Source organism: Shewanella frigidimarina, from assembly GCF_003797125.1.
GTDB lineage: Bacteria > Pseudomonadota > Gammaproteobacteria > Enterobacterales > Shewanellaceae > Shewanella > Shewanella frigidimarina.
This window is the reverse complement of sequence record NZ_RKKE01000001.1, coordinates 461,371-519,041: the sequence shown is the minus strand read 5'-3', so window position 1 is coordinate 519,041 and position 57,671 is coordinate 461,371. Positions and strand designations below refer to the sequence as shown.

Annotated in this window: 50 protein-coding genes and 1 other RNA gene (2 of these 51 only partly in view); 28 read left to right on the top strand and 23 right to left on the bottom strand. The window is 42.1% G+C overall.

The genetic code is table 11. The features are described 5' to 3' along the window. Positions 1–395: the 5' portion of an inosine/xanthosine triphosphatase gene (yjjX, locus tag EGC86_RS02290; protein WP_123776504.1), read on the bottom strand. It extends 178 nt beyond the left edge of the window; the window shows 395 of its 573 coding nt (coding positions 1–395); its start codon is at positions 393–395; its stop codon lies beyond the left edge, outside the window. 277 nt (positions 396–672) lie between these two features. Here yjjX and EGC86_RS02285 point away from each other — a divergent pair, with 277 nt between their 5' ends. Together EGC86_RS02285 and EGC86_RS02280 are read left to right on the top strand one after the other, a co-directional pair. Further along, positions 673–1,476: a DUF4097 family beta strand repeat-containing protein gene (locus tag EGC86_RS02285; RefSeq protein ID WP_123776503.1), complete on the top strand. Its 804-nt coding sequence runs from the start codon at positions 673–675 to the stop codon at positions 1,474–1,476. Between the two features lie 174 nt (positions 1,477–1,650). Continuing rightward, complete coding sequence (locus EGC86_RS02280) at positions 1,651–2,439, top strand: ribonuclease H family protein (RefSeq protein ID WP_123776502.1); 789 nt, start codon at positions 1,651–1,653, stop codon at positions 2,437–2,439. Between the two features lie 94 nt (positions 2,440–2,533). Here EGC86_RS02280 and EGC86_RS02275 read toward each other — a convergent pair whose 3' ends face one another. Next, positions 2,534–2,983, bottom strand: coding sequence for a GNAT family N-acetyltransferase (locus EGC86_RS02275; protein ID WP_123776501.1), 450 nt, complete (start codon positions 2,981–2,983; stop codon positions 2,534–2,536). Positions 2,984–3,514: 531 nt separating this feature from the next. Between EGC86_RS02275 and mdh the strand changes: the two genes are divergently transcribed. Further along, positions 3,515–4,450: a malate dehydrogenase gene (mdh, locus tag EGC86_RS02270; protein WP_011638612.1), complete on the top strand. Its 936-nt coding sequence runs from the start codon at positions 3,515–3,517 to the stop codon at positions 4,448–4,450. 72 nt (positions 4,451–4,522) lie between these two features. On the opposite strand, the gene EGC86_RS02265 is transcribed toward mdh, so the two are convergent. Together EGC86_RS02265 and EGC86_RS02260 are read right to left on the bottom strand one after the other, a co-directional pair. After that, entirely contained in the window at positions 4,523–5,407 is an 885-nt protein-coding gene (locus EGC86_RS02265) for an SDR family NAD(P)-dependent oxidoreductase (RefSeq protein ID WP_059745579.1), read from the bottom strand. A gap of 11 nt (positions 5,408–5,418) precedes the next feature. Further along, positions 5,419–5,808 (bottom strand): thiol-disulfide oxidoreductase DCC family protein, encoded by a 390-nt coding sequence (locus EGC86_RS02260; protein WP_059745580.1) that lies wholly within the window; start codon positions 5,806–5,808, stop codon positions 5,419–5,421. Between the two features lie 191 nt (positions 5,809–5,999). Between EGC86_RS02260 and folX the strand changes: the two genes are divergently transcribed. From folX to EGC86_RS02240, 4 genes are all read left to right on the top strand, one after another. Beyond that, on the top strand, positions 6,000–6,362 hold the full coding sequence (gene folX, locus EGC86_RS02255) for a dihydroneopterin triphosphate 2'-epimerase (protein WP_011638602.1): 363 nt from the start codon (positions 6,000–6,002) through the stop codon (positions 6,360–6,362). A gap of 26 nt (positions 6,363–6,388) precedes the next feature. Then, complete coding sequence (gene folE / locus EGC86_RS02250) at positions 6,389–7,057, top strand: GTP cyclohydrolase I FolE (RefSeq protein WP_102036080.1); 669 nt, start codon at positions 6,389–6,391, stop codon at positions 7,055–7,057. 269 nt (positions 7,058–7,326) lie between these two features. Then, entirely contained in the window at positions 7,327–8,055 is a 729-nt protein-coding gene (folM, locus tag EGC86_RS02245; RefSeq protein WP_123776500.1) for a dihydromonapterin reductase, read from the top strand. 144 nt (positions 8,056–8,199) lie between these two features. Beyond that, positions 8,200–9,492 carry an O-acetylhomoserine aminocarboxypropyltransferase/cysteine synthase family protein gene (locus EGC86_RS02240; protein WP_123776831.1) on the top strand — a complete coding sequence of 431 codons (1,293 nt, stop codon included), beginning with the start codon at positions 8,200–8,202 and terminating at the stop codon, positions 9,490–9,492. Positions 9,493–9,859: 367 nt separating this feature from the next. On the opposite strand, the gene EGC86_RS02235 is transcribed toward EGC86_RS02240, so the two are convergent. The 3 genes from EGC86_RS02235 to EGC86_RS02225 all read right to left on the bottom strand — a co-directional run bounded on the left by EGC86_RS02235 (position 9,860) and on the right by EGC86_RS02225 (position 11,098). Then, entirely contained in the window at positions 9,860–10,555 is a 696-nt protein-coding gene (locus EGC86_RS02235; RefSeq protein WP_123776499.1) for a 5-formyltetrahydrofolate cyclo-ligase, read from the bottom strand. Between the two features lie 9 nt (positions 10,556–10,564). Continuing rightward, positions 10,565–10,746, bottom strand: a non-coding RNA gene (gene ssrS / locus EGC86_RS02230) — 6S RNA. A 52-nt stretch (positions 10,747–10,798) separates the two neighbouring features. Further along, positions 10,799–11,098, bottom strand: a complete 300-nt coding sequence (locus EGC86_RS02225; protein ID WP_011638594.1) for a cell division protein ZapA — start codon at positions 11,096–11,098, stop codon at positions 10,799–10,801. A gap of 212 nt (positions 11,099–11,310) precedes the next feature. On the opposite strand from EGC86_RS02225, the gene EGC86_RS02220 reads away from it, so the two are divergent. The 7 genes from EGC86_RS02220 to EGC86_RS02190 all read left to right on the top strand — a co-directional run bounded on the left by EGC86_RS02220 (position 11,311) and on the right by EGC86_RS02190 (position 21,305). Further along, on the top strand, positions 11,311–11,886 hold the full coding sequence (locus EGC86_RS02220; protein ID WP_123776498.1) for a UPF0149 family protein: 576 nt from the start codon (positions 11,311–11,313) through the stop codon (positions 11,884–11,886). Positions 11,887–11,914: 28 nt separating this feature from the next. After that, complete coding sequence (ubiH, locus tag EGC86_RS02215) at positions 11,915–13,189, top strand: 2-octaprenyl-6-methoxyphenyl hydroxylase (protein WP_123776497.1); 1,275 nt, start codon at positions 11,915–11,917, stop codon at positions 13,187–13,189. A gap of 24 nt (positions 13,190–13,213) precedes the next feature. Further along, entirely contained in the window at positions 13,214–14,437 is a 1,224-nt protein-coding gene (locus EGC86_RS02210) for an FAD-dependent oxidoreductase (RefSeq protein ID WP_123776496.1), read from the top strand. Between the two features lie 219 nt (positions 14,438–14,656). Next, a complete protein-coding gene (gene gcvT / locus EGC86_RS02205; protein WP_123776495.1) occupies positions 14,657–15,751 on the top strand; it encodes a glycine cleavage system aminomethyltransferase GcvT in 1,095 nt (364 codons plus the stop codon). Positions 15,752–15,833: 82 nt separating this feature from the next. Beyond that, on the top strand, positions 15,834–16,223 hold the full coding sequence (gene gcvH, locus EGC86_RS02200) for a glycine cleavage system protein GcvH (protein ID WP_011638589.1): 390 nt from the start codon (positions 15,834–15,836) through the stop codon (positions 16,221–16,223). 239 nt (positions 16,224–16,462) lie between these two features. Beyond that, entirely contained in the window at positions 16,463–19,351 is a 2,889-nt protein-coding gene (gcvP, locus tag EGC86_RS02195) for an aminomethyl-transferring glycine dehydrogenase (protein ID WP_123776494.1), read from the top strand. A gap of 865 nt (positions 19,352–20,216) precedes the next feature. Then, entirely contained in the window at positions 20,217–21,305 is a 1,089-nt protein-coding gene (locus tag EGC86_RS02190; protein WP_123776493.1) for a hypothetical protein, read from the top strand. A gap of 241 nt (positions 21,306–21,546) precedes the next feature. Here EGC86_RS02190 and EGC86_RS02185 read toward each other — a convergent pair whose 3' ends face one another. From EGC86_RS02185 to EGC86_RS02160, 6 genes are all read right to left on the bottom strand, one after another. Continuing rightward, complete coding sequence (locus EGC86_RS02185; RefSeq protein ID WP_123776492.1) at positions 21,547–22,458, bottom strand: hypothetical protein; 912 nt, start codon at positions 22,456–22,458, stop codon at positions 21,547–21,549. Further along, a complete protein-coding gene (locus EGC86_RS02180; protein WP_123776491.1) occupies positions 22,455–24,431 on the bottom strand; it encodes an ORC-CDC6 family AAA ATPase in 1,977 nt (658 codons plus the stop codon). The genes EGC86_RS02185 and EGC86_RS02180 overlap by 4 nt, the downstream gene beginning before the upstream one ends. Further along, entirely contained in the window at positions 24,431–25,330 is a 900-nt protein-coding gene (locus EGC86_RS02175) for a phosphoribosyltransferase-like protein (RefSeq protein WP_123776490.1), read from the bottom strand. The genes EGC86_RS02180 and EGC86_RS02175 overlap by 1 nt, the downstream gene beginning before the upstream one ends. Continuing rightward, complete coding sequence (locus EGC86_RS02170; protein ID WP_123776489.1) at positions 25,314–26,480, bottom strand: N-6 DNA methylase; 1,167 nt, start codon at positions 26,478–26,480, stop codon at positions 25,314–25,316. The genes EGC86_RS02175 and EGC86_RS02170 overlap by 17 nt, the downstream gene beginning before the upstream one ends. Before the next feature lie 123 nt (positions 26,481–26,603). Beyond that, positions 26,604–27,506, bottom strand: a complete 903-nt coding sequence (locus tag EGC86_RS02165) for a nuclease-related domain-containing protein (protein WP_165872322.1) — start codon at positions 27,504–27,506, stop codon at positions 26,604–26,606. A gap of 445 nt (positions 27,507–27,951) precedes the next feature. Next, positions 27,952–29,532: an isocitrate lyase gene (locus EGC86_RS02160; RefSeq protein ID WP_123776488.1), complete on the bottom strand. Its 1,581-nt coding sequence runs from the start codon at positions 29,530–29,532 to the stop codon at positions 27,952–27,954. 109 nt (positions 29,533–29,641) lie between these two features. On the opposite strand from EGC86_RS02160, the gene EGC86_RS02155 reads away from it, so the two are divergent. The 10 genes from EGC86_RS02155 to EGC86_RS02110 all read left to right on the top strand — a co-directional run bounded on the left by EGC86_RS02155 (position 29,642) and on the right by EGC86_RS02110 (position 42,599). Further along, complete coding sequence (locus EGC86_RS02155; protein WP_101086026.1) at positions 29,642–30,592, top strand: LysR family transcriptional regulator; 951 nt, start codon at positions 29,642–29,644, stop codon at positions 30,590–30,592. 313 nt (positions 30,593–30,905) lie between these two features. Beyond that, positions 30,906–33,113 (top strand): malate synthase G, encoded by a 2,208-nt coding sequence (locus EGC86_RS02150; protein WP_123776487.1) that lies wholly within the window; start codon positions 30,906–30,908, stop codon positions 33,111–33,113. A gap of 276 nt (positions 33,114–33,389) precedes the next feature. Further along, positions 33,390–34,115, top strand: coding sequence for a CBM9 family sugar-binding protein (locus tag EGC86_RS02145; protein ID WP_123776486.1), 726 nt, complete (start codon positions 33,390–33,392; stop codon positions 34,113–34,115). A gap of 89 nt (positions 34,116–34,204) precedes the next feature. After that, on the top strand, positions 34,205–34,630 hold the full coding sequence (locus EGC86_RS02140) for a CBS domain-containing protein (protein ID WP_059745604.1): 426 nt from the start codon (positions 34,205–34,207) through the stop codon (positions 34,628–34,630). Between the two features lie 648 nt (positions 34,631–35,278). Next, positions 35,279–36,232 (top strand): DmsE family decaheme c-type cytochrome, encoded by a 954-nt coding sequence (locus EGC86_RS02135; protein ID WP_123776485.1) that lies wholly within the window; start codon positions 35,279–35,281, stop codon positions 36,230–36,232. 15 nt (positions 36,233–36,247) lie between these two features. After that, complete coding sequence (locus tag EGC86_RS02130) at positions 36,248–38,254, top strand: MtrB/PioB family decaheme-associated outer membrane protein (RefSeq protein ID WP_123776484.1); 2,007 nt, start codon at positions 36,248–36,250, stop codon at positions 38,252–38,254. 40 nt (positions 38,255–38,294) lie between these two features. Further along, positions 38,295–40,724, top strand: a complete 2,430-nt coding sequence (locus EGC86_RS02125) for a DMSO/selenate family reductase complex A subunit (protein ID WP_123776483.1) — start codon at positions 38,295–38,297, stop codon at positions 40,722–40,724. A 12-nt stretch (positions 40,725–40,736) separates the two neighbouring features. Further along, positions 40,737–41,372, top strand: coding sequence for a DMSO/selenate family reductase complex B subunit (locus EGC86_RS02120; RefSeq protein ID WP_011638570.1), 636 nt, complete (start codon positions 40,737–40,739; stop codon positions 41,370–41,372). 84 nt (positions 41,373–41,456) lie between these two features. After that, complete coding sequence (locus EGC86_RS02115; RefSeq protein WP_123776482.1) at positions 41,457–42,116, top strand: TorD/DmsD family molecular chaperone; 660 nt, start codon at positions 41,457–41,459, stop codon at positions 42,114–42,116. Positions 42,117–42,146: 30 nt separating this feature from the next. Next, complete coding sequence (locus tag EGC86_RS02110) at positions 42,147–42,599, top strand: hypothetical protein (RefSeq protein ID WP_123776481.1); 453 nt, start codon at positions 42,147–42,149, stop codon at positions 42,597–42,599. A 188-nt stretch (positions 42,600–42,787) separates the two neighbouring features. On the opposite strand, the gene EGC86_RS02105 is transcribed toward EGC86_RS02110, so the two are convergent. After that, the gene (locus EGC86_RS02105; RefSeq protein WP_245423086.1) at positions 42,788–43,981 is read right to left on the bottom strand and encodes a serine hydrolase domain-containing protein; all 1,194 of its coding nucleotides are present in this window, start codon (positions 43,979–43,981) and stop codon (positions 42,788–42,790) included. Positions 43,982–44,561: 580 nt separating this feature from the next. On the opposite strand from EGC86_RS02105, the gene EGC86_RS02100 reads away from it, so the two are divergent. Further along, positions 44,562–45,311 carry a putative porin gene (locus EGC86_RS02100; protein WP_011638566.1) on the top strand — a complete coding sequence of 250 codons (750 nt, stop codon included), beginning with the start codon at positions 44,562–44,564 and terminating at the stop codon, positions 45,309–45,311. A 406-nt stretch (positions 45,312–45,717) separates the two neighbouring features. Here EGC86_RS02100 and katG read toward each other — a convergent pair whose 3' ends face one another. Continuing rightward, complete coding sequence (katG, locus tag EGC86_RS02095) at positions 45,718–47,991, bottom strand: catalase/peroxidase HPI (protein WP_123776479.1); 2,274 nt, start codon at positions 47,989–47,991, stop codon at positions 45,718–45,720. Positions 47,992–48,708: 717 nt separating this feature from the next. Between katG and EGC86_RS02090 the strand changes: the two genes are divergently transcribed. Then, complete coding sequence (locus EGC86_RS02090; protein WP_011638562.1) at positions 48,709–48,957, top strand: DUF3297 family protein; 249 nt, start codon at positions 48,709–48,711, stop codon at positions 48,955–48,957. Between the two features lie 254 nt (positions 48,958–49,211). On the opposite strand, the gene EGC86_RS02085 is transcribed toward EGC86_RS02090, so the two are convergent. The 3 genes from EGC86_RS02085 to EGC86_RS02075 all read right to left on the bottom strand — a co-directional run bounded on the left by EGC86_RS02085 (position 49,212) and on the right by EGC86_RS02075 (position 50,856). Continuing rightward, on the bottom strand, positions 49,212–49,544 hold the full coding sequence (locus EGC86_RS02085; protein WP_123776478.1) for a hypothetical protein: 333 nt from the start codon (positions 49,542–49,544) through the stop codon (positions 49,212–49,214). A 146-nt stretch (positions 49,545–49,690) separates the two neighbouring features. After that, positions 49,691–50,284 (bottom strand): hypothetical protein, encoded by a 594-nt coding sequence (locus tag EGC86_RS02080; RefSeq protein WP_123776477.1) that lies wholly within the window; start codon positions 50,282–50,284, stop codon positions 49,691–49,693. Next, a complete protein-coding gene (locus EGC86_RS02075; RefSeq protein ID WP_245423085.1) occupies positions 50,281–50,856 on the bottom strand; it encodes a hypothetical protein in 576 nt (191 codons plus the stop codon). The genes EGC86_RS02080 and EGC86_RS02075 overlap by 4 nt, the downstream gene beginning before the upstream one ends. A 338-nt stretch (positions 50,857–51,194) precedes the next feature. Between EGC86_RS02075 and EGC86_RS02070 the strand changes: the two genes are divergently transcribed. After that, the gene (locus tag EGC86_RS02070; protein WP_123776476.1) at positions 51,195–51,839 is read left to right on the top strand and encodes a LysE family translocator; all 645 of its coding nucleotides are present in this window, start codon (positions 51,195–51,197) and stop codon (positions 51,837–51,839) included. 116 nt (positions 51,840–51,955) lie between these two features. Here the strand turns inward: EGC86_RS02070 and EGC86_RS02065 are convergent, their stop codons facing one another. Further along, positions 51,956–52,582, bottom strand: a complete 627-nt coding sequence (locus EGC86_RS02065; RefSeq protein ID WP_123776475.1) for a protein-disulfide isomerase — start codon at positions 52,580–52,582, stop codon at positions 51,956–51,958. Positions 52,583–52,907: 325 nt separating this feature from the next. Here EGC86_RS02065 and EGC86_RS02060 point away from each other — a divergent pair, with 325 nt between their 5' ends. Beyond that, the gene (locus EGC86_RS02060) at positions 52,908–53,711 is read left to right on the top strand and encodes a polysaccharide deacetylase family protein (RefSeq protein WP_123776474.1); all 804 of its coding nucleotides are present in this window, start codon (positions 52,908–52,910) and stop codon (positions 53,709–53,711) included. Between the two features lie 197 nt (positions 53,712–53,908). On the opposite strand, the gene trmH is transcribed toward EGC86_RS02060, so the two are convergent. From trmH to EGC86_RS02040, 4 genes are all read right to left on the bottom strand, one after another. Then, positions 53,909–54,610: a tRNA (guanosine(18)-2'-O)-methyltransferase TrmH gene (gene trmH / locus EGC86_RS02055; protein WP_123776473.1), complete on the bottom strand. Its 702-nt coding sequence runs from the start codon at positions 54,608–54,610 to the stop codon at positions 53,909–53,911. A gap of 423 nt (positions 54,611–55,033) precedes the next feature. Further along, the gene (locus EGC86_RS02050) at positions 55,034–56,461 is read right to left on the bottom strand and encodes an AmpG family muropeptide MFS transporter (RefSeq protein ID WP_123776472.1); all 1,428 of its coding nucleotides are present in this window, start codon (positions 56,459–56,461) and stop codon (positions 55,034–55,036) included. A gap of 128 nt (positions 56,462–56,589) precedes the next feature. Beyond that, entirely contained in the window at positions 56,590–56,922 is a 333-nt protein-coding gene (locus tag EGC86_RS02045; protein WP_165872343.1) for a hypothetical protein, read from the bottom strand. A gap of 360 nt (positions 56,923–57,282) precedes the next feature. Then, positions 57,283–57,671 carry the 3' portion of a peptidylprolyl isomerase gene (locus tag EGC86_RS02040; RefSeq protein WP_123776470.1) on the bottom strand. Its footprint extends 196 nt past the window's final position, so only the last 389 of its 585 coding nucleotides appear in the window; the start codon falls outside the window, past its right edge — the gene reads right to left on this strand; it ends in the stop codon at positions 57,283–57,285.

The window sequence follows — 57,671 nt, the reverse complement described above, 5'->3', positions numbered from 1 at the left end:
TGTAAAGCGTTAAAAATTGACTGTGGCAACGGCAAGTTAGCGCTACGACCAACAGATAATGTGCTGTTATGGATAATGGCCATGTAAGCAAAGGTGGCTGGGCTGTGATCAAACTGATCGACTCCGCCTTCCATTGCCACATAAAAGTCAGCATGTTGATCGACTACTTTTGCATTGGCTTGGCAAAATTGAGCTCGGTTGATGGCACCCAATTTAGTTTCTGCTTCGGTCATGGGTTGGTCTGCCACCAGTGATGGTGCATGCATGCCAGTACAATCAATATGAACATCAGGGAAATATTGTCCAATAGCCTGTTTTGCAGCATTGATTTTAACTGGGTTGGTTGAACCAACAATGATAGTTAACGTTTGTGGTATCGCAGTAAAAGTTGGCATAGGGTTATGTTCTTATTTGTTTGAGTTAACCATGTTGGGCACAGTAGTGAAGTTAACCACATTGTAAGGGATTTTAACCATTTGGGGTTTGATGACGTAGTTAATTTTAGTACTGATAATTGTAACTTGTTGTAAATAAAGATTTTGTTTAGTTGGTATGAAACCTGCTAAATGATTGTTAATTGCCGCTAACTCATACAAACATCAGTTAACTTTGTTAATAACATCTGTTTAGTGGGCTAAGCTTATTTTTATTCTCATAAAAGGAATTAATCTTATGTCTATTCGTATCGCAACCATTAGTGTCACGGTCGGGCTTATTCTAGGTGCCACCCTATTTGGCGCTTCGCAAAGCGAAGCCGAGTCTGTATTTACGTCATCGTCAGAGCAAAACAATACAAATCTTAACTTAGTAAAACAGCAATTAAATCTTGATGCTGGATCATTAACTGAGTTAGTCGCCAATACTGGCGCCGGCAAGTTAACAATTGTCGGGGTTGAAGGCTTAAAAGAAGTTAGCGTACATGCCGATATTTACACCCAATCATTGGATCAAGATGACATCGAAATTAAGCTCAGCTTGACCCGAAAAGGTGATAAGGGCTATTTATTATCAGAAATACACAGTGATCACTATTTCGGTGAATCACCTTATATTGATTTATTGGTAGAAGTACCAGCGGCGCTCGCATTGAATATTAAAGACGGTTCAGGGCCCATCCAAATAGATGATGTTAGTGCGGATATTGAGTTGATCGATGGCTCTGGCAGTATTGTGATGAACCACATTGGCAAATTGGTATTAGTTGATGGCTCAGGCTCTATTAATATTAGCGAGGCTAAAGGCGCGATTGAGTTGCAAGATGGTTCGGGCTCCATTCGCATTAACCATGTTATTGGTGATGTGAGTATTGAAGATGGTTCGGGTTCAATCAAGGTTAATCAAGTCTCCGGATTGGTTAAGATAAATGATGGTTCCGGTGGCATTGATGTGGCTAACACCAAAGGTTTGACCATTGTTAATTCTGGGTCTGGTAGTGTCGATTATCAAAATATCGATGGCCCACTAACCCTAGACTGATGCTCAGCCACATTAAGCTCAGGTAAATCAAACTTAAGCTTATTTGGTCAAGATGTTCAAGTTAACTGCAACTGCGGCACGCAACATGCTTTTTTGTTTCAAAGCCAAGTTTAATCATGGCATGATGCAGGCACGTTATTAGTGAAGTTAGCATTGTTGAAGTAAGAGTTAATCATGGCAAAGAAGTTTTACGTAGTATGGGCCGGTCGAGAAACGGGTATTTTTACCAGCTGGGATGTTACCAAGCGTTCAGTTGATAAATATCCGCAAGCCAAGTTCAAATCCTTTGCTACAGAAGCAGAAGCCAAAGTTGCATTTGCTAAATCTCCTGCAAGCAGCATAGGCAAAAGTGTGCCAGCTAAAGCGGCTGGTCGTTCATCGACAAAGGCTGCAGGGGCTGGAACATCAACCAAGACTCTTAGCGCTAATCAAGCTGTGTTAAGCCAATTTGATGTGGTTATTTACACCGACGGAGGTTGCGAACCCAACCCAGGTAAAGCGGGTTCAGGGATGGCGATATACCGCAAAGGCGAGTTAGCCGAATTATGGTTTGGTTTGTTTAATCCTAATGGCACCAATAATACCGCCGAGCTCAATGCACTGCATCAAGCATTGATTGTGGCTAAAAAGGTCCTAGACGCGGGTGAAACAGTGCAAATCATGAGTGACTCACAGTATTCGATTAAATGTGTTTGTGAGTGGGCATATGGTTGGAAAGCCAAAAGCTGGACCCGAAAAACCGGTGAAATCGCCAATCTGGAGATCATCAAGCAAGCACATGAGTTATACGATGCAATGAAAGACGATATCGTGCTTCAGCATGTCGCGGCCCATATAGGTATTGAAGGTAACGAGCTGGCAGACAGAATGTCGATTCATGCGATTGATAAACAACACAAAGGGTTTAGTCAATTTAGTGCGCCACTGGATATCAGTAAAATTCTCGCGTTGCGAACAGGCTAGTTATTGTCGTAATCTCTGCTGAGCGCGTTAAATTCTTTAAAACAGAAACACAAAAAAGCCGGATTATTCCGGCTTTTGTATGTGTGACTTACGATTACTTAGTATTTTCTTCGTACATTAAATAATGGCTTTGCTCCATCCCTAATGATTCATAGGTTTTTTGGGCAATTTTATTGTCATGTTCAACATACAAACGGAAACTGGCGGTGCCACCGTTTTCTGCTGCTAAGTCTTTTACCGCTTGATAAAGCTTGCCATAAATACCCTGACGACGATTCTGTGGACGGATATACACACTCTGGATCCAGTAATAATTACTCGCGCGCCAGTCACTCCACTCATAGGTGACCATTAACGAACCGGTAATCTCACCGTCAACTTCGGCGACTAAATATACCCCACGTTCAGGATGGGTAAGCAGTCCTTCAACACCGCGAGTTAATTGCTCAGTGTCTAATGAAAGGTTTTCGGTTTCCATTGCCATGGCTTGGTTAAACTGAACTAGGGCTTGTAGGTCGGCATGTTGGCCAATTCTTATTGTCATGTTTTTCTCGTTTTTATAGGATGAACTGTGAATATCATAACGCGACACTCAATAAAAGTATTGGTTTGTTGCGTCAGAAAATGTGTACGAAATAAGTGAGTGTTACAATATTTATGGCAGTTTAGTCGGGTGAAAGACCAAATTCAATAACGGTAAAACTCAACAATACTCAATCAACATTTCAGTGCCTAAAACAAACATACCCATATTGCTTAACCCGCTTGATAGCGTGATTACAACTTCACAATAAAACAGCTGTGTCATATTTGTTCAATATAAAAACTCTCAAATGTTGGTTTTTTCAGTATAAAAAAGGCGAAAAATAATCCTATTACCGATGTTGTTTGCCGTACTTTTACACGGATTAATGCTGCTAATACTCGGCGTTACGCCAGTCTGTGCGTGGATCAGGGCTTACTTATTTACGGTCCTCCACTAACGTATAATTGAAATTATTGTGACGATGCAGTAATGTGACGCCACGACGATTTAGATCTATGTCACAAACTGCATAAATTGATGGAGATAATTATGAAAGTTGCTGTATTGGGTGCTGCTGGTGGTATTGGCCAGGCTCTAGCTTTACTGTTAAAAACTCAACTGCCTGCGGGCTCAAAGTTGTCTCTATATGACATCGCTCCTGTTACTCCTGGTGTTGCGGTTGACTTAAGTCACATCCCAACAGACGTAGAAGTAAAAGGTTTTGCTGGTCAAGATCCTACTGATGCATTAGTTGGCGCAGACGTAGTGTTAATGTCTGCTGGTGTTGCGCGTAAGCCTGGTATGGATCGTTCAGATCTATTCAACATCAACGCTGGTATCGTGCGTAACCTAATGGAAAAAGTGGCTGTAACTTGCCCTAAAGCATTAGTGGGTATTATTACTAACCCAGTTAACACGACTGTAGCGATTGCTGCTGAAGTATTAAAAAATGCCGGTGTTTATGACAAAAACCGTTTATTCGGTATCACAACACTTGACGTTATCCGTAGCGAAACCTTCATCGCTGAGCTTAAAGGCTTAAACGTTGCTGATGTTAAAGTTAACGTGATTGGCGGACACAGCGGTGTGACTATTCTTCCACTACTTTCTCAAGTTGAAGGTGTTACTTTCACTGACGAAGAAGTAGCAGCAATGACAACTCGCATTCAAAACGCGGGTACTGAAGTTGTTGAAGCTAAAGCCGGTGGCGGTAGCGCAACATTATCAATGGGCCAAGCTGCATGTCGCTTTGGTTTATCATTGGTACGTGGTCTACAAGGCGAAGCTAACGTTGTTGAGTGTGCTTATGTTGACGGCGGCAGTGAGCACGCTACATTCTTCGCACAGCCAATCCTACTTGGCAAAAACGGCGTAGAAAAAGTATTACCTTACGGTGAAATCAGCGCATTCGAAGCTAACGCTCGCGATGCAATGTTAGACACTCTTAAAGGTGACATCAAATTAGGCGTTGAATTTGTTAAGTAATTAACAGGTCGATGCTCTAAAAAACGCGAAGCCAAGGCTTCGCGTTTTTTTGGTTTTAAAATAGGTTCTTTTTTACCAACTAATCTCTTTGCCTTGCCAATCTAAGTAACTGGCTTCGCCGTTGGGCTCAATATTGGCCATGATGTTATACAGCTGGCTGGCGACAAATTCTGGGGTAAAAAGCTTGCCTGCGGGTACATTAGCCTGAAAGGGTTTTGATAATGGAGTGTCAGTAGTACCGGGGTGAAACGCAATGAGTTTAACTCGTTTAAGGCGTCTGGCATATTCAACCGCAGTGGTTTTGATTAGCATGTTTAATGCGGCTTTTGACGCACGGTAGCCATACCAGCCGCCGAGGCGATTATCTGAAATGCTGCCTACTCGGGCACTTAATATGCTGATCACACATTTTTGTTCACCAGTGACTTTATGACGCGGTAGTGACAATAATGAGGTGAGGGCGCTTAGCCATAACATAGGCACAATACTGTTGGCATAAAACAACTGTTCTAACGATAGTGCATCAATATCCTCAATGCGTTTCTCTGGCATTAATGTTGAATCTTTAGCCGAATGAGGCCCTAAAGTTGAATCAGCGCTTTGCGGGTTTTTACTGTGCAAAATACCATTACACATCACTATTCGTGTCACTTTGCCTGCAATGGCCGCTATATTGGTAACACATTGTTCTATTGAGGCTTGCTGATAATCACAGCTGAAATGATGATGGCTAATATTGTCCGTAAGATCATGTAGTATCAATTTATTTTGGCGGCTAACCGTAATGATTTGTAGCGGCGAAGTATCATGCCTGTTTGACTGCTGGCTTGATGCTTGCTGAATAACTGCTTGATCAGTATAGGCTTGGTGAGTAAAGGTTTTGGTAATAAAAGCTTGGGCAATTAGCGATGACGCGCCAATCACAATAATGGTTTCTGTTGTCGTTGAATCGCTCATGCACTTTGCCCTTACTTTATTTTACAGTTACCGTTATCACAGCGTTTTTGACCTGTAAGCAAATAAGATATACGGTAACGATTACGGGCAAAGGCCAAATACGCGAGGTCAGCAACAGGTTTAATCAGCGGTAAACGTAATAACTTTATCCAACCATGTTTACCGGTTAAGCCCCAAGCTTTAGCTGTAACATCTAAACCATACAGCCAGCTACCATCAGCTTGTAATCCATGTAGCACCGTATTGGCGTGCACTACATCTAAATCAGGAAAACGCAGATTAATATCAGCAGCGTTAATGTCTTCAAGGCCGATGCGGTTTAAATTGTCATGATGCTTTAATTGCTTCATTTCATTGAGGCACAGTGGGCAGGTGCCATCGTAAAAAATAGTCAGTTCCATTATTTACCTCTTTTATGCCAATGCTTACTAAACACACATTTTTAATGCTTATATTGACTATTGTACGCCCCAAACTCCAAGTCAGTTTACATTTGTTTCCATGATCGCGATTACACACAAATTACCGAGGTTTATGATCTTTTTATTGCATCTTGGCGTATATCATCAAAACAATTCACAAGGGCTCAATAATGCCATTAAGCCAAGCCATTATTAAGGTCACCAATTTACGCTTACGTACGTTTATTGGGTTTAACCAAGACGAACGCGAAAAGCAGCAAGACGTGGTGATCAATATCGAGATCCATTATCCAGCCGATCGATCGTTTCAAACCGACGATGTTGCCGATGCGCTAAACTACAAAGTAATCACCAAAAAAGTGATTCAGCATGTCGAAGAAGGCCGTTTTTTATTACTGGAAAAATTGGTTGCCGACGTATTAGATATTTGTCGTGAGCACCCAACCGTTACCCTGGCCAGAGTCACCATTGATAAGCCTCATGCATTGCGTTTCGCTGATTCAGTGTCGTTATCTTTAGAATACCAAAGCTAGCCAACCTATTATTTAAGGATGTTATTATGACGACCATTAATGACATAACTCGCGCAGAGTTGTCTGCAGAAGCATTAAAAGTACAACAAGCGTTAGTCGCCCATGGCCTTGAAACACCGTTAGTGCCAAGTGACATGACCAGCGAGCAAAAATACCAGCGCATTAAAGGCTTAATGACCGAAGTTGTGTCGACGTTAGGGCTAGATTTAACCGATGACAGCTTAGCCGAAACTCCGCACCGCATTGCCAAAATGTACGTTAACGAAATTTTCTCGGGTCTCGATTATGCTAATTTTCCAAAAATCACTCAAATCGATAATAAGATGGGTGTTGAAGAGATGGTAAAAATTAGCAATATCAGTGTTGTGAGCACTTGCGAGCATCACTTTATTACTATCGATGGTTTCGCCAAAGTGGCATATATTCCCAAAGATAACATTATCGGCTTATCGAAAATTAACCGCATCGTGCGATTTTTTGCTCAGCGTCCACAAGTGCAAGAGCGCTTAACTCAGCAGATTTTAGTCGCGCTGCAAACGTTGTTGGCGACCGATGATGTTGCAGTGAGCATTAACGCCACCCATTACTGCGTAAAATCTCGTGGCATTATGGACACCTCGTCAAGCACACAAACCACTGCACTTGGCGGCTGCTTTAAGGCCAATCCTGCTAGCCGAGCCGAATTTTTAGCATAACTTTTAGCATAACTTTTAGCATAACTTTTAGCATAACGTTTAGCATAACGTTTAGGCATAGCTAGCCTGAACTCGGGATCGATAGCGCCACAGCATGATTTTTAATAATGACTTCACATCGTGAGGTCATTTTTTATAAACACTATCGATTGTCATTATTACGCGCTAGGATGGCTTTTAGTCAGATTTGAATGGTTTGCTTTGAGATAACCATCTAATTTAATTATGATAAAAGCTCAATGTATCTGAGCTTAAATAAAGAGAGCATTATGGAACGTACAATACTGATCACTGGCGTAGGTAAACGCATAGGTTATGCACTGGCCAAATATTATTTGGCTCAAGGTCATCATGTCATTGGCACTTATCGCACTCATTATGACAGCATTGAACAGCTCGGTAAGTTGGGCGCGAGTTTACATTCATGCGACTTAACCGATCCAGCATCTATTGATGGATTAATTATTCACATCAATGAGCATCATGCTCGCGTCGATACCATTATTCATAATGCGTCAGACTGGTTACCCGATAACAGCGGCTTAAGCCCTGCCGATACGATGATGCGGATGATGCAAATTCACGTATCAGCACCGTATCAAATCAATCTCGCCTTAGCGCCATTACTGATTAGCGCCGCTAAAAGCAATGACGACAGTATTGGTGCCAGTAACATTATTCACATTACCGATTACGTTGCCGAAAAGGGCAGTAAAAAGCACATCGCCTACGCCGCCAGTAAAGCAGCATTGCATAATATGACACTGTCATTTGCCAGTTTATTAGCCCCACATGTCAAAGTGAACTCCATTGCTCCTGCGATGATTTTATTTAATGAAGATGACGGCGAGACATACAAAGCCAAAGCGTTGGCTAAAGCCATATTGCCCAAAGAAGCTGGTAATGCGGAGATTATTGCTTTAGTCGACTACTTGCACACCAGCCATTATGTTACCGGCCGCAGCTACGCCGTTGATGGCGGCAGGCATTTAAAATAATCCATACAACGCCAAGCGCTAATGTGCGGGGCAATGTTGACGTTAATTTGCTATAGACTTCTAGATGGCTAATTGTTAGTGTGGATATTAATCAGTATCCACACTCGCTATTATCGAAAGGAAGTCACTATGTCTGCAGAAAACATGAAGCTGGAATCATTGGCGCTACATTATGGCTACGAGTCTGAAGCTACCACCAAAGCCGCTGCGGTGCCGATATACCAAACCACCTCATATACCTTCGATGATACCCAGCACGGTGCCGACCTGTTTGATTTAAAAGTGGCAGGCAACATCTATACCCGCATCATGAATCCCACTACCAGTGTGTTAGAGCAACGCTTAGCCGCCATTGAAGGCGGTATCGGTGCACTGGCTGTGGCATCTGGCATGGCTGCGATTACTTACGCGATTCAAGCATTAACCCAAGTGGGCGACAATATTGTCAGTACCAGCCAGTTGTACGGCGGCACGTATAACTTATTTGCCCATACGCTGCCACGCCAGGGCGTTGAAGTCCGTATGGCGGCGTTTGATGACTTTGATGGTCTCGACGCATTAATTGACGACAACACTAAAGCGCTATTTTGCGAATCGATTGGTAACCCAGCAGGTAATATTGTCGACTTACAACGTTTGGCCGATATTGCCCATAAACACGGAGTGCCATTAATTGTCGATAACACCGTAGCGACGCCAGTGTTGTGCCGCGCATTTGATCATGGTGCCGACATTGTTATCCATTCGCTCACTAAATACATTGGCGGCCACGGCACAACCATTGGCGGGGTGATTATTGACTCGGGTAAATTTGACTGGGTTGCCAACAAAAAACGTTTTGCGATACTTAACGAACCTGATCCGTCTTATCACGGTGTGGTGTATACCGACGCATTTGGACCCGCCGCTTATATTGGCCGATGCCGCGTAGTGCCACTGCGTAATACTGGCGCAGCCTTGTCACCACACAGTTCATTTTTGTTACTTCAAGGCTTAGAAACCTTAAGTTTACGCATGGAACGTCATTGCAGTAATGCGCTTACGCTAGCCGAATATCTCCAGCAGCACCCAAGCATTAGTTGGGTAAATTACGCAGCACTTCCAGACAGCCCGCACCATGCAACCTGCCAAAAAATCACTGGTGGTAAAGCTTCAGGGATTATTAGTTTTGGCATTAAAGCTGCTAACGCAGAAGCGGGTAAAGTAGCTGGTGGTAAGTTTATTGATGCACTGCAAATGGTGTTACGTTTGGTCAATATCGGTGATGCTAAATCGTTAGCTTGTCATCCAGCCAGTACCACCCATCGCCAGTTAGACAGTGTCGAATTAGCTAAAGCCGGAGTATCAGAAGATCTAGTGCGCATATCGGTGGGTATTGAGCACATCGACGACATCATTGCCGATGTTAGCCAAGCATTAGAGAAAGCAATTGTGTAGTCACAATTGCTTTTGTTGCATATAACAAAAATCGTGGCACTTCGTCCACACCCGACCAAGAAGGGAAAAACTGCTTTCCCCTCTTGGATCTCCCCGGCAGCTCCGGCAAAGTGTTGATCCTCATAGCATAATAAAAATCGCCTAACGGCTCAGATGGTACATCCCTGTACCCCAGAGCCTGTGCCATCATCCTTGATGTCACTTCGGCATTTTTATCATGCTATTTCGGACACTTTGGACGGAGAATAGTTAAGTCTGCAGGTTTTTTCACATATCGGTCATTAATAGCGGCAATAAATCAGTTAACTAAAAAGCCCCATCAATAACGTGTATTGATGGGGCTTTTTATTACGAATCGGTAGCTATTTTAAATAGCTAATCTTCTCGTTGGGGTAATAATCACTGGCAAAGGAATATCCCAAAAATCGGTAGGCACTTGGCTCACTTGTTGGCAGTCGTGGGCAAACCCGACGGCTAATGGCTTGTTATCAACCACTTGTGCCAAGGTGCGGTCGTAATATCCGCCGCCCATGCCCATACGATTACCGTGTTCATCAAATGCCACCAAAGGAGTGATAATCATATCGAGATTATCGACAGTAATAACATGTTGCACATTAAGCTGTGGCTCGCTAATTCCATATTGGTTGTTAACCATCACAGAATCGCGATCGTAACGCACAAACAACAAGTTACCCTTACTAAACGGATGAATACGCGGTAAATAGAGATTAACGTCGACATCCCATAACGCTTCAATCAGTTTTTGAGTAGCAAGTTCACCATCGTGAGTGAAATACAAGGCAACATGCTGAGCCGACTGTGCTTGAATTTCAGCAAGCATATGGCGGCTGGCAATCAAGGCTAATTGGGATTGTTCTTCAGTGCTAAGGCTATTACGCTCTTGGCGTACATGGCGACGAATGTTCTCGCGGCTCATGTCTGTGCTATCAAACAGTGGTTCTTGAAACTCAGAAGGCGTGGCAAAGTAGCTGATGCGTGCCGAAGAGGTTGACGTAACTGGACGATTGTCTTTGTTAGTCATAAAGCGTGTGATTGACATAAAATTAGGATGCTCCCCAAAATACCGCTGCCGGCGCAGCCCTTGAACCGTAGGTTCAAGGCGGGTAAATGTTCATCTCCTAAGGCTTCTCGGTATAATCCGAGCATGCACAATGTTAACGAAAGCATTCACCCTGGGTTTGTAATTATCGGCACAGGGACTTAACCAACGAGCAAATATCCCAGGGAGCAAAACAGGGTAGAATTAAGCAATGCTTAGTTCTGAAATCTTAGTTTAGCCTTCCTAGCGGCTTCGTTCAACCAACGATGTTTCCAACGTTGACTGTAATAACGAAATACGCTCATCCATTTGCGCCATATATTGTTTATTTTTTTGTTTTTCTTCAAACAATTCATTGCCAATGTTCAGTGCTGCCATAATGGCTAACTCTTCACGGCTTAAATTATTAGTACGCGACTTCAAGGTTGTCAGTTGGTTTTCAACTTCTCTGGCAACAGTGCGCAAAGCATCTTCGCGTCCTTTTGGACATGCGATAGAGTAGGTGCGCCCTAATAGGGTAATATCAACTGCACTGTTACTCATAATGTTGCCTCAGATCCTTAGTCAGTTCGCGAACTATATAGGGCTGAATTTAAAAGAGCAAGGCAACAGCATCCCTTTTTAACTATTTGCTGTTTGTGTGAACAAATCCGCTTCAGTCTAGGCATAATTTGGGCACAATACACACTAGCATTTGGAGCATCATACTAACTCTGCTAGCATTGAAGCAGATATTGCGTTATTAGGAATTTACCATGGCAATCCCACCTTCATTATGTATTGAAAAACTAAAACAGGCCTTAGATTACGCTGAAGTCGGCCAGTATCCAGTAGAAGTGCATGGGGCGCTTGTTGGGATTATTTGTGGTGGTGTAAAGCAAGAAAATTTAGCTTGGCTCAAGCCGTTAGTTGAATTAATGAACGACGGTCAACCGTTAGAGCCAAACTTACAACAGCTGATCAGCGATTTGTATCAAGACACTGTGGCACGCTTAGTCGATTTCGAATTTGGCTTTACTCTTTTATTACCAGAAGAAGAAGCGTCACTGAGCGATCGCGTTGAAGCGTTAGCCTTGTGGACCCAAAGTTTTTTAACGGGTATTGCCATCATTCAACCTGAGCTAAATAAAGCGTCAGCCGATGTGCGAGAAGTGATTAAAGACCTTGCTGATATTGCCCAGGTAGAATTTGATGTTGGTGATGACGAAGAATCAGAAGTTGCCTACGAAGAGCTGCAAGAGTTTGTCAGAATGTCTGCTATTTTATGTTATTCAGAATTTGGCTTAGACATGCCTTTGAATGACACCGATGAGCATTCTACTTTTCACTAACATTTTGGTATAGGCAGCAACGCAGCGTATGACCACAGCACACACATCTACCGAGCCACTCGTCGTTGATATTGCCATAGTGGGTGGCGCCATGGCAGGTGCCACGTTAGCCCTAGGGTTAGCTAAGTTATCTGCCACATTATCTGCTACTTTATCATCAGCCACTTTAGCGCGTCCGCTGCGTATTGCACTCATCGAAGCTCATGTTGCCAACAACAATCATCCCGGTTTTGATGCCCGTTCTATCGCCATTGCGCACGGTTCTATTTTCGAACTGACTCGTTTAGGCATTTGGCCTAAGTTGCAGCATCTTGGCACCGCGATCGAAAATATTCATGTGTCTGATCGCGGCCACTTTGGCATGACCGAACTCAACGCTAAACCATTAGGCTTAGACGCGTTAGGGCAGGTGGTTGAATTGGCTCGTGTGGGTAACGTGTTATTCGACGAATTACAAAAGTCATCTGTCAGCGTGTTTTGTCCTGCCAAAGTCACTGATTTACAAGCCCAAACAGACGGTCACTTATTAACATTAGATAATGGCACTCAGCTGCATTGTCAGTTGCTGGTGGCCGCCGATGGCGCTAACTCGGTTGTGCGTCAACATTTGCAGCAGCCTACTGAGCAAATCGATTTTGATCAAACGGCGGTCGTTGCCAATGTCATTACCGACCAACCGCATCAACACTGGGCTTATGAGCGCTTCACCCAAACAGGTCCATTAGCACTGTTACCGATGACGTCAGTGCCATCAACACCTTCCACTCAGTCGCGTTTTTCACTGGTATGGGCATTACCGCCAGCCAAAGCTGATGCATTAAAAAATGCTGATAAAGCTGAGTTTTTAGCAGCATTGCAACAAGCATTTGGCCATCGTGTCGGCCGCTTTATCGATGTGGGTCAACGGGTCAGTTATCCACTCACGTTATCGTATATGCCTCGACCGATTTACCATCGTTGTATATTTGTCGGTAACGCCGCGCAAACGCTACACCCTATTGCCGGACAAGGTTTTAATCTGGGTTTACGTGATGTAGTCGGGCTACTCAAGGTGCTTGAACATGCCTTTAGCAGTAACACTGCAACCGAAATCGACCTCGGCAGCAGCGCTATCGTGCATCAATATTTAGCCGCTCGCCAAGCCGATCGCGACAGCACACTCAACAACATCGAATTTTTAGTGCGTGGCTTTTCCAATCAATATTGGCCGTTAGTTGCCGGACGCAATATCGGTTTGCGTTTATTGTCTTGGCTACCGCCGTTAAAGCGCCCCGTAGCGCAAACCGCCATGGGCTGGCGTTAACTCATTTTAAGGTAAGGATTGACCATGTTTTCAACTAAAACTTATGATGTTGCCATCGTCGGCGGTGGTATGGTCGGGCTTGCAACCGCAATCGGTTTAGCCAATGCCGACCTTAATGTGGTGGTTATCGATGCTGGCACAACCCAAGCGGTCAGCGGTGAGCCTAAATTGCGCGTCAGTGCTATTAACAAAGCAAGCCAACAACTGCTGGAAAACCTCGGTGCTTGGCAATACCTCGACGACAACCGTGTTAGCCCTTACCAAAAAATGTCGGTATGGGACAAAGACGGCCTAGGTAAAATTGAGTTTGACGCCCACAGTATCAGCGAAGCCTATTTAGGCTCGATCATTGAAAACGACGCCATCAGTTACGCCCTTGCCAAACGCGCCAGCGAAATAAGCAACATTACCCATATTGAAAACCAACGCCTTGAGCGTGTAGCCTTTGGCGAGCGCGAAGCATGGTTAACTCTAGCCAATGGCGATAACGTAAGTGCCGCCGTGGTGGTTGCCGCCGACGGAGCTAATTCTTGGGTGCGCCAGCAATGCAGTATTCCGCTAACCTTTTGGGACTACGGCCACCATGCCATTGTCGCGACCGTGCGCACCGAACTTGCCCACGACGCCACCGCCAGACAAGCCTTTTTACCTGGCGGCCCATTAGCTATGTTGCCACTGTACGACGACAATTTATGTTCCATCGTCTGGTCAGTATCGCCCGACCAAGCCGAGCAATTGTTGGCATTAGACGATATCGAATTTGGCAAAGCATTAACTGCCGCGCTCGATGGCCGTTTAGGCATGTGCCAGGTGGTTAGCGAGCGTCAATCATTCCCGCTACGTATGCGTTATGCGCGCCACTTTGCTCGCCACCGATTAGTGCTGGCTGGCGACGCTGCTCACACCATTCACCCGTTAGCTGGCCAGGGGGTTAACCTAGGCTTTTTAGACGCAGCTAGCATCATCGACACCTTTACCGAACTGCACCAGCAAGGCAAAGATTTAGGCGAATACAGCCATTTACGCGCCCTTGAACGTTGGCGTAAAGCAGAGGCGATGGAGATGATTGCCACCATGGAAGGCTTTAAAAGACTGTTTGCCGGCAGCAATCCGCTTAAAAAAGCCATGCGCGACATAGGCCTAACCCTAGTTGATAATGTCGCTGGGCTGAAAACAGTGTTCATCAAACAGGCTATGGGTAACAAAATGACATTACCTAAACTTTGTCGCGAGCCAATTTCATCATAGCTAATATAGAAACTTGTTTAATATCAGTCTATACAGTTAAATCGGCGTTTTTATTGTAAAAAATTATGTAAAAAAATTACAACAATAGATTAGCTAAACTAATGCGACCGGACTCGGATTAGAAAAATTTTTTGTATACAAAGTGGGTCTGCGGAGTATAATTTTGGCCGCATTTTATCAAAAACCTACATAAGAAAGGCCTCAAAAAAAGGGATAATAATGGCTAGCAAAACAGTACTTTTTAACAAGCATTTAGAATCTAAAGCCAAGATGGTTGATTTCCACGGTTGGGAAATGCCGATTAACTACGGCTCTCAAATCGAAGAACATCACGCAGTACGTCAAGACGCAGGCATGTTCGACGTGTCGCACATGACCGTAGTTGACGTTACCGGCAGCGATGCTTGTGCCTTCTTACGTAAGTTACTTGCTAACGATGTCGCCAAACTTACCGTACCTGGTAAAGCCCTTTACGGCGGAATGCTAGACGAAAACGCTGGCATCATCGACGACCTTATTACCTACTACTTAACCGACACCCATTACCGCGTAGTGGTTAACTCCGCTACTCGCGACAAAGACCTCGCCTGGATCAACAAACAAGCCGCAGCATTTGATGTTGTTGTGACTGAACGTCCAGAGCTTGCGATGATTGCCGTGCAAGGCCCTAATGCTAAAGCCAAAGCAGCTACTGTATTCAGCACTGAGCAAAATGCTGCCGTTGAAGGCATGAAGCCATTCTTTGGTGTGCAATCAGCCAGCTTATTTATTGCCACAACCGGTTACACCGGCGAAGCGGGCTACGAAATCATTGTTCCAGAAACCGAAGCAGAAGCCTTATGGCAAGCACTACTAGATGCAGGCGTTAAGCCATGTGGTTTAGGTGCACGTGACACATTACGCTTAGAAGCGGGCATGAACCTATACGGTCAAGACATGGACGAGTCAATTAATCCATTAGCCGCTAACATGGGCTGGACTGTAGCGTGGGAGCCAAGCGAGCGTGACTTTATTGGCCGTGATGCACTTACCGCCATTAAAGCGGCTGGCACAGAAAAATTAGTCGGCTTAGTCATGGAAGAAAAGGGCGTCTTACGCCACGATATGGCAGTATTTTTTACCGACGCAGACGGTGTTGAGCACCAAGGTGTGATCACCAGCGGTTCGTTTTCGCCAACATTAGGCTATTCTATTGCCATGGCCCGTGTGCCTAGTGGTATTGGTGCCATCGCTGAAGTTGAAATGCGTAAAAAGCGTGTTAACGTAAAAGTCATCGCTCCAAGTTTTGTACGTAACGGTAAGCAAGCTTTCTAACAACTCAATAAAATGAGTTGCGCTTTACCCAAAAAGAATTTATTTGTTAAGTATTAGAACATCAGATTAAGGAACAACGATAATGAGCACTATTCCAGCAGACTTGAAATATGCATCTTCGCACGAATGGATCCGTAAAGAATCAGACGGTAGCTACACAGTAGGTATCACTGAGCATGCTCAAGAGCTATTAGGCGACATGGTATTCGTAGAATTACCAGAAGTTGGCGACACAGTAACTGCCGGTGAAGACTGCGCAGTAGCTGAATCAGTTAAAGCGGCATCAGACATCTATGCACCTATTTCTGGTGAAGTGATTGCCGTAAACGAATCTTTAGAAGATTCGCCAGAGCTTGTTAACAGCGACGCATTTGGTGACGGTTGGTTCTTCCGTGTTATGCCTTCTGACGAATCAGAAGTGGATGCATTATTAGATGCAGACGGTTACCAAGAAGTGATTGACGAAGAATAAGCGCCAATGACGCAGGAAGCTCCCTCGGGAGCTTCTTTGTTATCTAACGATAAAAGTGTTGCGCCCTGCAGTATTGTCGTTTCAGCTTCATAAAGGAAGTGGCACACATAAAGCCACTCACGACGTAAGCGCGTTGCATTAATAAACCCTTTACGGGTTAGTCACGTATTACACGTTTTCACCCTAATCCAGTTCTGTGCCCTACCGCCATAACTGGTCGATTTGGAACAAGGTTTAACATGACCAAGCAAACCCTGACACAACTAGAACAACACGAGTTATTTCTAACCCGCCACATTGGCCCCAATGCTGAGCAGCAACAAGAAATGCTCAACTTCATTGGTGCAGAGTCGTTAGAAGACTTAACCGCGCAAACCGTTCCTGGCAAAATTCGTTTACCACAAGACCTCACCATCGGTGACTCATGTGGCGAAGCCGAAGGTATTGCCTATATCCGCAACATAGCTGACAAAAACAAAGTCTTTAAAAGCTATATCGGTATGGGTTACTACGGCGTGCAAGTGCCAAATGTTATTTTGCGTAACGTGTTCGAAAATCCAGGTTGGTACACTGCTTATACTCCATATCAGCCAGAAATCGCTCAAGGCCGTTTAGAAGCAATCTTAAACTTCCAACAAGTGTCAATGGACCTAACTGGCCTTGACCTTGCGTCAGCCTCATTGCTGGACGAAGCAACCGCAGCAGCAGAAGCCATGGCCCTTGCCAAGCGCGTGTCTAAAGCTAAAAAAGCCAACATCTTCTTTGTTGCCGATGACGTATTCCCACAAACATTAGACGTAGTTAAAACCCGCGCAGAATGTTTTGGTTTTGAAGTAGTCGTTGGCCCAGCAAGTGAAGCGGTAAATTACGAATTATTTGGTGCCTTGTTCCAGTACACCAACCGTATTGGCCAAATTACCGATTACACTGAGCTATTTGCTACGCTTCGCGACAACAAAGTCATTGTTACAGTAGCAGCCGACATCATGTCGTTAATGTTACTTAAATCACCGGGCGCCATGGGCGCAGATGTAGTATTTGGTAGCGCGCAACGTTTTGGCGTACCAATGGGATACGGCGGACCACACGCAGCATTCTTCGTTGCCCGTGACGAACATAAACGTTCAATGCCAGGCCGTATTATTGGTGTGTCAAAAGACACCCGCGGCAACAGCGCATTACGTATGGCCATGCAAACGCGCGAGCAACATATTCGCCGCGAAAAAGCCAACTCAAACATTTGTACCGCGCAAATTTTATTAGCCAACATGGCGTCGTTTTATGCGGTATTCCACGGCCCGCAAGGCTTAAAAACCATAGCATCACGCATTAACCGTTTAGCCGACATTTTAGCGGCAGGCTTAACAGCAAAAGGCTTAACCTTAGCTAACACCACTTGGTTCGACACCATCAGTGTTAAAGGTGCCGACGTTGCCGCCATTAATGCCCGCGCCATTGTTGCGCAAGTTAACTTACGTTTAGATGCCGATGGCGTGTTTGGTATCAGCTTAGATGAAACCACTATCCGCACAGATATCGCAGACTTGTTTGACGTTATCCTAGGCGCAGGCCACGGTTTAGATGTTGCAGCACTCGATGCCGACATCGTTGCTAATGGCAGCCAGTCAATTCCAGACGCGCTAGTACGTCAAGATGCAGTATTAACCCATCCAACGTTTAATCGCTACCAAAGCGAAACCGAGATGATGCGTTATATCAAGCGTCTCGAAAACAAAGATTTAGCCTTAAACCACTCAATGATCTCGTTAGGTTCATGCACCATGAAACTCAACGCAGCAGTGGAAATGCTACCAGTAAGCTGGCCAGAATTTGCTAACATGCACCCATTCTGCCCGCTAGATCAGGCACAAGGTTACACCCAGTTAATTAACGAACTGTCTGAGTTTTTAGTTAAAATCACCGGTTACGACTCTGTGTGTATTCAACCAAACTCTGGTGCACAAGGCGAGTACGCTGGCTTGTTAGCGATTAAGAAATACCACGAGTCTCGCGGCGACGCGCACCGTAATATTTGCTTAATCCCACAATCAGCTCACGGCACTAACCCAGCATCGGCACAACTAGCCGGTATGAAGGTAGTGGTTACTGCGTGCGACAAGCAAGGTAACGTTGATTTAGAAGACTTACGCACTAAAGCAGCAGAACTTGCAGACAGCCTATCGTGCATCATGATCACGTACCCATCGACTCACGGTGTGTACGAAGAATCAATCCGCGAAGTATGCGAAATCGTCCATCAATATGGCGGTCAAGTGTACCTAGACGGCGCAAACATGAACGCACAGGTTGGTTTAACATCACCAGGCTTTATCGGCGCAGACGTATCGCACCTTAACTTACACAAAACCTTTGCTATCCCGCACGGTGGCGGTGGTCCTGGTATGGGCCCAATTGGTGTTAAATCGCACCTTGCGCCATTTGTAGCAGGCCACACAGTGATTAAGCCAGGCCGCGAAAGCGACCATAACGGCGCAGTATCGGCCGCACCTTATGGTAGCGCCAGCATTTTGCCAATCAGCTGGATGTACATTAAGTTGTTGGGCACTAAAGGGGTTAAGCAATCAACCCAAACTGCGCTATTAAACGCTAACTACATCATGAAAAAGCTACTGCCTCATTACCCAGTATTATTTACTGGCCGTAACGACCGTGTAGCCCATGAATGTATTATCGATTTACGCCCATTAAAAGAAACCTCTGGCGTAACCGAAATGGATATCGCTAAGCGTCTAAACGACTATGGTTTCCATTCACCAACCATGAGCTTCCCGGTAGCGGGTACGTTGATGATTGAGCCTACTGAATCTGAGTCTAAGGTTGAGCTAGACCGTTTCATCGAAGCGATGATTTCTATTCGCGGTGAAATTACCAAGGTAGAAGCAGGCGAGTGGCCAGTGGACAATAATCCACTGCATAATGCACCTCACACCTTAGCGGATATTATGGACCCAGAGTTCGATTCACGTCCGTACAGTCGTGAAGTAGCCGTGTTCCCAACGGCAGCGGTTAAGGCGAATAAGTTTTGGCCAACGGTGAATCGTATCGATGATGTTTATGGGGATCGCAACCTTATGTGTGCATGTGTTCCTTTAAGTGATTATGAGTAATCATTATTAATAGTGGTTCCTGAATAGGAACTTCAATTTGAAAGCGACTGAAAGGTCGCTTTTTTATGCCTTTCGTTCCCATTTTTACGTCATTCCGGTAATGCTTTTGAGCCGGAATCCAGCTTGTTTCTTTTGTCTTCATCTTAGCTATGGCCTGCGGCCACTAACGTCGTGGCGCGTCGCCCACACCAGACCAAGAGGAAACCAACGGCTGTTCCCTCTTGGAACTCCCAGCCGCCCCGCAACATTTTCTGAAAAGCGAAAAGGTCGCCATGGGGATTGATCCAGCTTTTAACTTCGTTTGTAGTCTGCTTCGGCCCATCTTACAATAAAGAGTGAAAATGCTAACGCTTCCGATGGTACATCCTGTACCGCGAAAGCTAGCCTGACGTCCTGTCAGGCTCACGCTATTTTCTTCAACGGCCTCAAGGAAATGGAGCCTGCAGATATAATATCTAAAGCATTAAAAAAGCGTACCGATTGGTTCGCTTTTTTGTGTCTGTCATATCAGTAAATCTTGAACACATGTCATTCCGAATATGTTTATATTTACGTCATTCCGGTAATGCTTTTTAGCCGGAATCCAGCTCTATTCTTTTATTCTTAGCTTGTTGCTTTTATGGCTTGTGCTTCGCCCACACCAGACCAAGAGGAAACCAACGGCTGTTCCCACTTCGCTTTTTTGTTGAGGAAATAAAGTTTATTCTGAAATCATTTATTCATACTTAAGACTGAAAACTTATCAGTAGGTCATTACCAACTTTACAGATTAAATTTCCCGTCTAAGTTATAAATGTCAAAGTGGTTTTTATCCAGTCGTCTTGGCTTAACAAATAACTGATAGTCATAAGGACAAGGAACGATTATGAAATTAATTAAAACCACTTCACTGTTGTTACTCTGTGTATTATCACCGCTAGTTTTAGCTGGTCAAAAACTGATTGTTGATGGTGCAAAACAAAGCCAGGTTTGCTATAGCTCACTGATTAACCGAAAAAACAGCATTAGTACGCTGAATAAAACGACAACGATAGATACATGTCTGCAGTCTAACGACCCTACAAAGCAAATAATCATTAATTGTCAGCCATCAAATACACTTTCAATTGAAGGAGTTGATAAGGTTAAATTAGCAAATGACATGCTTGCAGCTAATATGTTTGCAAGTTGCCTTGAAGAGGTTAAAGCTTCGGGTCAAATTATGACAAGTCAAGACAACAAACTGCTTACTCAATTAACAAGCACAATAAAAAGTGAAGATACAATAAATCGATGGATTAGCTCATTTGAACTAGGTTATAAACATCAAAATGGCTATGACGAAGAAGGGAATCGCACAGGTTTTGATCAAGGTGGTATTACTGGCTCTCTTAAGCTTAATGGTCGGTGGAAAAATAGTTGGGGCTGGAGCGATGCTGTCACTAATTTTGAAGTTGGAGTTGTATTTGAGCAATATCCAACAGTAAATGAGGATAAGCCTGATCCAGAAGTCTCTGAATTTAACGATGTTACGGATGCTATTGATGGTTATTTGAAATTTTTGTATTCACCTGGACATTTCATGGCTACAGAAGATGGTGATTCGGTACTCAGTTTTGCAGTTTTAGCAGGTGTTAGAAGTTTAGATGAGGCTAGTCCAGGTAATGAATTGGCTAGATACTATGGTGGTGGACTCGAGTTTAATCTTTATAGTATGGGTTTTAGTAAGTATCAAAATGGCTTACCTAGAGCTCGTGTGGGTACTTATTTTGTTAGAACATCAAATTATGGTGTGAGGGAAGATGTCAACGTATGGGTAATTCAAGCTCAATATCAGCTTGTTGAAGATAAGCCATTTTTATTAGGATTCAATGCCAATTTAGGGCCTGATGATTTAGATGATTATTCGGTGACTCTAAGTGTAAGACAAGATACAGCCAAGTTGATGAGTTTTTTTGGTTTTATCTCCGAGTAATTGTTTTTGTCATATTAAATGTTGTTAGTAAATCTAATTCTAATATTCTTGATATGGTGAGTTGGATCTAATGTATTCTTTCTTCCTATTAAGTGATTATGGGTAAGTGCTGGTAGGAGTAATTGAATATGTGCCATGATGTGGAAGCGAACCGGTTGGTTCGCTTTTTTAATATTCTGGCAATGATTATCATTTTGTCAATCATTGAGTATTTGTGATTAGATACTAATTTTAATTATGTTTAATCTGTATATTGAAAACTCCATGTATGGATCAAGTCTTGACCGGTGGACCTTTTATTTTTTTTCTTAACATAGTCATATAACATGACAACGTTCTTATTATTGACAGCAAACTGCGCTGCCGCAATAGCCGCAGGCTTTGTGCCAAAAGGTGCCAAGCATAAGTTTCGTTTTTCATAACATGCGGATTGATAAACTTGGTTAATTATTTCATAGGTTTGGATTGGATCATTTGCACCAGCAAATTTAAATCGCGTATTTGAACTGCTACTGATTTCTGTAAACTGTTTATAATTATTTGAGAGAGTTCTATTCTCCCATCCCAACTTAAATGGTGGAGTGCCAAGAAGGCAGGTTATATTTCTTGTATCAAACTCATCAGAATTAATAATCGAACCCAATCTATGACCTTCAAATCCTAAAAAGAAAAAAAGCATTGAGTGCGCACTATAACCTATATATGGAGGGACCTGTTGAATTCCAAGTCCATCATCTGACAAATCAAATAACTTTATTTTATCAATACCTAATGTTTTTAGCTCTGTATAGCTAGTAGGTTGAACGTAAATTACGTCGAATGAACGTTTTTTATCATTTAATAAGTGAAATAAATGTAGTATTTCTGGCAATGCTAATGTTGTAGCATCAATTAGAATTTTACCTTTAGGTAGATTATATTCGCTTAATTTTCTTATGCCATATTTGTTGTTATTTATAATTAATGAAACCGTTTGTGGGCAATATGAGACGGTTATGATCTCATTAGAGTATTTACTTATATAATTTAATGACCAATCGCTACGGTCATCATATTTATCAATGTCAGTATACGTCAAGTCATATGTTTTGGTTTTTGGATTTTGGATAGCTTCATTTACAAACTCCGTTCTCCAAGTCTGAACATTTATCATAATAAAATACCTTGGGTTCCTTCTGAATCATCAGACTTCCATTTCTGTTGATATTGTTTTCTGATAATATCAAAACTTTCAGAACTTCCTGATACTATGACTTTAAACTGTTCCATTGTGAGAGTTATACCACGTTTTTTCCTATAAGATATTCCAAACTTTGGAGCGTATACAGGGTTTAACTGAAATTCCTTGCTTGTAATTTGCTTATCATCTTTTATTCTCCTTGATTCATCTTCAACCAGTACTCTCCAACTGAGTGCCGAATTTAAAAAATCTTCTAACTCCTTGTCTGCTCCTGAGTAATCATAAGTAAATGTGAATATATCTCTCTCAGGTTCAGATTGATAACTAGCTTTTTGAGAAATCCTAAACAACTCCCCAATTCTATTAACCATGTGTGAAAGTTTATTTCCATGAGGAGGGTAACTAATTACTTCTTTAACTAATGATGTACTACTTGTAATCGAACCTTTATGCATTCCAATAAAGGTAATTGGCTTAATATCTTCAATGTTTAGATATTCTATATTAGAGTCAAAATCATCAGACTGTTTTAATGAAGACAAACACAGTTCTTTGAAATGTCTAATATTTGGTGTTGTCATAGTTATAAAACGTTCAAATCCAGCATATAACGGCACTTGAATAAAAGCATTCTGAAGGTTTAGTGATAATAGTGTATTAAACTCAAAAGTATTAATTTTATCTTTTATTGTTTTTATTTCTGATTTTGTTGAGTTATTATTTAAGTATTTTATTATGAGTTCAGATTCGAAACTTTTTTGTTTGTACGTCCCAAGTATGGTCAAAGCTAAGCTTGTATCTAAAAAAATTAATTCGGAAATTTCTTTTGAGAAGTTTAAAGATTTTAAGATTGTTAATAATTTGTTTTTTACACTGTTGTTTGTGATACAGATTTCAGATAAAGACTTTATTGATGGCGTAGGCAAAATATTTTCAATTACGGATATGACTTTATCTTGGTAACTTTTTTCTTTCCTAGCTTCAATGTTTTTTCTATCACCTAAGAAGCCAGGAGTTAGTTGCGGTACTTTACAAGTTAGGCCAGCATTTTGTAATGTAAGAATGAATATTTCTGCGGCGTAAATTTTAAAATAACCTTCAATGTAATTATCTAAATTCTCTTCAACATAATCATCTGGTGATTGTAGCCATTGATCGCAAGTTGTTTCATTGGTTGGTTTTGAATTTAATTTATAAGCAACATTCCAATTTAATAATTTATTAGATTCTTTTCTATATGTATTAACAACTTGTTGCTGCTCAATATTTAACAGCTCAAACTCGTCAATGAATACTTTAAATGTAGTGTCACTAAATTTATCATAATCTAACCTTAAAGCATCGGTAAGGTATGCAAGCATCTGTTTTGGTTCTATAGATAAAATACCGTCTAGATTTACAGGATTTAATCTAGTTGATATCTCATACTTATAGTCCATTATCCAAGAGTTGAGTTCATTAATGTCATTTATAGTTGAATTAGTAACCTTAGCTACTCTTGTCCAAAAAATTCCATTATCTTTTAAACAAGTGATGATTTCTGGGAAATGGTAGCTAATATTATTGATCAAACTAGACAGTTCTTGTAATAAAGATAAAGCAGCATGAATTGAAAAAAATCTTAAAGCATCATCACCTAACCAATTTGACTTTAATCCTTGACAATAAGCAATGTCAGGTTTCCAATATAATAAAATACAAGTAAATTCTTCTTCACTAATAGTTGTAACATTTCGGTCAAACCTAGTTGAATGAGAAAAATATTGAATGTAGGTACTTTTCCCTGAACCTCTAGAACCAGCTAATGCAATTGAATGAGATATATTTCTTAGATCAAACTTGTCAATAAAAAATGGAACAACAAAATTATTTAAAACGCTTCCATTTGATGTTTGAAATTCTAATCTGGCAGTAGATAACTTATTTATTATATCAATTACTTTCATTATGATCTCCTACTAAATAATTGCTGCCAATTTTTATTTTTTTTTGATTTCATCATATAAAGTAATGATGGTGTTTGGTTGGGGCATCCCCATTCAAATGCTAACGGTAGGCCTGCAAATTCATGTCCAAACCAATATGGCATCTTTGAAGCATATTTTTTATGCATTCCAATTAAAAAGTTTTTAACATCAAGTATAGTATTTATTTGGTCGTTTTTAAATAATTCATTATCGTCACCATAAAATAAACTATCGGTTTTTAGTATATATTCAGATGGTAAAATATGCAGTTTAGGGTATAGGGTACTAATATGATTAATACCTATTTCAAAACCAACTAATGGACAGTAAATAATTTGCGTTGTTTTAATTTTATCCTCTAGATTAAATTCTAATGCAAAGTCAATAAACTGTTCTCCGCTACCAATAAAGTCATCAATTAATATAATAACTTTTGGAGGCGTTGTAGCTTTTGCTAGTGAATAACGATTTGTATCAAGTGCAGTAGAAAGCATTCTATAGATTGTACTTCCTGATTCACCTTGATCAGAATTTAATTTTACAGGGCAGAATCTTAAGTCTTTCGAAAGCTCACCACTTCTTAGTTTTTCTTTCCATTTCGGTATTGTTTCAACATTAATAGAAGTATTTTCACTTAAATATTGTCTAATTGGTCCATAAAGCAATCTAGCGTAACTAGCCTTAGCCATTTCTTTAGATCTAACGATTAAATTATCTAAAAATTGAAGTGCAATATACTCTTCAATTTTACAATCAAAGTTATTTAACCATGCAGTAAATTGTTCATATTCAAATGGCCAAATGTTCGTATCACAGTAAATTTTTATTTTTTCTATTACTATGATTTTGAATGCTTCTGAGTTATTTGGTAATAGCATATTCGTTTGTTAAATAATCCTTTATTGTTTTGTAAGTTATATATTTAGCCCCAACGCCTAAAGCTGCATTAGTCAAATATTTTTTACACTGTACTGAAGATAACTTTTTCCATATTTTATCACCAACTATTTTATTCTTAGGAGTTATCCCTATGATGCAATCACTTATAGGAATGGAACCAGAATGAATAAATAAGGTTCTACCTAAACACCGTCTACCAACTCTCGCAATTAGGATGTCATTAGATTTCGCATTTTTAACATTATCAACTGGAGTTGTGCCAATATCCAGAAGGGTTGGTTGATGTGGCATATCTGTTGTGTGTATATGTGTATTACCAATTTTTACAAGCTCATTGTGAGATTTGTTACCTCTATACATTTCGAAGTCTTCACTAGATATTTTGTCAGTATATTCTAAGCTGTTAATTTCTTTATAAAAACGATAATCAGATCTGACGATAGCATTAGATATATCTACATCGATGGCATCGTCTCTATCAATATAAGATAATGGGATGCTTTTACATGATTTTGTTTTATTTTTCAATGTGATAATGAATGTTTGCGCGTCAGTTTTTTTAAAGCTGCTCTCAGGAAGTTGAATTATGTTAGTTATATTATATTTCTCAAATAAAAATTGACGAACTGGGAGCCATTTTTGTCCGGAGACTAATCCCGCAGGAACTATAATTCCAATCTCGCCAGTTTTTGTTAATAATCTAAGATTTTGAGCTAAAAAAATAAGTTCAGCAGGTACTTTTTTGAGATTTTTTGAAATACAATCCAATAAACCTATAGCTTGTAATATTTTTTTATTGTTGGAATCTAAGTCGCATAAAAAATATGGAGGATTTGATATCAATAAATCTATTTCTCCAAAGCTATCATTAATAATATTTGGTAATGAAGGGTCAAAGCCACTTAATTCTAGGGCTTTTATTAATTTATTTGATTCAGCGTAAAGAATGTTTTTTCTATCTATATCAATACCAATTAAACTTAGATTATCCCATCTTCTTTTTGCGGCACATAAAAGTTCTCCTGCACCAAAGCCAAGATCTAAAGCTGTTTGAGGTGATGCTATAGTTAAGTTCTTCACTAATGCATCACTGTAAATTTTACTTGTATAATATTGATTTAATTGCATTATTATAGATAAAAAATTATTTGTTAAACTATATTATATCAATTTAGCGTTCTTAGATAGCACCGTCAATAATGGTGTAATAAATTGACGATTAGTAGGATAGAATAAACATCACAATCTTAATCATTTCCCTACCTCACTCTTACTCAAACATCTCTGCGCCACTTGATACACAATAGCGTCGACTTGTTGTTGGCTGAGTGTTTGGGTTCGGACGGCTGGTATGGTTTTGACCAACTGCTTGTGATTTAAGATGGGGAACGGTGGTCGAGTTTGGCTGGTGACGTACCAGCCGGGGAATACTAATACTGGGCTGGAGAACACTTGCTGGCCGGTAGCTTTGGTGAGCCACTGGCTGACCCACGTTGCTTGTCGAGTTGCTTGTTCTATTGGTTTGGTTTCAGTCCACGATGGAAAGCATAAGCGGCCGTCTTTATAAAATAGTTGGTAGTCTTTACCTTGGGTTGCGCTAGTCGATTTACTGTCGCGTTTGCGCTTGTGGCGGCCTTTGGTTTCGATGGCGAATACGCCATTTTTACCTATGGCTAAATGGTCGATGTTAAAGCCGTCGGCTTGTATGTCGTGAAACACTTGATAGCCCAAAGCTTGTAAGCCGATTAGCTCATTGGCAGTGGCGATTTCGGCAGTGTGGCCTAGGCGTAATTTGGTGAGTTTGGAAAAGTTTTTCCACGTTTTGTGTCCGCAATATCCTAAGCCAACGATTACAATCGGGGCGAAAGCAGTTGGGAATGAGCTGTCGCTAATATGCTTAACGATACTTTCGTAGGCAAACGGAAACGTCACCACCATTACAGCCATTGTTAGGCCAGCGATTAGGTCAAACTGTAAGTCCTGAATTTGTTGTTGTAAGCCAAAAGCGGGGATACGTTGAAGTTGTTCACGATCGACAGGTAGCTTTACCGTCTGGTCACGGTATCTAAGCATTAGGTGCATAATTAACACCATCAGAAACATGCCCGAAAGCAAGATGATGGTGGCGAATACATTGGTAAACAAGCTTGTCATTGTCGTCCTTGCGCGTGATGTGACCTAAGCAATCGGTCGCAATTCTAAATCCATGAATCTGCTGGATTAATATACTCCGAGTTTGGCAATATTGTAAGTGGAAATTTTCATCAATCGTTAAGCGTCGCAATTGAGCGAAATGGGCTGTTGCTGTAGTCAAAAATATCATTGCATAATAATGGCTTGTATCAGTGTGTATCTTAATGGGTTAGCGTCACTGTGACCATTTTACCTGAGTGTGAAACATAAAAAGGCCTGCTTATTTTAAGCAGGCCTTTTGGGTTTAGTTTTCGCTGTTAGTCATGTTCACTTCAAAAACATCGCTTAAGCTAGTCACTATTTGGGTAAGTCACTTTCTACACAAGCCGTTTACAAAATCAGTCTATAAATCTGTTTATAAAAGCAGTTATAAAAGCAGTTATAAAATCAGACTATAAAAGCGGTCTTAGAACTGGTTCATTGTGTTGTCTTTACCAGACGCTTTAAGCGCTTGGTCACCAGAGAAGTACTCTTTATGTGCATCACCCATATCTGAACCAGCCATGTTTTGATGTTTAACACAGGCGATACCTTGACGGATTTCCTTACGTTGAACATTGGCAACATAACCCAACATACCTTGGTCACCGAAGTATTCTTTAGCCAAGTTGTCGGTAGACAGTGCTGCTGTATGGTAAGTCGGTAGTGTAATAAGGTGATGGAAAATACCTGCTTCACGGGCCGAGTCAGATTGGAAAGTACGAATCTTTTCATCAGCTTGGATAGCAAGCTCAGTGCCATCGTAATCAACACTCATTAATTGAGGGCGGTCGTAAGCTGACACGTCTTGTCCTGCTTTTTGCATCGCATCAAATATTTGCTGACGGAAGTTAAGCGTCCAGTTAAACGATGGCGAGTTGTTATACACAAGCTTGGCATTAGGAACAACTTTACGGATTTCGTTAACCATGGCACCGATTTGAGATACATGAGGCTTTTCAGTTTCAATCCACAATAAATCAGCGCCATTTTGCAATGAAGTAATACAATCAAGTACACAACGTTCTTCACCCGTACCAGCACGGAACTTAAATAAGCCATTTGGTAGACGAGCCGGTTTGACCAGTTTGCCACCTTGCTGGAATACCACATCACCATTTTCAAGTTTTGCAGCATCAACGGCTTCAACTTCAAGGAAGCTATTGTATAAATCGCCTAGATCGCCAGCTTCTTTAGTGACAGCAATTTTTTGAGTTAAGCCTGCACCTAATGAATCGGTACGCGCAACAATCACGCCGTCATCGATACCGAGTTCTAAAAATGCATAACGAACCGCATTAATTTTTGCTAAAAATTCAACATGTGGCACGGTGACTTTACCGTCTTGGTGGCCACACTGTTTTACATCTGACACTTGGTTTTCTAATTGAATACAACAAGCACCGGCTTCAATCATTTGTTTTGCCATCAAGTAAGTGGCTTCTTCGTTACCAAAACCGGCATCAATGTCGGCAATAATAGGTACAACGTGGGTTTCGAAGTTTTCAATTTTGTGTTGAATCGCGGCTTTATCTGACTCTTTGGCACTATCTAATTCGCGGAAAAGACCACCTAGTTCACGAGCATCAGCTTGACGTAGGAAGGTGTATAACTCTTTAATCAACGCAGCAACAGAGGTTTTTTCATGCATAGATTGGTCAGGTAATGGACCAAACTCACTACGCAGTGCAGCTACCATCCAACCTGAAAGATATAAGTAACGACGCTTGGTGGTTAAAAGGTGTTTTTTAATCGAAATCATTTTTTGTTGGGCGATAAAACCATGCCAGCAACCTAAAGACTGAGTGTACTGCGATGAGTCCTTGTCGTAGTTGTCCATGTCTTCACGCATGATCTTGGCAGTGTACTTTGCGATGTCTAACCCAGTCTTAAAACGATTTTGTAGACGCATACGAGCGACTGACTCTGGGTTGATGGCATTCCATGCACTACCTTCCGAATTAATCAAGGTGGCAGCTTCATCGATATTATTTTTGTAGTGAGTCATGTGTTTATTCCTTAACAAATAGATTAGCGGCAATTGATTACGTTGAAAATAATAGCTAGATTTGGTTAAATAAACCTAATTTATGCTTACTATCTTCGGTATTCACCATATGAATGTATCTCGTATCGACTTGAACCTCCTTGTTTATTTAGATGTTTTACTACGTGAAAGAAATGTTACTAAAGCGGCAGACCAGCTTGGTATCAGCCAGCCTGCAATGAGTAACGGCCTAAAACGCTTACGAAACTTGTTTGATGATCCCTTACTTATTCGCACGAGTCAGGGCATGACACCGACCGAACGTGCAAATGAATTACAACCCATTATCAGTGAGCTGATTATTGGCCTGGAAAAAGCCGTACAACCGCGTGCCAATTTTGATCCACTGGAAAGTGATAAAGTCTTCCGTGTTATGGCAAGTGATTATGCTGAAGCGACGTTAATTCCACCGCTCATTGCTAAGCTTCGTACTCAAGCACCCAACATTATTTTAGATATCATGACCCCAAGTGATGTCAGTTTCCCTGATGTAGAACAAGGAAGAGTCGATATGGTGATCAACCGTTTTGACAGTATCCCGCAATCATTCCATCAAAAAATATTGTGGAGTGATGATTTTAGCTGCTTGATTAGTAAGGGTAATCCTGTTTTAAAGAAGTTTTCTTTAGACAGTTATTTAAAAGCTAAGCATGTGTGGGTGAGTAAAACAGGGATGGGCGTTGGGGTAGGGATGAACCCAGATGATGTTCAGCGTTTGGGCTGGGTAGATGAAGCATTAACGCGAATTGGTGTGAAACGCCAGATCACCGTTTTTACACGCCATTATCAAACCGCCTGTTTGTTGGCTGAGCAACAAGATTTGATCGCAACCATACCAAGTAAGATGGCACGTCATCACATCAATAATGAACGGGTGAGCATTGTTCCGCCGCCTTTTATTATTCAACCCATCGCCTTGACTATGGCCTGGAGCCCTTTGCTTCAGCATAATCCCGCGCATCAGTGGATGCGTCAACTTATCACTAAAACCGCAGAAGAGATAAATAGAGGGGATGTTTAACCTTACTGTTAATGTGATTTTTAGTTACGTATATGTTGCAAATTAACCAAAAAACACCATTTCACCATATCTTTGGTGAATAGTGGTGATAGTAAGTATAAATTGGATAAATAAGATAACTTTGATATAGAGTAAAGAATTACTGCGTTTGAACAGTAAGCTGTTAACAGTGGAATGAGTTTGCGCGAGTTATTTATGGCTAATGATTTATGACTAGTGATTTGGGACTAATGATTTAGGGCCAATGATTTAAGGCATATGATTTAGGACTAAGTTTACGGTCAACGCACAGAAATTAAGGTAGGGATATAAAATGACAGCACGTATTCAAGTAGGTGGATTACACATAGCGCAAGCATTGTGGCAACTGGTCGACAGTGACATTTGCCCTGGTACTGGCATTGATTCAGCAACCTTTTGGGCAAAATTTGAGGACATTATTAACGAGTTTTCTCCCATTAATGTGAAGCTGTTAGAAAAAAGACAACAACTACAACAGCAAATTGATCAATGGCATATTGACCATCCCACCAAAGATTTTGACCCTGCAAAATATAAAGCTTTTCTATTTGAAATAGGTTACTTGGTGCCTGAGGGGGAGGCTTTTCAAATTAGCACTGAAAATGTCGACCATGAAATTGCCGCGCAAGCGGGACCACAACTTGTCGTGCCGGTTAAAAATGCTCGCTTTGCGCTTAACGCTGCCAATGCTCGTTGGGGCAGCTTGTATGATGCGCTATATGGCACTGACGCGATATCTGAAGAAGGTGGCGCGGAGCTCACTAAACAATACAACCCGGTACGCGGCAATAAAGTTATCGCTTTTGCCAAACAACACTTAGATACAGCTGCGCCCTTAGCACAAGGCAGCCATGCCGATGTGACCCGTTATTACCTCGACGCGGGTGTGTTACGGGGGCAATTAACTGACGGCTCTACCACAACCTTAGCCCAAACCGATAAATGTGTGGGTTACCAAGGTAGTGCTGATGCACCAAGTGCTATTTTGTTAGTGAATAATGGTCTGCATATCGAAATTCAAATAGATCCAAGCAGTGTTATTGGTGGCAGCGATCGCGCTGGTGTTAAAGACTTACTGGTTGAAGCCGCTGTTACCACCATTATGGACTGTGAGGACTCTGTCGCCGCAGTTGATGCTGAAGACAAGGTTGAAATTTATCGTAATTGGTTAGGTTTGATGCAAGGTAATTTATCTGCTTCGCTGACTAAAAATGGTAAAGAGATCGTTAGAGAGCTCAATGACGATCGCGTCTATACCGCTGCTAATGCTAACCAGAGTGTCAACCAGAATGCAGATGTAAAAACAGTCACTTTACCCGGTAGAAGTTTGCTATTTGTGCGTAATGTGGGTCACTTGATGACCATTGATGCTGTGCTGGATAAAAATGGCAACGAAGTACCTGAAGGGATACTTGATGGCATGATAACTGTGCTTGCTGCGATGCACGACCTTAAAGGTAACAATAATGGTCGTAGTAATAGCCGCAAAGGTTCGGTGAATATTGTAAAACCTAAAATGCATGGTCCTGAAGAAGTGCAATTTACCTGTGACCTGTTTACTAAGATAGAAGATGCGCTCAAGCTTCCGCGTAATACGATTAAGGTAGGCATTATGGATGAAGAGCGCAGAACGACACTGAATTTAAAAGAGTGCATTAGGGCTGCGAAAGATCGCGTCGTGTTTATTAATACCGGCTTTCTTGATCGTACGGGTGATGAGTTGCATACCTCAATGCTAGCGGGCGCGTTTGTGCCTAAATCTGTGATGAAGCAGCAAAAGTGGATTAGTGCTTACGAAGATTGGAATGTCGATATTGGGCTTGAATGTGGCTTACAAGGTCGCGCTCAAATCGGTAAAGGCATGTGGCCAATGCCAGATGAAATGGCAGCGATGCTTGAGCAAAAAGCGGCTCATCCTAAAGCGGGCGCAAATACAGCGTGGGTGCCGTCGCCAAATGGTGCTGTGCTGCATTCTACTCATTATCACCAAATTAATGTGGCAGACGTTCAGCAACACATTAAGCAACGCCCACGTGCTAGCATTGACAGTTTGTTGACCATTCCTTTACTTGCTGAAGGGGTAACACTCACCAATGAGCAAATTGCTTTTGAACTAGAAAATAATGCCCAGGGTATTTTGGGCTATGTTGTGCGCTGGATTGATCAAGGGGTGGGTTGTTCAAAAGTGCCTGATATTAATAATGTCGGCTTGATGGAAGACAGAGCAACCTTGCGAATTTCATCGCAATATTTAACCAATTGGCTTGAGCATGGCATATGCAGTGAAGAGCAAGTGATGGCCGCGTTGAAAAAAATGGCCGCTGTGGTCGATACTCAAAATGCAGGTGATCCGCTGTACACTAATATGGCGCCTAACTTTGACGGCATTGCCTTTAAAGCGGCATGCGATCTGATTTTTAAAGGCAAATCTCAGCCTTCTGGTTACACAGAGCCTTTGCTACATGCTTATCGAATTCAAGCTAAAGCTAAAGCAGGTTAATTTTTAGCGTTAATACCGGCTCTGAGTTTATGTAGTCACGCAATAAATCAGCCCTGATCTTGCAAAGATTAGGGCTTTTTTTTGTGGCCATTTTATAAGTGGTGTCAGAGTGGTGTCAGAGTAAACTTTTAAAGTACCCGCTAGCCTGCGGTGTTTTGACCAGATTGTTGGGCCGATTTATTTCAGATGCAGAGCGTTTAATCGCTGGTCACATTTATGATTGTTTTCGCTGTCAGATTAAGCGAGTCTATATAAAACCGACTAGAAATGAGCTTTATGAAATATTCGTTATTCGCTTTGGGGTTACTGTTTAGTAGCCAGACACTGTTTGCTATGGATGTTGAATATACTGCAACGCCTATCAAGATTGATGGGGTTGCCGATGCAGCATGGCAGCAAGCTAAATGGCAGACTATGCCGTATTTAATGGATGGAGTATTGCCAGATTCTGCGAGTGATTTTAGCGGTAAATATAAATTACTGTGGGATGAGCACTATTTGTATCTGCAAGCTGAAATTACCGACGATGTGTTGCTTGATACCCATGCCGACCCAGCGGTGAATTATTGGGATGATGACACATTAGAGATTTTTATTGATAGCGATGCCTCAGGCGGCGATCATCAGTTTAACCACAGTGCATTTGCCTACCATATTGGCCTAGACAATCAGGCGGCTGATTATGGCCCAGATAAACAAGCTCACCTGTATACGTCGCATTTAAAAAGTCGTTGGCAGCGCAGTAGCGAGGCGCCTTACAACATGATTTTGGAGGTGGCGATTAAGCTGTATCCTAATGATTTTAAAGAAGACCAGCAAGATAAGCCTTTATTATTAACACCGAATAAAGTGATCGGTTTTATGCTCGCCTATTGCGATAATGATGGTAGCCCAGTAAGAGAGCATTTTATGGGTTCTCATGAGATCACCCCGGTTAATGGTGACAAAAACAGAGGCTTTATCGACGCCAGTGTCTTTGGGCGTATGACCCTTAAACGTTAGTTTGCCTCTACGGCGATTAACATGATTGCTGGCTATTTATTTTTGATTTGGCTAGTCTTTAAGCATAAATCGGTAAAAGGAGTAATACCATGGAAGTGCGCGATATCATGACCCCGAATCCTTTTTGCATTAGCAATGAAGCTAGCCTTAAAGATGCTCATCAATTGATGCAAACTCGCAATGTGCGCCATTTGCCGGTGATTTCGGAAACGACAGGGCAATTCATTGGGATGCTAACCCATAAAAAGATGATCGCTGTTGTATTAACCATGCTCAATAAATATGGCCAAGGGGCGTTAGATAGAAAGGAGCGCTTTACGCCTATTGCCGAGGTTATGGACACCCAAGTGCAGAAGCTCGGTTTGGACGAGCCGCTGACGGTTGTAGTGCAATATTTTATCGACAATAAACTGGGTTGTTTACCTGTGGTTGATGAACACAATAAGGTACTAGGAATTGTGACATCGTCAGATTTTGTCAAACTTTGCCAGCGCCTACTACTAGCGCAAAAGTAACCATGGTGTTGAGTCTTTATGGTATTCAGATGAAGTGGGGCATTAATAAGTCCAGCCAGAATATTTACCCTCTGACGGCCTAGCAAATATCAATCAATGTAAAACAAAAAAGCGACCTTCAGGTCGCTTTTTTGTTTTTGTCTTTTATGAGGCATTCGTTAGTTGTGTAATCATTTATTTATAATGATTGTAAGTTTGTTTTCTAATTAAATTATGAATTAATATGAAAAGATATTTAAAGTTATTAACGAGGTTGTGAATAGTTATTAATGGCTGTGGGGTTAATAAAAATAGTTATGAATAAAGGCGATGTAAATTCATAAGTTATATTATGTTTAAATCATTCTCATTTATATATTTAACAAATTCAATATCATGTTTATTAGTAGGGTGGTGCAAATTAATTGCTTTTAAATCATATGCTTGAATTTTTTGTTTTGAGCGTTTTAATATTAAAAAACACATAAAACAGATGGTGCTAAATAAAGATCTTGATCCCGAATAAATTATTTTTAAATTAAAAATCACAGATCTAATAATACCTCAAAAGTAATAGTTCGTATTTTTGTTAATTCAAATTACACTTTAAATGCAAACTAATTAACACAAACGTTAACAAATCATAAAATAATTAACTGTAAGGCCAAGATGATGAACAAATGTATTATCACTACGTTACTTTGTGGGATATTCGCTTTCGCGTGCTTATCTCTCTCAGTTCAGGCGGCCCCCTGGAATCAACTCACTGGTGAACAACTAGAACAGCAACTGACGGAGAAATTTGCTCAAGGTAAATACTCTAACAAAGGTGCCGACTCTTGCCTGATGTGTCATAAGAAAAATGACAAGGTCATGGCGATATTCGATGGCGTGCACGGTAGCCCGAGCCAACAAGGTTCGCCTATGGCGGGTCTGCAATGCGAAGCCTGTCATGGCCCGTTAGGTGCACATAATAAAGGCGGTAAGGAGCCGATGATCGCCTTTGGCAAAGAGAGCAAGCTTTCTGCTCAAAGTCAGAACAGTGTCTGCCTAGGTTGCCATAACGATCCTAAGCAGCTGGCATGGCATAGCAGCAGCCACAATTTAGACGAGGTGGCCTGCAGCGATTGTCATAATATCCACACCGACAACGATCCGGTTATGGACAAGCTTACGGTTAATGACACCTGCACCTCTTGTCACACGCAGCAAAAATCTGACATGAATAAGCGCTCATCTCACCCGATGAAGTGGGATCAAATGACCTGTATCGATTGTCATAATCCACACGGTTCTATGAGTGAAAGTGCGCTGAATCACGCCACGGTGAATGATACTTGTTATAGCTGTCATGGCGAAAAACGTGGCCCTGTTTTATGGGAGCATGCGCCAGTGACAGAAAATTGTGCCAACTGTCATAACCCCCATGGCAGCGTTAACGAAGCCATGCTCACCCAAAGAGCACCACAACTGTGTCAGCAATGTCATATGGATGATGGTCATGCAAGCCGTGTTGTACAACAAAGCGGAAGTGATGCGTTTGGCGGCGGTAAGAGTTGCCTCAATTGCCATAGCCAGATCCATGGCTCCAATCACCCAGCCGGCAGCAAGCTGCAGCGCTAATTAGGAGTAACTCAAATGAGATTCAAATTTAACCTCATCACGTTATCACTTCTCGCTATATCTGGCGCGATAACGGGCTCTGCAATGGCGGCTGACTTTGGCGTGAACAAGGCCAATACCAGTACCGTTAACCAACAAGTATTTCAGTGTAAGCGTTGCCCTCTAGTTGCAGGTTATACCGGCACGATTGGGGTCAATGCCGCGAATATTGACAGTGATGACATTCACTCTGGTAATGCGTTCGGTACCGACAATGACGGGGCTAATGGCAGTGTGGATGCCGATTTACATTATCGAAATACCGCAGGCTATAAAGCCAAGTTTCAGGCACATCAATTAGGTTTGGATAACGGCTTTGCTCATCTTGAAGCGGGAAAGTCAGGCCACTATAAACTGGTTGCTGATTATCAACAGCTAACCCGCTATCAGTCTGGCGATGCACGCAGTCAGTTATGGTACAAAGACGGCGTACTGACACCGAGTGAACATACTCAAATTCAGGAGCTCTCGCTGCAGAGGAACAAAGCTGGCTTGGGTTTGAGCTATGGCCAAGACTTTTATCAGGCTTATGTGCGTTATGAGCACGAGAATAAAACCGGTTACCAGAGCAGTAGTATTGTCACTCCGCGTCCAGTTAATTTTAGCCTGCCAGTCGATGCCAACACTGATAACCTTACCGCGGGGCTGTCACTGTCTGGCGATAGTTGGACTACCAACCTGAACTATTTCGTGAGCCAGTATAAAAACGATGTTGACGCGTTAAGTCTTCCTTATCTGTATGACGTTTTTGCACCTGCTCCAGACAATCAGGCTCATCAAATTAGCTTGTCTGGCCAATATCAATTAAACCGCACCGTTATGAGTGGTCGCTTGGCATCGGGCAAGATGACCCAAGATGATAATTTGATTCAAATGTCGGGTAATCCACTGCAAAACTGGGACGGAGAAGTCGATACCTTAGACGGCAAGCTGTCTGTCACTTCGCTGCTAAGCAACAAGCTCAGACTCGGCGGCAGTGTCGATTACAGCAAGCGTGACAATAAGGGATCTGTATGGGAATTCGCTCAATATGAAGTTAACGGTATATCGGGGGCATTTAAACAGAATATCCCTTTAGACACCGAACGCCGCGGCCTCAAGCTTAATGCCAGTTACCGCCTAAGCAGTGACTATCGCTTACAGGCTGGCTATGACCGCAAAGAGATGGAGCGCAGTTATGGTGACCGTGAACAGACCAATGATGACGCCTTATGGGCCAAGCTCAATGTCCGAGCAATGGATGACATCAAGCTTACATTTAAGGCCAGCCTCGATAACCGTGGCGGCAGCGAATATCAAACTAGCGAACTGACGTCATCAGAAACGAATCCTTTGCTACGCAAATATTACCTGGCTGATAGAAAGCGCACTGCCTTCGAAGCCAAGTTTAATCACACCCCAACGTCGTGGCTCAGTGTGGATATGACCGCCCGCTATGCCAAAGATGATTATAACGAGACTCAACTGGGTCTGACCGAATCTGAAGACTACGGTTATGACATCAATCTTGGGCTGCAGCTGAATGCACATCTATCTGGCTATGCCTTTGCTGGTCAGCAGTGGATCGACGCTGCACAAGCGGGCAGTCAGGGTTTCTCAAGCCCTGACTGGTTCGCCGATGTGGAAGATGAGTTTATTAATCTGGGAGCTGGTTTCAACTATAGCGGGCTGCTTGAAGACAGGCTCAGCCTAGGCGGCGACTACTTATTTGCTAACTCTGCCAGCAACACGCTGGTCACCTATGACGTTACCACGCCACAGGGGGATTACACCTCTTTCAACCATAGTCTCAAACTGCATGCGAACTACGCATTAAGCGAAGAGATGGCGTTAAAGCTGGCTTACCAGTATGAGCGCTATTACGACACCGATTACGCGCAAATTGATGTCAATACAGTTCCAGGACTGACCACCTTAGGTAGCCTGAACCATAACTATAACGCGCACCAAGTGATGTTGTCGTTTAGCTACCAGCTGCGCTAATGCAAACAGTGCTAATCATAACTGCAATGAGGAAAAGATAATGGAACGCAGAAGTTTCTTAAAAATGAGTGCCGCACTAAGTTGCGTAGCAACGGTTTCAGGCTGTAACTCAAGCTCTAAAGATGTCGAAGTAGTGCCGCCTACGCCACCTGTTGCCGGTGAAAACCTCAACTGGTCGGCTTGTTTGGTTAACTGTGGATCTAACTGTCCGGTACAGGTTTTTTCTACCGATGGGGTGATTACCCGGGTAGAGTCTCAATTTACCACCACAGATAAGTACGGCGACCATGATGTGCGCGCTTGCCCACGGGGACGCTCTTTGCGTAAACGTGTTTATGCACCTGATCGTCTGAAATACCCGATGAAGCGTGTTGGTCCTCGTGGTAGCGGACAATTTGAGCGGATTAGCTGGGATGAAGCCCTTGATCTTGTCGCTGAAAAACTGCAAGGCACTATAGACCAGTACGGTAATGAATCGATTCACTTCACCTATAACTCGGGTGCACGTTATCACTTCTCCGGTAAGCAATGTCTGTATCGCTTAATGAACCTTAAGGGCGGTTATCTTAACGCTTATGGCGATTATAGCTGGTCACAAATTTATGAAGCAGCTGGACAAACATATGGCTCTGCAGGCCCCGGTTGGCAAGGAAGTAGTGTGTCTGAAATGCAAAACTCAGACTTAGTGCTGATGGTTGGTTACAACCCATCCGAAATCCGCATGAGTGGTTCGGGCGAAGCCTATGACTTCTTGGTGCAGAAACAAAAGCATAACTTTAAGACTATTTTGATTGATCCACGTTACACCGACTCTGCGGTAGGTAAAGAAGATCAGTGGCTGGCAATTCGTCCGGGTACCGACGCGGCGCTGTTTGAAGCCTTAGCCTATGAATGGATCACTACTAACACCGTTAATCAGGCCTTCCTGGATAAATACTGTGTCGGTTATGACGAGAAAACCATGCCTGAAGGCGTTGGATATGAAGAAAGCTACAAAGCATATATTCTTGATAACGTGAAAGTTGGCGACTTAACTCCGGGTGTTAATGCTAAAACGCCAGAGTGGGCTGCTGCTATTACCGGTATCGAAGCTCATCTCATTGTCGAATTGGCCCGCGAACTGGCTGCGGCTCGTGCACCTTTCATTCAAATTGCCGCCTCGCTAAACCGTCAGGCTGCTGGTGAAAACAACACCCGTGCGGGTTACATGCTACCCATCCTGTTAGGTCAATTGGGTCTGCCGGGCACTAACTGTGGTGGTTTGTGTAAGGGCTCTTCTTTACACGCGCCATCAATGCCTACTGGCTCAAACCCAGTGAAGAAAGCGATATCATTCTTTACCTTCACTCAGGCCATCGAAGATGGCAAAAACATGACCGTTCTGTCCGATGGAGTACAAGGTGTCGACCTTGATGAAGCGGGTGACGGTAAGTTGGATACTGATATTAAGGCGATTATCAACTACGGTGGTAATGCCCTAATTAACCAACACTCTGACGTGCGTAAAACAGAGAAGCTACTCCAGGATGAAACTAAATGTGAATTTATCCTAGTGGTCGACAACTGGATGACACCCAGTGCCAAGTTTGCCGATGTTTTGTTGCCAGACGTGTCATGGCTTGAATCAGAAGACTTGGTTAACCAAAGTTACGCTGCAGGTGATACCGCCTCCTTGGTACAGATGAGCAGCAGTGTCGACCCGATGTTCGAGAGCCGTCCTATCTATGAGGTTTGTGTCGACTTAGCAAGACGCATGGGGGTTGAAGCCGAGTTTACCGAAGGTAAGAGTCGCAAAGATTGGCTGGATCGATTCTATGCCGAATCGAAAGAGGCTACCCCAGAATTACCAGCAAAAGAGGTGATGCTCACACAGGGTATCTATCGCAAATATTTGCCGAACGGGGGTTATATCGTACTGGAAGATTTCCGTACCGATCCCGATGCCAATCCACTCGGCACACCCTCTGGAAAGATTGAGATCTACTCATCACGCCTAGCGGAAAAAGCGCGTACCTGGAAGCTCAAAGAGGGTGACGTAATATCCGCGCTACCTAAATACGTGCCGACCTGGGAAGGTTATGAAGATACTGAAACCAAGAAGAAGTATCCATTACAACTTACTGGTTATCACACTAAGGGCCGTGCCCACTCTAGTTTTCACAACGTTCCTTGGCTGCGTGAAGCGGTGCAGGATGCTGTGTGGATGAACCCAATCGATGCGGATCAGCGCGGACTTAGGACTGGTGATAAGGTCCACATTTTCAATGATCGCGGCACCATCGAAGTCGAAGTTAAGGTAACACCTCGTATTATGGTCGGCGTAACAGCACTGGGGCAGGGCGCTTGGTTCCTACCTGGTGGCAATGTGGATAAAGGCGGTTGTTTGAACGTGCTTACCACACAACGCACTACACCGATAACGAAAGGTAATCCTCAGCACACTAACCTGGTTGAAATCCGTAAGGTCTGATAGGAGTTAACAATGAGCAATAATATCCAATACGGCTTTCATGTCGACGCAAGTAAATGTACTGGCTGTAAAACCTGTCAGATATCGTGTAAGGATCGTAAAGACCTCCCCGTTGGCATCAACTGGCGCCGGGTTTATGAATACGGTGGGGGACAATGGACAGAACATGGTGATGGTACGGTAAGCCAAAACGTATTTGCCTATTACATGTCTATCGCTTGTAACCACTGCTCGGAGCCTGTTTGTGTTAAGGCTTGTCCAACTGGCGCAATGCACAAACGCCGCGAAGATGGTTTAGTCCATGTGGCGGCAGATCTGTGTATCGGCTGTGAAAGTTGTGCAAGAGCTTGCCCATATGATGCGCCGCAGATAGATAAAGATCGTAAGGTGATGACTAAGTGTGATGGTTGTTTTGAGCGTTTGGCCGAAGGTAAACAACCTTCATGTGTGGAGTCTTGCCCTATGCGAGCTATCGATTTCGGACCGATGGAAGAGCTGATGGCTAAGTACCCGGGCGCCATCTCGCCCGCGGTTGCTCCGTTGCCACAAAGCAGTATTACTACACCTAACTTACTTATTACACCTAACCGTCATTCTCGCCCAAGTGGTGACACTGATGGAGAAGTGTTGAACTACGCAGAAGTTTAATCCCCCGATTGGTGCCACTCATGTGGAGTGGCACCTCTATTTGCTGTTTATGGCGATACATTTAGTTCAACAAACGAGGTTAGCATGGCATCTCTTACCGAAAATGAACTCCTAGAATATCAAGGCATTGCGCGCATTCTTCACAATGTACTCTTTAATGATCCGACCCCAGAGTTGATCCAAGGATTTATTGAGCATGATGTTGCTCAAAGCTGGCCACCGTTTACCGCATCGGCCAAAGAGTCGAGTGGTCGTGAGTTGCTGGCCAATTATCTCGGCCAATGGACTGAAGATAAACAACAAGCCTTAAAACTGGACTATGCACAACTTTTCTATGGACCGGGCGAGCCCAATGCTGTGCCTTGGGGATCGGTCTATTTGAGCGAGAGGCAACTCCTCAATGATAAGTCGACTATGGCACTAAAAGCCTTTTATCATGAACAAGGGATCAGCTTCGAGCTGGATAGTAATCAACCTGTCGATCATATTGGTCTGTTTTTCGCGGTATTGGATCAAATGTTTACCCAATGGGATCAAACTGAAGATAACGAACCACTAGAACGAAGCTGCATGATTTTGCTGCAGCAACACCTTCTTCCTTGGTCTGGGCGCTGCCTCGAACTGATGAATGAACATGCTAGAACTGATTTTTATCGCGGCATAGCAATGCTGACTCAAGCCTATTTAGATCGACTGATCCAAAGGCTAAATCTGGTCCCTATGACCGCGCGCCTGTATCGTTAATAGACAAGGTTTTATAACGGGTGGGGTGATATGACGTTCATTAAGGCGCTGGGCGCTCAGTGGAATAAAGGTAAGTTGTCGCAACAGCTTGAGCGGGTTCTGATGTTAGAGCCTGAGATCCAGTCGCTTTTTATTGGGGCAACCACAGTTACCACAGTCTCTAATTTAATCGCAGCCATCGGCTTTCAAGGGGCTATGACTCAGGAACAAGAGCAGCAGCTCAGCCATGAGTTTATGCTCAACATACTGTTCAACTGCTTTCGGTTACTGATGATTAAACAGATTGAGCATGACAATCTGAGCCAAGCCGAACATCTGATCATTCAGCTTACCAAAATGTGGGCAACGAAAGAGTTGGACGACAAGCCTGTTAATGAGTCCAGCCAGACTCAATATCGAGCGCTGCAACAACAGATCCTCAAACTTAGCGAACAGCTCGATGAGCTAAATCGGCAGAGGCTGCTCCAAAAACGAAATATGTGACGTTAGCTATTAAACTTATCAGACTAAAAAAACTAACTTTTCATCTTGCTTCGCATAGTATCTGGTTGATGCTCACTAATCGAAAAGCGAGCAATCGAAAAGTGATCTCCCGATAAATGCACAATCGATAAGTGAGCTTCAGATAAGTGCGCTATCGAAAAGTGGAGCAGAGTCTAAGGAATCTCTAATTACTCCAATGACGCCACAATCTCACGGAAAAATTCGATGGTTTCTTGTTTTGAATTCAGCTCATCAAGAAAGCCAAAATCGGCACTGTTTTTCACTATAACCACATTGTGTTGTTGGTTTACATAAATATATTGTCCGTATACACCGACACAAAAAAACTCCCCTTGCTGCGCTTCTGGCGGTAACCAAATTTGATAACCGTAGCCGAGTTTGTCTTTTTGCGGTTTAAGGTAATCTGCTTGCGGTGTAGTGGCAGCTTTAATCCAAGCAGCTGACACGATTTGCTTGCCATTAAATGCGCCATTATTGAGTAATAAGCGGCCAAAGCGGGCGTAGTCACGGGTGGTAACATTTAAGCCGCCTAGGGCAAAAGCAGTGCCTTGGGAGTCGGTAAGCCAATAGGCGTCGCTTTCCATGCCGATGCTGTTCCAAATATTTTGCTGTAAAAGCTCGACCAATGATTTGTCGGTGATTCGTCTGAGTATCATGCCAATAACGTGGGTGTCCATGCTGACATAATGAAATACTTTACCTGGCTCAGACTCATTAACCAGTTCGCTGGTCATTTGATCTAACGAGCCGCCGATGGCCAGTACGCGCCCCATTTTGTTAATGTCAGAATAGAAGTCTTGGTAGTCTTCGTTCCATTTAACACCAGACGACATTTGTAATACGTGTTTCACTTTGACGTTGCCATAACCAGACTTGGCAAGCTCTGGCAAATAGAAGCCGACGGTTTTTTCAATATCAATGTTGCCAGCATCCACCTGCATGCCGAACAATATCGACACAAATGATTTGGCCATTGACCACGAGATACGTTTGTCATCACTTTTAGTGCCTAGAAAATATTGCTCGTAGGTTACTTTGTCATTTTTAAGCACCAGTAATGCGGTTGTTGCTCTGCGTGTGAGAAACGCTTCGGTATTGGTTGAGCTGTTTCGATAGTTAAACGATTCAGGCAAAGGCGCTAAGGCGACGTCGAACACATAAGGCTCGCCTTGTTTATCGATTTTTTTATTAAAAAAGAGATCCTTCATATTGGAGAAATTATTTACCACGAGGGATTCATCAAATAAGGTGACTACGCTGTATAAGCGATTAACGCTTTGCCAATTAAACGCGACAAGAACGATGACAATAATAAAGATGCTTAGTAAGGCAGCTTTGATGAACTTAAACAAAGTCGACATTGACGTTTCCAGGTAGATAAAATTGATGTAATGACAATAACCTATAGCCATCATCAATATAAATCAAATTGTTAACCTGCTTGTTATTGCCGGTTGAACGTTATGCACCTTGTGTTGAAATACTCACAATATCCCTATGCGATAAAGCTGCTTTTATTCAAACATCGCCGTTAGATTTACCGCTTATATGTGTTCATTTTTGTGAATGCTAACACCGCTGTTGTGTTTATGTTTACTGTTATTCACCTTGCTGCCATTGGCTAATCTGTTATACCAGTCGTTTTAATTAACATTTGTATAACTAAGTGGTTACAGGTTTATCTATTGCTAAAGTAGGTGATAGTGATGCATTACACATTACATCTAATGTATTGCATTGAAAAATATCATTAATTTTACCTTTTTGGTTTATTTTAGCATTTCATTACTTTAGAGTATGCGCCGCTAGGAAAGCACGTTAGCCTGACGGTAAGGTTAGGCTACATTTTAATTAATGGATAACCCCACTTTTTATGATTTATCCATTCTTTATATCTGCTTGAATCTCCTCGCGTAAAATAATCAAATAAAGGAATGATTGATGAAAAACGTTACTGCATTAGCACTAGTATTAGGTTTTGTGGCTTTACCCGCTATGGCTGCACAAGATGCACCATTTCACCACGAAGCTGGTCTAAAATATTCTGCTAATACTGAAGAATTCGGTGATGGTCTTTGGGACCTTGACTACCGTTTTTATCTTGACTCTGTATCACAAGAAAAAGGCCCTTATGCTTTAAATGGCTTTTTAGCACAATCTACTAATGTTGGTGCTAGCTACTCAATGCAAGATGACATTGACCTTGATATTTTCTCTGTTGATGGCACGTATGTTTTCGATTCAAAGTGGTTTGTTGGCGCTAAAATCGAACGTTATGATGCTGGCAGTTTTGATACTGACACTTATCAACTAGATCTTGGTTACTACTTCAACGACAGTTCAAAAGTAGCTGCATTCTATGTTGATGGTAGTGATATTGATTCAATCTACGGTCTTGAAGTTCGCAGCTTTATCGATCTTAAAAGCACTACTGGTATTGATTTAGGCGCTAAGTGGACTCATACCGATGCTGACGATATCTTCAACGTAAATGCTGACTGGTATGTAACCAAAGAATGGTCTGTTGGTTTAGGTTATGACGATAATGGTTCAGACGATAACTTTACTGCTAAAACAGCTTACTGGTTACGCATGTCTGACGCTTTCTCTGCTACATTTGAGCTAGCAAAAGTACTCGATTCTGACGTAGACGGTTTATTTGTTGGTGTGGGTGTTGTTGGCCGTTTCTAAGCTAAAAAGCTATCAAGAATAGTTTATTTATAAAAGCTTATTGATATCGATCATTTACCCCAAAAAAAGGAGCCTTAACCAGGCTCCTTTTTTATTTTGTGGATCCATATTTTGTCTGTAATAGTGGCAAAATAATTCAGTCATAAATATTTTGTGAAACGTCACGGTGTAAATGACAGCATGCACTTTCGTACCGCTCGACATTAGCCAACTTGGTGGCTAAGGCTTCTACTTACTCACTTGGAATAAGACGTTATTATCTGATAGTCGTGTGCTTAGCGAAGGTTATTTGAGTGTTATAGATAAAAAAAAGCGAATCGATTGATTCGCTTCTGAATGTTGTAAATTCAAGCTCTGTTACGCTGCCACTATTACGTTTTGCCGCATTTAGTCGCTAGGCTTAACATTAACGGTCTAGGTTCATTACTTTAGTCCAGGCTGCTGCAAAGTCTTCGACAAATTTTTGCTTCGATGTATCAAACGCATACACTTCAGACACTGCACGAAGCTCTGAGTTTGAACCAAAGACTAAATCGACGGAGGTGGCGGTCCATTTTTTGTGACCTGACTGACGATCAAATCCCTCATAAATACCATCGGTTGACGATTTTTTCCAAACCGTAGACATGTCGAGTAAATTGACGAAAAAGTCATTGTTTAAGGTGCCTGGAGTGCTTGTGAGTACTCCGTGTTTTAGCCCTTTGTAGTTAGCGTCAAGTGCTCGTAATCCACCCACTAAAACGGTCATTTCTGGCACCGATAGGTTAAGTTGGTCTGCTTTATCAACTAACATGTCCACAGGCGACTTGTAGCTTTGCTCTGCGTCAAAGTAATTTCTAAAACCATCAGATGTTAGCTCAAGTAAACTAAAGGCATTGATATCGGTCATTGCTTGTGTGGCATCACCACGACCAGCATTAAATGGCACTGATACAGTAAAACCTGCATCTTTAGCGGCCTTTTCTATTGCAGCAGTGCCCCCTAGAACGATTAAGTCGGCCAGTGATACTTTGCTTTTACTAAACAAGCTGTCGTTGTAGTCCTCTTGAATCGCTTTTAGTGTTTTAATCACTTTAGCGGTTTCAGCCGGATTATTTATCGACCAGTCTTTTTGAGGTGATAATGCAATACGTGCACCGTTTGCACCACCGCGCATGTCTGAATGACGGTAACTTGCCGCAGATGCCCAAGCCACACGCACTAACTCTGACACGGTTAGGTTAGACTTTAGAATTTGTGCTTTAAGTTCTTGCACGCCATCAGCATCTATATTTGATTGTGTTTTATCATCTATAGGATCTTGCCAAATTAGACTTTCTTTAGGGACTTCTTTGCCTAAGAAATTACGTGATGGGCCCATATCTCTATGGGTCAGTTTGTACCAAGCTTTAGCGAAAGCTAAGCGGTATTCTTCTGGGTCAGCTAAAAAGCGTTCAGCAATTTTTCGATACTCAGGATCATACTTTAATGCTAAGTCTGCTGTTGTCATGACAGGAGCGTGAAACTTGCCTTTAACATGCGCATCAGGAACCGCTTTATGCAACGACTCGTCTGTTGGGATCCATTGGATAGCGCCAGCAGGGCTTCGAGTTTGTTTCCACTCGAAGGTAAGTAAATTGCTTAGATATAAAGAGGTCCATTTTGTTGGGGCTTGAGTCCAAGCTCCTTCTAAACCACTGGTGATAGTGTCTTCAGAGTGTCCTTTACCGCATTTGTTTTTCCAGCCAAGGCCTTGCTCTTCGATACCCGCTGCAGCAGGTTCAGCGCCTAGACAATCTTTAGGCTTGTGCGCACCGTGCATTTTACCAAATGTGTGTCCACCCGCAATTAGGGCTAGTGTTTCTTCATCGTTCATCGCCATACGTTCAAAGGCTACACGAATATTTTTGGCTGAGCCCAATGGGTCTGGTACGCCTTTTGGCCCCTCTGGGTTTACGTATATTAAGCCCATGTGAGTGGCACCAAGCGGACGTTGTAACTTGCCGCCGTTATCTTCTCTGTCGCTAGCAAGCATTTCAATTTCTGGTCCCCAGTACACCATGTCTGGTTCCCAATCATCATTACGTCCACCGGCAAAACCGTAGGTTTTAAAGCCCATATTTTCAAGCGATACATTACCCGCTAACACAATCAAATCAGACCAAGAAATGGCTTCTCCATACTTCATTTTGATTGGCCAGAGCAAACGTCGCGCTTTGTCTAAACTCGCATTATCAGGCCAGCTGTTGAGTGGTTCAAAACGTTGTTGGCCACCACCTGCGCCGCCGCGGCCATCAAGGGTGCGATAGGTACCTGCACTGTGCCATGTCATACGGATAAAAAAGGGGCCATAGTTGCCATAATCTGACGGCCACCAATCTTGAGATGTGGTCAGTAACGCATTAATGTCTAGTTTGACTTTATCAAGATCTAGGCTGTTAAATGCCTTGGCGTAGTCAAAGTTTTCGCCATAAGGATTAGAGCGCTTATCGTGGTCACGCAGCGCAGATAGATTAAGTTGATCAGGCCACCAAAATTGATTCGTTCTTGCTTGGTTTTCTAATGCTACACCAGTTCCAACAGCTCCTTTGGGCTTGGTCATTTCTGACTTTTCGTTATTGCTGGCGAAAGCAGAGCCGGATATAAGCAGCATGCTGACAAAACCCGCGAGTACTTTTTGATTAAATAATGGATGTTTCATAGTTAGCTTCCTTAAAGTTAACGCATCTTCGCTTCATGTGAAGATGTATGGTTACGCTAAAACACAAAACCTAATTAACCACTCAAGCTATTAACTATCCATTTGATGTACTCGAGGATTAAAATTAGGGCTTAAATGACTAGGCGAAACCAGAGTATAGGAAAGTATCTAAATGGTAGGTGCGAATAAAAACGATTGTTCTAATCTGAAAAAGTGATGCTAATGAATAATAAAAAGGGAGAAGAGGGGTATTAGAAGGTCAGTGTAAACTGTATTCTAAACAATCAAAGTTCATTTTTGGTCGTTTATATGTAGCTCTAAATGCATTAAGACAGATCAAAAGGTGAAGATGGATTTCAAGCACCAAGCAAGTGCTGTTAGTCTATCTATGCTTTGTATCATTTTTTTTGTGATGACTTATCCCTGTCTTTTAGCTGTTCACTACGTTTTTACTGGCTAACTACATCCCTTGTGTTGTTCAGGCCATAATCGATATTGATTGCAGGCTTTGGCTCTGAGGCAACCTAGTGGTTTTTAACGGCTGTAACCATAACGTTGGCAGATAGTTTGGTTAATTACTCTATCCAGAGAATAATAGCTAGTTGTCAGTCTGAGTAGTTCGAAAATAATGCTGCTCACATTTATGACAGCCGCTATTGAGCATCAGGCTGGTATTGCCTACAATAGCGCACGTTTTATTAACTACAGCACACGACAATGAACGACACTACTGCTAAACCCGCTTTACCTGATCGCCTTAGCGTTAATCCACGTAGCCCACATCATGTGGCTGCAATTTTCGAACACGAGATTGGCATTTTGTTTAATGGCAAAGAGCGTGCAGATGTTGAAGAATATTGCATCAGTGAAGGTTGGGTAAAAGTCGCCTCGCATAAAGCATTAGATCGTCGTGGCCAACCGCTTACGATGACAGTAAAAGGCAAGGTTGAAGCGTTCTACAAGTAGAACTGAGTAAGCTGACTCTTAGCGTCAAAAAACGAAAGGCTAGCCCAATGGGCTGGCCTTTTGCTTTTGTGAGAGTTTAGATAAACAATTAACGCTAAATTTACTTATCAAGTATTACTCATTAAGTTTCGCTCATGGCAGCGCATGTGATGTTTTATTGCAGTTAAAAAATCCATAATAATATTGAAAACAATATATAAAAATTGATTAGACTAATTCTTAGCAATGCTACAATCGACCTTGTAGACTTGTTATTAATCGATCACGAAGCCTGAAAATGTCAAAATGAAATATGCGGCGATACTGATAACGAATAAAACAAAATGACTTATTATACAGATAAGCATGACTGCTCCAGTACCTGTTACATCGCCTGCTAGTTTTGCTTGTCCTATCGATATAGATGTTAGGAATGCAACTATTATACTCACGAGTAACTGAGACCAAAAATCACCTGTAAAAAAAGGGAGTATGTAGCATAATGCCGGTCCTAAGATGTATGCTACCTCATTATCTTTAGATGAAGAAAAGACAATACTTAAAAAAAAAATTAATATATAACTTCCTATTATTTCTGTTAATTCCATTTATTTATGATCCTATTTAGTCTGGTCTTGTATTAAAATTGATACTACAACGGAATTCAGAAGTATTAGGTAGTTCAAGTTCAACGATTTATGTTAATTCTTGTGCTTAAGTGAGCACATATTATTAGTCCCAATCTGGTATGAGTTTACTTGCATTGCCATGTATTAAGTTTATTGAGTATGAATTCATCAATTTTTTGATGTAAAAGTATATTTTCATCTTTAATAGTATAAGTTCCAACAGTGTCTCCGATGTTGAATTGATGTGTACATCGATAACTCGGATCTGTTTCGCCGTGACCATCTAACATACAATCCCCCCAATATAAGTAATCGCTTCCAGCCTTATCATATGCCACCCAATGATATGGGCTTTGATCTTCAAATTTGATGTTTTCCATATCAGAATGTCTTAAATCTTCAATATTCAAAACATGTTTAATAATTTTATTGTTAGAAAGATTAACTTGAATATGGTGATAGATATTACCTGTTGAATGGCTAGGTGATGTTACTTTAAAAGAAGAAATATGTTTGTGTAGCTCTTTACCTTCAAAAAAAATTGAAGGTCCATAACCTGTATTTTTATCAAAGTTTGAATCGTTACTTGGTGCGGTAGATAGTGACGCTGGCGTTAAATATGCCTTCGGTAAACAGTATTTATCCCATTTTATTGTACTGGTACTCGGGCTGCATGCCGCGATTAATAATAGTGGAGTGAATATGATTAATTGATTCATTGGTTAGCTCCTTTATATCCAACAGCAGAATCACAGTCATGGCAGTAAAGTTCACCATACAATGTAAATTCCGCTTCATCAGGAACATTATTAAGCCAAGTACCACCATAAAAATGGTTAGGGATATTGAACAATTTAAATGCGATGTGATGGTAGTCAGCCATTTGCTTAAGGCTGAGCAAACCTTTTATTTCGCCAATATTGCCATTGTCATAGTCATGTGTAACGAAGGATATATGTTGATTTGCCACTTCGATACCGACGTCTTTAATTTTCGCTCTCATTTGTGAAAATGTACCCCGAAAGCCGCCACGTTCAAGTCCGGTTGCCAAATTAACTACAGTCGAACGAGCCATAAACTCCCAGTAAGCAAACCCTTTGTTATTCCAAAAATGAGTATCGCCGCTTTGAATAACATGTTTTAATTTTGTGGTATCGGTTACCCATAGAGCATATCCAATCCGAGCTACAGGATCTTTTTTGCTTAGTCGACTTCTCCAGAAAGCTTCTAAGTTGCCATTAAGCACATTTGTTCGTTCTTGAGCGGTAATCGCCAAATCGCCAGATGTCATATTTAATTCCTTTTAATTTATTCTATTTGAATCATTGCCTTACCATTTCTCATACTATAACTGATATTTACTTAACTGAATAATTATTAACTATATATATATGAAATATAATAGTTTATTGATATTTTGTTATTATAAATAACTAGTCTGTAGTAACCAGAATAGCTAGTTTGAGGGTAAAGTTTGTTCACCTCTTATTTCATCACTTCATCTGTAAACAAACTCTGCCAATCGTCATTCTGCTTAAACACAACCTGAAGCCCAACATGACTTTCATTCATGTTGAATAGCTGTAGAATCCGCGCCTTATTTTCTGTTTTAGTAGTTGCTTGTTTTTTATGATGATTGATCTGGCTTTGCTTCCTTTATATTTAACCACTGTGGTTGCGTTATTATTAATTCCTGGACCTGACATGCTGTTGATCGCCAGTTCCAGCTTGAGTTATGGCCGCAAAGTGGGGGTGTATGCCAGCTTTGGTAATGCCACCTCGGGACTTATTTTAACCTTACTTGCTGCAATGGGCGTGTCTGCATTAGTGGCGATGAATCCCATGGCATTAGAGGTATTGCGAGTATTAGGCGGTGCCTATTTACTTAAAATGGGTTGGGATTGTATGCGCAGTGGTGCGAGCGACGCTCCTGAGATTGCACAACAAAATAATTTAGCTAAATTACTCTATCGCCGTGCGGTAATGAGTAATTTACTGAACCCAAAAGCGTTGATCTTTTTTGTCCTATTTTTACCCCAATTTGTTTCTACTCAGCTAAATGCTAGTTCAGGTGAACAGATGCTGGCGCTAGGTTTGCTGCTGAATGTAATGGGATTGACGTTCAATTTGCTGTTGGTAGCATTAGTGGGCAGTTTGGGGAAACCTTTACTAAATAATGAAAAGTTTCGTACTTATCAAAACAAGTTTATGGGCGTGATATTTTTTGCATTAGCGATTTGGTTACTGGCATCGCAAGTTCAAAGTATTGCTTAACCTTTACGGTTAAAAGGCGTTAGTAAATAAAAAACCACGGTCATTAGCCGTGGTTTTTTGATCTTACTGCTGGTGGATAGGCATTGATGAGATGACTGGCCAGTGGCGACTTATCGCTATGCTTCACTTTTAGCGAGTTTAATCGCTGCTACTTCTTTTTCAACCGCAGCGACTACAGCATGAGGGCTGCTCAGATATTGTGAGTGGTCGATAAAAATGGCGTTATCATTAACTGTCATCACCAATACGGGAAAGCCGGTGGTTCCGATGATTTGTTGGATTTCTTCTATGCCTTCCAGTACGTATTCTGCGTCCATACTAAGCTCATCTTTAAACACTTTATTTGATGGCGACAGCTTAAATTTTTCGACGATGTCAGTGAAGTCGTGCTTATTGCTAAGCGGGTTGCCTTCAATAAAGTGCGCCCTTTGTAATGCATTGAGCACCTCTAATTGCTTGTCAGCTTGTTTGATCTCTAACCAGGCCATAAAGTTTGCGGTTTTGATTGAGCTTTTAGGGCTATTTGCGTAACGAATATGGTCGCGACCAAATTTTAGTCCACTTATTCTAGCGGCGGCTTGCATTTGCTCTTCGCCTGCACTGTCTTTGCCGATGTAATGCGCGCTATGCAGTAAGTGTACATTCATTTCTGGGTAGGCTTGCTGCAATGCATTCACCAACGGTGTGGTGGCATAGCTCCAAGGGCAATGTGAGTCGTAGATAAAATAAAGCTCAGTGGTCATTACGTTAATTCTTGTTTGCGATCAGATGTGCTGATCCTAAATAGTTTGTCAGCATTATACAATCATTGAATCTGTGTTGATTGAGTCGTAGTTGCCTGATGCGTTAAATAAACGATAGCTTTCAATACTGTGTAAAGAACGGCTACCGTATAACAGCAATTGCCTATAGGATAAACACTAATGACTAATATGTATGATATCGCTCAAGTTCAACAAGCGATTGAGCTTTTGAGTACATAAAATTTAACCGTGCAGATGTGGATTAAGCGCATGTGAATTAATGACAAGGAATTAGTTCAAGTGACTTTAGGGACAATAAATTACTATGATTAAATACTTCACTTTGATTGCTGCATTACTGGTTTCACCATCAAGTTATGCCGAAATGCCAAGCACTGTTAACACACAAGCTGATACTTTCACCTGGCCAGGCGGGAGCAAGTTAGCCGTTAGTCTGTCTTATGATGATGCGCTTAATAGCCAGTTAGATAATGTGATTCCTGCGCTGGATAAACATAATTTTAAGGCGTCTTTTTATATTGTTCCAAATTCACCGGTAATGAATGCAAGGCTAGATGAATGGCGAGCGGCTGCAAACCATGGCCATGAACTTGGTAATCACAGTGTTTACCATCCTTGCCGAGCCTCACTACCGAATAGAGATTGGGTAAATGCGCATAATGATCTTGATCATTACAGCGTGGCGCAGATGATTGAAGAACTTGAAGTCGCCAATACTTTTTTAAAAGCGATTGATGGCCAATCGGAACGGACTTATACGGTGCCTTGTGGTGATATGGTGATTGGCGCTGATGTGTTGAGTCGTCAACAATACCTGAGTCAGCTCAATACGTTATTTATTGCGGTGAAAGGACAAGGGAAAGATTCTCGATTTTCACTGATATTGTATCCCGAAGGCCAAAGTGGCAAGGAGCTTATCAATTATATTCGTAATATTCCTGCAGACACTTTACTGGTAAACATAATATTTCATGGGGTTGGAGGAGATTATTTATCGGTGTCATCTGAAGCGCACTCTGAGCTATTAACGTTCTTAGCCAGTAACCGGGATGCTTATTATGTTGATTCATATATCAACTTGATGAAATATGCCGACAGTAAGCTGTAAGTGTCCAATTAATCGGCTGCAAGGTGTTGAGTTTACTTGGCTCTACGATAAATTAAGTTATTCACGCTAACCCGTCGCTCCATTTTAAATGGGTTAATAATCTATCAAGTTGATCAATATCCTTATCAAGTCATGGAGCAGAATAATTGAGGCCAAGTAATAGCCTCAATTATTAGTAGATTTACTAAGGTGATGCATCAACCCACTAACGCTTGTGGATCAGGCGCGCGCATTCTATCCCACCACTCTTTGTCGGCAACAATTTGGCCTTGATCATCAATGGCTGGGTAGGGGATCTGTTTGCGGCGACACGCTTTGGCATAAACCGGATGACCTTGTTCAAACAACATCGTCTGGCAGTAGCTGTTATCAAGTCTTCGTTTGCCGTACATATTAGCCACTTCGCGCTGGCGCTGAGCTTCATACATCACTAGTGCTGCCGCAACCGACACGTTAAGCGATTGCACCATGCCACGCATGGGAATAATGATATGTTGGTCTGCTGCGGCAATGGCTTCTGCGCTGACGCCGTCGCGTTCATTACCCATTACGATGGCAGTGGGTTGAGTATAATCAATCTCACGAAAATCGACAGCAGAGTCAGAAAATGTAGTGGTTAATACCTGCATTTTCTGTTTTTTAAAAGCTTGGTGAGCTTCTTTAAACGTGTAATGTTTAACGGTATTAACCCATTGCTGGCTGCCAGAAGCGGTATTACCCGATACCCGCATATCATCATCGGGCCACACGGCATGAATTTGATGTATGCCCACACAGTCAGCAGAGCGAAGAACCGCAGCAATATTATTGGTCATATGCACTTTATCAAGGCAAACCGTTAAGTCGACTTGGCGGTTATCAAGCATTTGATTTATTCGGGCAAAACGTTCTGGACTCATGAGGTATTTCTACTTAATTTTATTCAACATATTTAAACATTAGCTTTCAACAGAAAGGGCGCTAAATGCGCCGGGAAGCGATTAATATTGATAGCAGGTGATTATTTCGAGTGGCATTATAGCGTTAAAATGCTAACGCTAAAACGTCATCGATCGCGACAAGATAAATATATAGGCTACTAACCTTTGAAGGTTAATTTCGCAGCCGTTTACCGCTTTGATTTACCGCATGGTTTATAGCTATAAATTATGGCTATAAATTATAGCTAGGCTACGGATTTACTTCAGCCCTCTTTTAAGAGGGCATGTGTATTTGATATTGTCAATATTACTACTTTTATAGCCATTGAAACGTGAACGTAAAGTGCTGCGGTAGGCCAACCCTTTTGCACTTAAACCCAATGCCGTTCGGATATTAATCGCTTACAGTGGTGGTTTACCAACATCTGTCGACACATCGATAGATCCCTCTGTTGATGCCGCATTGGCAATCATCACTTGGTTTTGCGATCGATTCACCAACACCACTAATAGCAACACCGGAAAGCCAATCAAACTCGCTGCAATAAAGAAATTGATGTAACCAAAAGCATCAACATACAAGCCCGAAAATCCTGCGATAAACTTAGGGAACAACAACATAATCGACGATAATAACGCATATTGTGTCGCGCTATATCCACTACTGGTTAAGCTGGACAAATAAGCGATAAACGCTGCGGTTGCGATACCAGCACTAAAATTATCTACCGATATGGCTAAGGTTAAAAATGGCACGTTGTAGCCAATATACGCTTGCCAAGCAAACAGCAGGTTAGTGACCGCGACTAACAAGGCACCCAAGAATAGAATCTTCATGGTGCCATACCGCATCAGCAACACACCACCAAAAGCGGCGCCGACTAAGGTCATGATCAAACCATAGACTTTACTGATAAAAGCGATTTCTTCTTTGCTAAACCCGATATCAACATAAAACACATTTGCCATAATACCCATGACAATGTCGGAAATGCGATAGCACGAGATTAACAACAAAATGAGAATAGCGCTTTTGCCATAACGCTTAAAAAAGTCAATAAAAGGCAATACACTTGCGCTGTATAACCAGGCTAATGCCCCTGCGACTTTAGCAGGGTATTTGGCAGCAAACTCGGCTCTTAATAGGCGTTCTTTATCGTCAGCCTGTTTGGTATCGACTTGCGGTTCTTTACTGCATAGCGTGGTAATAATACCAACACCCATTAACATCGCCATGGCAAAGTAGGCGGTCTGCCAAGCTTCTAAGTTGTAAGCATCATCGCCAGGAGACACCCAAGCTGCAATGGTTAATGCGCCTGCTGTGGCGATGATCATCGCACTGCGATAACCGACTTGGTACGCAGCAGCAAGCGCTGCTTGCATTTTTTCTGGGGCGGATTCAATCCGAAAAGCATCGATAACAATGTCTTGGGTGGCGGAGGCAAATGCCAAAAGTAGGGCGCATAAGGCCAAACGTTCAAGATTAACCACTGGATCGCTAACAGACATACCGAGTATGGCGCCGACTAAGCACAGTTGTGCGAACAGCATCCATCCGCGTCGTCGTCCTAAAAAGCGGGTAAAAAAGGGCAATGACATACGATCGACTAATGGTGACCACGCCCATTTAAATGCATACGTTAGTGCTATCCAGCTAAAATAACCAATCGCCGCTCTGTCGATGCCTGCTTCACGTAACCAAAAACTTAAGGTCGAAAAGACTAGCATTAATGGTAAGCCGGCAGAAAACCCCAGCAAGAGTAAAATAAATACTCGTTTGTGGTAGTAAACCGATAACGCTTCACGGGTACGAGACAAGAAAACCGACATAAGACAACTGGATAAAGGAGAATGGCTCTAGCTTATGTTGCAAGGGGTTTAGGTTCAAGCCATTCTAAAAGATTATTCAGTCAGTTTGAGGTTTAATTAGCATTCAGAGCAGATTTAAGATAATCGCCTTAAGGTCTGATACCAATACAACTTTGTGGCACATTGCCGCCAATATTAATGTAGTCGCAACATTCATGAACTTGCTGGCGTAAGTATTGATTGCCTTTAATTGCCCAACCAGACCAATGATCGAAGCAATACAATAAGTGCCAAAACACTTTCTCGGTATCGCTAGGTTGTTCGGCTAATTGGATGGGATTATTTGATATAAATTGCCACTCTTCCAGCACATCCCACATATAGAGCTGTATTTCTTGGTAATCTAATTGATTGTTTAAAAAAGCTTTACCGAAATAGGCTAGTTGTGGAGCTTTGGTTTCAATAAAATCATTAGCCGTCATCATAATTGCGTCCTTGAGTATTCGAAATGCGGTTGCGAACAATTGCGCAGCTAACTAGGTGAATGAGTCAAATAGAGTATAGACGTTAATTTGGCTGTCGATAGTCAAAAACGTAAAAAAGTGTCGATTTAGTCAATCGATAGTGCTACTTAGTTGATTTTGCAGCTAGTAAATATGTATAGGATAACAATGTAAGACGTCATCATATTGAGTGAGTTTGGACTTATTAATCGAGCTAAAATTGACTGAGATAAGACTGACCGAGATAAGATTGGCCAATATTACATTGCTGGAGACAACATAAATGCCGATGGCATGCATTAACATGACCATCGGTAGGTATAGGCGATTAGCGGGAGATTAGCGAGGCAGTAGAGTCGCTTTTTTCAACATGACAGTATTAACCGGAAAATCGGGCCAGTTTAGGGTGGTGTTATGTTCAGTTGGTACCAGTGAAATGGCTTCTAATACATCCATCCCCTGAGTCACTTCACCAAAAACGGTATAGCCCCAACGACGTTTAGAAGGGTCTAATTTTTTATTGTCACCTAGGTTGAAGTAAAACTGACGTGTTGCTGAATGGGGATCGTTATCTCGAGCCATGGCAATTGTGCCAAGGGAGTTTGATAAACCATTACCGGACTCATTTACAACAGGCTCTAGCGAAGGGCGTTCTTCTAATTTAGTGGTTAACCCACCACCTTGAACCACAAATTCGGCAATCACACGATGAAAAATAGTATTGTCAT

Coding starts and splice junctions, on each gene's coding strand:
- EGC86_RS02225 (WP_011638594.1), bottom strand. CDS start 11,098: ATGAGTAACAGTGCAGTTGATATTACCCTATTAGGGCGCACCTACTCT.
- EGC86_RS02155 (WP_101086026.1), top strand. CDS start 29,642: ATGAATGTATCTCGTATCGACTTGAACCTCCTTGTTTATTTAGATGTT.
- EGC86_RS02135 (WP_123776485.1), top strand. CDS start 35,279: ATGATGAACAAATGTATTATCACTACGTTACTTTGTGGGATATTCGCT.
- EGC86_RS02050 (WP_123776472.1), bottom strand. CDS start 56,461: ATGTCGGTTTTCTTGTCTCGTACCCGTGAAGCGTTATCGGTTTACTAC.
- EGC86_RS02075 (WP_245423085.1), bottom strand. CDS start 50,856: ATGACATCTGGCGATTTGGCGATTACCGCTCAAGAACGAACAAATGTG.
- folE (WP_102036080.1), top strand. CDS start 6,389: ATGACGACCATTAATGACATAACTCGCGCAGAGTTGTCTGCAGAAGCA.
- EGC86_RS02150 (WP_123776487.1), top strand. CDS start 30,906: ATGACAGCACGTATTCAAGTAGGTGGATTACACATAGCGCAAGCATTG.
- EGC86_RS02240 (WP_123776831.1), top strand. CDS start 8,200: ATGAAGCTGGAATCATTGGCGCTACATTATGGCTACGAGTCTGAAGCT.
- EGC86_RS02100 (WP_011638566.1), top strand. CDS start 44,562: ATGAAAAACGTTACTGCATTAGCACTAGTATTAGGTTTTGTGGCTTTA.
- EGC86_RS02220 (WP_123776498.1), top strand. CDS start 11,311: ATGGCAATCCCACCTTCATTATGTATTGAAAAACTAAAACAGGCCTTA.
- EGC86_RS02060 (WP_123776474.1), top strand. CDS start 52,908: ATGATTAAATACTTCACTTTGATTGCTGCATTACTGGTTTCACCATCA.
- katG (WP_123776479.1), bottom strand. CDS start 47,991: ATGAAACATCCATTATTTAATCAAAAAGTACTCGCGGGTTTTGTCAGC.
- EGC86_RS02285 (WP_123776503.1), top strand. CDS start 673: ATGTCTATTCGTATCGCAACCATTAGTGTCACGGTCGGGCTTATTCTA.
- EGC86_RS02130 (WP_123776484.1), top strand. CDS start 36,248: ATGAGATTCAAATTTAACCTCATCACGTTATCACTTCTCGCTATATCT.
- EGC86_RS02145 (WP_123776486.1), top strand. CDS start 33,390: ATGAAATATTCGTTATTCGCTTTGGGGTTACTGTTTAGTAGCCAGACA.
- EGC86_RS02160 (WP_123776488.1), bottom strand. CDS start 29,532: ATGACTCACTACAAAAATAATATCGATGAAGCTGCCACCTTGATTAAT.
- folM (WP_123776500.1), top strand. CDS start 7,327: ATGGAACGTACAATACTGATCACTGGCGTAGGTAAACGCATAGGTTAT.
- EGC86_RS02085 (WP_123776478.1), bottom strand. CDS start 49,544: ATGGAATTAACAGAAATAATAGGAAGTTATATATTAATTTTTTTTTTA.
- EGC86_RS02080 (WP_123776477.1), bottom strand. CDS start 50,284: ATGAATCAATTAATCATATTCACTCCACTATTATTAATCGCGGCATGC.
- folX (WP_011638602.1), top strand. CDS start 6,000: ATGCCATTAAGCCAAGCCATTATTAAGGTCACCAATTTACGCTTACGT.
- EGC86_RS02185 (WP_123776492.1), bottom strand. CDS start 22,458: ATGATAAATGTTCAGACTTGGAGAACGGAGTTTGTAAATGAAGCTATC.
- gcvP (WP_123776494.1), top strand. CDS start 16,463: ATGACCAAGCAAACCCTGACACAACTAGAACAACACGAGTTATTTCTA.
- EGC86_RS02210 (WP_123776496.1), top strand. CDS start 13,214: ATGTTTTCAACTAAAACTTATGATGTTGCCATCGTCGGCGGTGGTATG.
- EGC86_RS02105 (WP_245423086.1), bottom strand. CDS start 43,981: ATGTCGACTTTGTTTAAGTTCATCAAAGCTGCCTTACTAAGCATCTTT.
- EGC86_RS02140 (WP_059745604.1), top strand. CDS start 34,205: ATGGAAGTGCGCGATATCATGACCCCGAATCCTTTTTGCATTAGCAAT.
- gcvH (WP_011638589.1), top strand. CDS start 15,834: ATGAGCACTATTCCAGCAGACTTGAAATATGCATCTTCGCACGAATGG.
- EGC86_RS02275 (WP_123776501.1), bottom strand. CDS start 2,983: ATGACAATAAGAATTGGCCAACATGCCGACCTACAAGCCCTAGTTCAG.
- EGC86_RS02110 (WP_123776481.1), top strand. CDS start 42,147: ATGACGTTCATTAAGGCGCTGGGCGCTCAGTGGAATAAAGGTAAGTTG.
- EGC86_RS02190 (WP_123776493.1), top strand. CDS start 20,217: ATGAAATTAATTAAAACCACTTCACTGTTGTTACTCTGTGTATTATCA.
- EGC86_RS02120 (WP_011638570.1), top strand. CDS start 40,737: ATGAGCAATAATATCCAATACGGCTTTCATGTCGACGCAAGTAAATGT.
- EGC86_RS02090 (WP_011638562.1), top strand. CDS start 48,709: ATGAACGACACTACTGCTAAACCCGCTTTACCTGATCGCCTTAGCGTT.
- ubiH (WP_123776497.1), top strand. CDS start 11,915: ATGACCACAGCACACACATCTACCGAGCCACTCGTCGTTGATATTGCC.
- EGC86_RS02065 (WP_123776475.1), bottom strand. CDS start 52,582: ATGACCACTGAGCTTTATTTTATCTACGACTCACATTGCCCTTGGAGC.
- EGC86_RS02170 (WP_123776489.1), bottom strand. CDS start 26,480: ATGCAATTAAATCAATATTATACAAGTAAAATTTACAGTGATGCATTA.
- trmH (WP_123776473.1), bottom strand. CDS start 54,610: ATGAGTCCAGAACGTTTTGCCCGAATAAATCAAATGCTTGATAACCGC.
- EGC86_RS02180 (WP_123776491.1), bottom strand. CDS start 24,431: ATGAAAGTAATTGATATAATAAATAAGTTATCTACTGCCAGATTAGAA.
- EGC86_RS02280 (WP_123776502.1), top strand. CDS start 1,651: ATGGCAAAGAAGTTTTACGTAGTATGGGCCGGTCGAGAAACGGGTATT.
- mdh (WP_011638612.1), top strand. CDS start 3,515: ATGAAAGTTGCTGTATTGGGTGCTGCTGGTGGTATTGGCCAGGCTCTA.
- EGC86_RS02125 (WP_123776483.1), top strand. CDS start 38,295: ATGGAACGCAGAAGTTTCTTAAAAATGAGTGCCGCACTAAGTTGCGTA.
- EGC86_RS02265 (WP_059745579.1), bottom strand. CDS start 5,407: ATGAGCGATTCAACGACAACAGAAACCATTATTGTGATTGGCGCGTCA.
- EGC86_RS02175 (WP_123776490.1), bottom strand. CDS start 25,330: ATGCTATTACCAAATAACTCAGAAGCATTCAAAATCATAGTAATAGAA.
- gcvT (WP_123776495.1), top strand. CDS start 14,657: ATGGCTAGCAAAACAGTACTTTTTAACAAGCATTTAGAATCTAAAGCC.
- EGC86_RS02115 (WP_123776482.1), top strand. CDS start 41,457: ATGGCATCTCTTACCGAAAATGAACTCCTAGAATATCAAGGCATTGCG.
- EGC86_RS02045 (WP_165872343.1), bottom strand. CDS start 56,922: ATGACGGCTAATGATTTTATTGAAACCAAAGCTCCACAACTAGCCTAT.
- EGC86_RS02070 (WP_123776476.1), top strand. CDS start 51,195: ATGATGATTGATCTGGCTTTGCTTCCTTTATATTTAACCACTGTGGTT.
- EGC86_RS02260 (WP_059745580.1), bottom strand. CDS start 5,808: ATGGAACTGACTATTTTTTACGATGGCACCTGCCCACTGTGCCTCAAT.
- EGC86_RS02165 (WP_165872322.1), bottom strand. CDS start 27,506: ATGACAAGCTTGTTTACCAATGTATTCGCCACCATCATCTTGCTTTCG.
- EGC86_RS02235 (WP_123776499.1), bottom strand. CDS start 10,555: ATGTCAATCACACGCTTTATGACTAACAAAGACAATCGTCCAGTTACG.